This window comes from Pseudoalteromonas sp. NCIMB 1079 (genome assembly GCF_040567695.1).
Lineage (GTDB): Bacteria > Pseudomonadota > Gammaproteobacteria > Enterobacterales > Alteromonadaceae > Pseudoalteromonas > Pseudoalteromonas distincta.
Genome location: NZ_JBEWZA010000001.1, coordinates 1845488 through 1903158, shown reverse-complemented (window position 1 = coordinate 1903158; position 57671 = coordinate 1845488). Strand labels below are relative to the sequence as shown.

Sequence of the window (57671 nt, the reverse complement as noted above, 5' to 3'; positions counted from 1 at the left end):
ACCAAGGGCTTAAACTACTGCATGCCTGAAACCGATACCCACTACCAACTTCAACTAAGCGAATACCACGAGTTTGAAAATGTTCTTGTATTGTATCTATTGCGTCATTTATTCGCGTCATAGAAATAGCTAAATCTATTAATACGATGTCTTTAAGGTGGCGTTTACTAACAGGCTTATCTGCAACAAAAATAGCTGCTTCAATGATCTCAACTAGTTGTTCATCACTAATTCGCCGACCCGCCATACACACTCTTAACAAATAAAAATACACAGCCATCTATTATGACAGAACAACACCAAACTAGGAAAATATATCTATCAAATAACTAAATTTAAAACACAAAAAAGCCAGTGACTAGCACTGGCTTTAATCTTACTTACTAAAATGGTAACTATTAGTTACTTTTAAAAGCTTCTAATGCATCATCTTCAGCTACTGCGTTACCGTATTTTTTAATGTAACCCATAAACTCGCTTTTACTGATGCGCTTATCTTGGTTTTTATCCATGTAACCAAAATGATTTGAAATATCATCATCGTTACCTTCAACTACCGAGATATAGCCATTGCTGTCGTTATCTAAGCTTGAAAAACTGCTTTCAATTTTATCGAATTTAGCAATTTCAGCTTTAAATGCCGACTCACTTACTTCAGAATCAGTGGCTACTTTGCCATTATTAAGCTTCATATAAGTGTTAAATTCTTTGCGGCTAATTTCGTTATCCATATTGGTATCAATATTTGAAAAATGGCCCCAAATGCTATCGTCATCAGCTTCAACTTTTGAGATGTAGCCATCGCTATCATTATCTAAACTTGCAAAGTCACTGTCTATTCTTTCAAGACCTTGATTAGATGAACAAGCCGCTAGGCTTAATGATGCTAAAATAGTGGCTGCTAATGTTAACTTTTTCATAAGACGTATCCTTCGTAATTAATTAAATGTCACTTTAACTAATACAAATCCAATGCCAATAATAGTTAACTTATAATAATCAATAACTTAATCTCGATCGGTATATTTATTAAACAGTTTAAATAAGTTAAGCTTGCAAGCTTTGCAAACAACCTTGTAATTTTTGCAAAAAAATACCCGGTAAAAACCAGGCATTTCAAATTTACTTATTATAGTTAAGCTAATAATTAGATTGCTGCGTTTTGGTAGCGTTTAACAAACTCAGTAACGTTTTGACCATTACATTTTAATGAGTTTAGGTTACCAATTTTTTGACGAACAGGTGCTAAACCTTGTTTTAAAGCCGTCATACATAATTGAGTTTCTTGTTGAGCGTCTTTTGCAAATACTTCTACTTTCTCAACTGATGCGTTGCTTAATGTCGTTTTTTTAGCAATATCACGAATATCTTCACCATTACATAAAATGCTTTTAGAAAAACGAGATAGGTAAACACCGTGTTGGGCAGCTTCTTTACGAGCAACGCTAAAGCCTTCGTTTGCACTTAGTACACATAACTTAGACTCAATTTTGTTATCTTGGCTAAAGTAAGTATTGCTTTGAGCTGACGCAGTTGCAGATGCTAGTAAAGCAGTGGCTAAAAGTAGTTGAGTTTTCATGAGAGATCCTATTTGAACGAGCTAAACAAGTGAATTTCGCGCATTATATATTCAATAAAGTTAAGTTCAATTGAATTTTTTATTTATTTAAATAATTAATATTGTATTCACAATGTTTAAACTTTACCCATCATTTGATCAACATTTGCGCAGCTATTATCTCAATTCAGTCATGTTATGTACGCGTATTTACTGATACAATTTAATCTATTAAATAGAACCAATTTTAAGGTAAATTTTATGAAAGTGATTTCTTTCAATATCAATGGTCTGCGTGCTCGTCTTCACCAATTACAAGCAATTATCGACAAACATCAACCAGACGTTATTGGCTTGCAAGAGATTAAAGTTCACGACGAAGCATTCCCATTAGAAGATGTACGAAAAATGGGATATCACGTCTACTTTCATGGTCAAAAAGCGCATTATGGCGTAGCTATGTTATGCAAAAAAGAGCCTAAATCGGTCTTAAAAGGTTTTGCCACCGATACAGATGAATCGCAAAAACGCATGATAAGCGTCACTGTTGAACAAGAAAACGGTCGCGACCTTACTGTCATGAATGGCTATTTCCCACAAGGTGATAATATTAATCACGAAACTAAATTCCCTTATAAACGTCAATTTTATAAAGATTTAATGACACACCTTGAAACCAATCACACACCCGATCAAGACGTCATCGTTATGGGTGATATCAACATATCACCTACCGATTTAGATATTGGTATTGGCGAAGTAAATGCTAAACGTTGGTTAAAAACGGGTAAATGTTCTTTTCAACCAGTAGAGCGTGAATGGCTTGCAACATTACTTAATTGGGGTTTTAAAGACACCTTTAGAGAGCAAAACCCCGAAACAGACGGTCAATACTCGTGGTTTGACTATCGCTCTAAAGGGTTTGTAGATAATCGAGGACTTCGTATAGATGTAGTGCTTGCAACCAATGAGCTTGCAGCACGCTGCATAGATACAGGTATTGATTACGAACTTCGCGGTATTGAAAAACCGTCAGATCATGCCCCTATATGGTCAACATTTAAGTAATTATTATGCTCAGCCTAACAATGCAGGGGCTACTTTGGGCTCTTGTAATTATTATTGCTCTACTAAGCTTTGATAAAAAAACATATAAAACATTGCTTAATACGCCAGTCCGTCAAACTGGCGTACTTGCGTGTGCGTTAGTGTTTGCAGTGCTTTGGCGAATAAAGGCTGGCATTTTAACTGGCCTTGATTTGCACATCCTAGGTGTTACGGCTGCTACATTAATTTTAGGCTGGCGATTGACTATTTTAAGTAGCCTACTTGCCACAGCCCTACTAGCTGCCTTTGGTCAAATTGAACTTGAGCTGTTACCAGTACAACTGCTTATTGGTGCGTTTATTCCTATTTTATTGAGCTATCTTGGCTTTATAATTAGTTACCAATATTTACCTCGTCATTTTTTTGTTTATATATTTGTTTGTGCGTTTATAATCGCAGGATTTATAGCCTGTATAAAAATAGGCCTAGGTGCTTTATTTTACTTAGCTATAGGGCAATACAATTGGCAAGAACTTGCAGATAACTACGTTTATTTAAGTGCCATAATTTGGTTTCCTGAAGCAATGCTCAACGGCATGGCTATAACAATTATGATCACCTATCGCCCGCATTGGGTAAAAACTTTTTACGATAAGGACTACCTAGGCTCATGAGTCTTGAATATCAATGCCCGCTGTGTAACCTAGCACTTTTGAAAACTGATTCAACACTTCGTTGTGCTAACAACCACAGCTTTGATTTTGCTAAAGAAGGCTATGTTAATTTACTGCCTGTGCAACAGAAAAATTCAAAACAACCGGGTGATTCACTTGAAATGGTACAAGCCAGACGTGCATTTTTAGAGCGTGGGTATTATCGTTTTTTACAGCAAAGCCTTAGTGATATAATCAGTAATATAAGTGCGAATACTATTATTGATTTAGGATGCGGTGAAGGGTTTTATACCCAAGCAATCGCGAATAAAACAAATGCTGTTGTATACGGTGTCGATATTTCAAAATCAGCGGTTAAATATGCAGCAAAGCGCTACCCTAATTGCCATTTTAGTGTGGCATCAATCAGCCAAGCCCCCTTTAAAAGCCAATTTGCTGATGTACTTGTTAGCGTATTTGCACCTTTGTTTGAGCAAGAGCTTGAACGCCTAGCAAATCAAAACGCAACATTAGTAGTTGCAAGCCCAGGTCCTTGTCATCTAAAAGAGCTAAAATCGTATATATATTCAGAAGTAAACGAACATACTGAAATAGCCACTCCAAAAGGATTTCAAAAATCAGAGCAGATCCTTTTAACAGATCATATAGCGCTTAGCTTTACTGATATTAAAAACTTAATAATGATGACGCCATTTGCATGGAAATTTAGACCCGAGCACTGGACAGCACTCGAAGAAAAAGGTGAACACACTGTCACCTTATCGTTTTATATTACTCAGTTTACCAAAATAGATAATGATGTAACTCTCTAAAACTGCTCTTTAGTAAACGCCCTGTCCATTTTATCAAACATATCTTTAAGTAAATTGGCAAGCTCCAAATAACGGGGCTTGTTTTCACTTAACTGCGTTTGATATCCATTAGCTGCCATTTTAGTGTACAACTCGTTATACCATTTTTGCATCGCAGGCTCTAAAGGCGTTTGCGCTCGCTTACCCAACCAAAATAAACCTTGTAATGGTAAAGATATAAAAAATAATGCACTTGCAATGGCTTGCGGTAAAAAATCAGAACCCAAGTAATTTAGCTGAAAAAACAATGTTAGCATGGCTAAGATTGGCATTACTGTAATGGCAAGCTCAGTCGCTCTAATTACCCTAAACTCTAAAAACAAAGGCGCAAGCTCTTTGCGCATTGGCCATTTTTTACCATACAAACGGCCTGTTTGTAGTTGTGACATCACACTTTTTTGCATCATGACTCCTCACAGATACTGCTTTTAAATACAATGGAAAAACGAGCTATACGCAAAGTGTAACACAAAATGAAAGAGTTACACTTTCTCAGTAAAACAGCTTAAATTTACCTTTTAATAGCGAACAATCCTAACTTAAACATCTTAATTAAGGTAAAGTATTTAACATTGCGTTAACTACTTTGCAATTGAACATTCAATTGTTTTAGCTTTACTTAATACCGTAAGTGTAACGATTACGAATTAACGTTTACTTACTAAATTTGTTTATGGAAATTGAATCTATGCCAACAACCTCTCCTGAATCACAACACGTTTTAGTTTTAAATTGTGGTAGCTCTAGCTTAAAGTTTGCCATTATTGATGCGAACGGTGGTCACGAAATCATTTCAGGCCTTGCTGAACGCTTAGGCGCTAAAGCACCCTCTATTAAATACAAATTTAATGGTACTAAAACAGTTATCGACTTAGCGGCTAATCAAGCTCATGCTGAGGCTATAAATACGCTTGTAAGCTTAATAAAAGATCACAACTTAGACGAGCAACTTATCGCAGTGGGCCATCGTGTTGTACATGGCGGCGAGCACTTTACGCGATCGGTATTGATTGACGAAAAAGTAATTGCAGGCATTACACAGTCTGCAACGCTTGCACCGCTTCATGGGCACGCTAATTTACTAGGTATATCGTCGGCGCAGGCATCGTTTGAAGGTTTGCCACAAGTCGCGGTGTTTGATACTGCATTTCATCAAACTATGAGCGAAGTTGCCTTTCTTTACGCTCTTCCATATAAGTTGTACACCGAGTTTGGTGTTAGGCGTTATGGTTTTCATGGCACAAGTCATTTTTATGTTGCAGGGCAAACAGCAAAGTTACTAGAGCAACCTATCGAGCAAAGCAATTTTATTAGTGCCCACTTAGGCAACGGTTGTTCTGTATGCGCGATTAAAAATGGTAAGAGTGTTGATACCAGCATGGGACTAACGCCTCTAGAGGGGCTGATAATGGGCACACGTAGCGGCGATATTGACCCTGGCTTATTTAACTTTTTAACCACCCAACTTGATTACACAGCCCAGCAAATAGATAACCTACTAAACCAAAAAAGTGGCTTGTTAGGTATTAGCGAGCTTTCTAACGATTGCCGTACCATTGAAGAAGCCGCTATAGCCGGGAATAAAAAAGCGATAATCGCAATTGACATGTTTTGCTACCGCCTTTCAAAACAAATTGCAGCGTATATGGTCCCATTACAGCGCCTTGATGCTGTGATTTTTACGGGTGGTATTGGTGAAAACTCAGATATTATTCGTGAAAAAGTAATTACACAACTTGCCTTTTTAGGCATTAAGTGTAATCCGCAAGCCAACCTTAATGCGCGCTTTGGTCAAGGCGGTGTTATTAGCTGTAAAAATTCACACGTCAAAGCAGTTGTAATGCCAACTAATGAAGAATGGGTCATTGCCCTTGATGCTGCAAATATCGTGAAGGAGCTTTAATATGGCACGTCGTATTATGTTAATTCCTGTTTCTACCGGTGTTGGTTTAACGTCGGTATCAGTTGGTTTAGTGCGTGCACTTGAACAAAAAACAGTTAAAGTTAACTTTTTTAAACCCATCGCTCAGCCACGTTCAGGTGAAACAGGCCCTGAAAAATCAACACAAATAGTCACTCAAGGCTCACCTATTAACCCACCAATGCCTTTTGCACTTGATTATGCAGAGCAAATGATTGGCGACGGTAAAGGTGATGATCTACTAGAGGAAATTGTTGAACGCTTTGAAAGTAAAATAAACGACGACGAAGTCGCTATTATTGAAGGTATGGTACCTACTCGTCGCCAACCTTATGCTGGGCGTGTAAACCGCGAAATTGCGCAAACACTCGGCGCCGAAATTGTATTTGTACTTACCCCTGGTAATTACACCATTACTCAAATAGAAGACCGCCTTGAAATTGCAGCAGGTAACTACGGTGGTATCGATCATCCTCGCGTACTGGGCTGTATTTTTAATAAAGTAAACGCGCCACTTGATGAAGAAGGTCGTGCACGCGCCGATTTAGTAGACTCATACAAACCTGAAGAGCTTGAAAACGAGTTAAATCGTTTAGCCTCCCTGCCTATTTTTAAAAATAATCCGTTCATGTTACTTGGCGCAATCCCGTGGGATTTTGACTTAGTAGCGCCGCGCGTAAAAGACTTAAGTGCGTATTTAAAAGCAACAATAATTAACGAAGGCGATATGCTTCATCGTCGCCTGCGACGTATTACTTTTTGTGCTCGTACGGTTTCAAATATTTTAAACTATTTTACGCCAGGCGCTTTATTAGTAACACCGGGCGATCGCTCTGACATACTTGTTGCTGCGTGTTTATCAGCTATGAATGGCACCAAACTTGGCGCCATATTGCTTACCGGTGGTTTTGAACCAGAACCGCGTATAATGGCCTTGTGTGAGCAAGCCATGCAAACCGGTTTACCAATACTTGCAACCGATGCCGACACATGGCGTACATCATTATTACTGCATAACTTTAATATGGAAGTACCAAATGATGATGACCAACGTATTGAAAAAGTAAAAGATCACAACGCAGAGCATATCAATTCAAGCTGGCTAGATACTCTAGCTAAAAGTGTAGGTAAAACTCGCAAGTTATCACCGCCCGCATTTCGTTACTTACTTACCACTAAAGCGCGTAAAGCAGGTAAAACAGTTGTTCTGCCAGAAGGCAATGAACCTCGTACAATTAAAGCGGCTGCTATTTGTGGTCAACGCGGGATTGCTAAAACTATATTACTGGGCGATCGCGAAGAAATAATGCGTATTGCGCAACAGCAAGGTATTGAGCTAAACGAACATGTAACTATTATCGAGCCAAAAAGTATTATTAATGATTATATTGCGCCTATGGTCGAAATTCGTAAAAGCAAAGGCCTAACTGCCGTAGTAGCACAAGAGCAACTACAAGATAACGTCGTACTGGGTACAATGATGCTTGAGCAAGGTAAAGTGGACGGTTTAGTATCGGGCGCGGTAAACACTACGGCAAATACAATTCGCCCACCACTGCAATTAATTAAGACAGCGCCAGGGTCATCGCTAGTATCATCTGTATTTTTTATGCTACTACCTGACCAAGTGTTAGTTTACGGTGACTGTGCGATTAACCCAGACCCTAATGCTGAACAGCTTGCAGATATAGCGATTCAATCTGCCGACTCTGCAGCTGCATTTGGTATAGAGCCACGTGTTGCCATGATCAGCTACAGCACGGGCACTTCTGGTACCGGTGCCGATGTTGAAAAAGTACGTGAAGCCACAAAAATTGCAAAACAAAAACGTCCTGATTTAATTATCGACGGTCCACTACAATACGATGCCGCTATAATGGAAAACGTAGCTCTTAAAAAAGCACCTAACAGCCCTGTAGCCGGTAAAGCGACTGTATTTATATTCCCAGATTTAAATACGGGTAATACTACATATAAAGCAGTGCAGAGAAGTGCCGACTTAATAAGTATTGGCCCTATGCTGCAAGGTATGCGCAAACCTGTAAACGATTTAAGCCGTGGTGCATTAGTTGATGATATTGTGTATACAATCGCCTTAACTGCAATTCAGGCAGCACAAGCAGAAGCGCAAATTACTCAATAAACGCAACGTGTATTTTTTATAGCCTAGCTATTATTTATTTAATAATTAACTAGTTAGGCTATTTATACCCTGCAACCCCCATACTTATCCACAGAAATTGTGGGTAAGTTTGTAATCTCTATTAAAACCTACTCTCAAATGCCTATTTTAGTCTCGGTTACACCTTTAACTTGAAGGCAATAATCTATACTATTAAGCTATCAATAATGCTGTATCGCAGGCGTTTAATGTCAAAACAAACATTACAATTACACAGCACAATTTTATCTATACATAGTTTAGATGTAGATGCCGACATACCTGCGGCACTTTTAAAGCAATCTTTATTTTTTATTTCTAAAACCCATGATGAACTTTCAATTGTATGCCCAAGCGATTTTGAAGTAAAAAGCCTGGATACCGAACCAGACTGGCAAGCTTTAGAGGTTGTAGGTCCACTTGGCTTTTCGTTAACCGGAATTATGGCTAATATTTCAGGCGTATTAGCGCGAGCTAAAATTTCTATCTTTTCAATCTCAACCTACGATACTGATTATATTCTCATAAAAAAACACACTGCAGATAATGCTATTTCAGCTTTAAGAAAAGAGGGTTATAACGTGGTGGTAAATTAACTTATGAAAGCTCAAAAAATTGACTATTTAGCTCAAAATAAAACGCCTCTTAACGCAATAAATATTACCAGCCCATTTACAGGTAAAGTAATTGAACTGAAAGAGCACCCAGAACCTTTTTTTCGTTTTGGCACTCTGGGCCCTGGTATTATGGTGCAACTAACAAGTCATAAAATTTTAGCACCGTTTGATGGAACTTTATTACAAGTAAAAAATGCAGGCACTGAGTTTATTCTACAAGCTAATAATGGTCTAAAAGCCTTGATTAACTTAACTATTACCGGTTCACAATCAATTACACATACCCATATTGCACAATTAAATGGTAGTGAAATAAGTAAAGGTCAACGCCTTGCTTATTTTGATTTACGAGAACTTGATACTCCAATGCTTGCTAGTTTAATTTTACTAAACGGCCATAATCTTGGCACGTTTCATTACTCTCATTCGCATGTAAATGCGGGCGAAGACACCCTATTAACTATTATTAAGAAGAACTAGATTTATGATCACTCTATACGGTATTAGCAACTGCGATACGATAAAAAAAGCAAAAAAATACTTAGCCGACAACAATATAGAATTCACTTTTCATGATTACCGCAAAGATGGCGTAAACGAGCAAATGGTGAGTGATTTTGCAAATAAGCTCGATTGGGAGCAACTTGTTAATAAAAGAGGCACTACTTATCGCGCATTATCTGATGAGCAAAAACAGAGCCTAACTAAAGAAAGTGCTATCCCATTGTTAGTTGAACAACCTGCCATGATCAAACGCCCAGTACTGGTAAACAATGGCACTTACCATTTAGGTTTTAAAGCAGCCCAATACGACGAGATTTTTAATAATGACTAATGATGTAATTAAACTCGCCCAAGCACTAATCCAACGTGAATCAGTAACGCCAGAAGATGCTGGCTGCCAACAAATGATGAACGATCGCCTTGCTGCGGTTGGCTTTAATATAGAATCATTATTTTTTACCGACACACTTAATACTTGGGCTCGAAAAGGCACACAATCGCCACATTTTTGTTTTGCAGGTCACACTGATGTTGTACCAACAGGTCCTGAAAAAAATTGGCAACATCCGCCGTTTTCAGGATTAATAAAAGATGGCCTATTACATGGGCGTGGTGCTGCCGATATGAAGGGCTCATTAGCTGCAATGCTTGTGGCAACCGAGCGCTTTGTTACTAAACATCCAGATCATAAAGGCTCAATTTCTTTTTTAATCACCTCAGACGAAGAAGGTCCATTTGTAAACGGGACTACTCGCGTAATTGATACATTAGAAGCACGCGGTGAAAAAATTGATATGTGTCTTGTAGGCGAGCCCTCATCACGCGATGTACTCGGTGATGTGGTTAAAAATGGTCGCAGAGGTTCACTTACCGCTTTTTTAACCGTTAAGGGTATACAAGGTCATGTGGCCTACCCGCATTTAGCAAAAAACCCAATTCACTTAGCAACGCCAGCACTTACTGAACTTAGCCAAACGGTGTGGGATAACGGCAACGAATACTTCCCCGCCACCAGCTTTCAAATTTCTAATATTAATGGTGGCACGGGGGCGGGTAATGTTATTCCGGGTGAACTCGAAGTACAGTTTAACTTTAGATTTAGCACGCAAGTAACGTATGAGCAATTACAGCAACGTGTAAATGACATTCTACAAAAGCATGACTTAAATTATGAATTAAGCTGGATAGTAAATGGCTTACCTTTTATTACCGAGCACGGCCCGCTTGTTGATGCCACAGTTAAAGCGATTAAATCAGTAACCGGTTTAACCACGAATCTAGAAACCACGGGTGGTACATCTGACGGTCGCTTTATTGCTCAAACTGGCGCTAAAGTAATTGAACTTGGTCCACGTAACGCCACTATTCATAAAGTGGATGAATGCGTAAGTACCGATGATTTAATTACCCTTACCGACATTTACGAGCAAATATTAGAGCAACTTTTAGCATAATGGATGTAACTAAACCAACACCAATGATGTGTATCACAGGGCAAAGTGATACACATTTAACTGATATACAAAATCATCGCTTGCACAGCGCTATTATTAGCGACTTTTTAGCGCTGCAAAGTGCAGCTCAAAAAGCAGGATTTGATCTTACTATTGCCTCAAGTTTTCGCGACTTTGAACGCCAGTCAATTATTTGGAATAATAAGTTTTTAGGAATTCGACCTGTTTATAATAAACAGCAAAAGGTTGTAGATTTAACTAAATTAAATGATGTAGATAAATGCATAGCAATAATGCTCTACTCTGCACTACCTGGCGCAAGCAGGCACCATTTAGGCACCGATTTAGATGTGTTTGATAAAGCTGCGGTAAGTGATGATTATAAACTACAGCTAACACCTGATGAATACCTGCAAGGTGGGCCGTTTGCGCCTTTAAGTAATTGGCTTGATACTAACTTAGATAAATTTGGCTTTTATCGCCCTTACCAGCATGATTTAGGCGGCGTAGCACCAGAGCTTTGGCATATAAGCCATATTAAGCGATCGCAATTATTAGTGAATAAGCTTAGCGAGCAAGTACTTTTTGAATGCATAAAAAACAGTGAACTACAGGGTAAGCAGGCAATACTTGATAACTTACCCGCTATTTATACACGCTTTGTAACAAACGTGAGTCCCCCTTAAAAAGAAGGTTAACTTAAATGATATTAAACCTTCTTTTTATTTAAAATAAATACCAGCACAGCGCCTAATATTAACGAGCTTGCTACTATAAATTCCATTGTTACCTGCTCTGATAAAAACAAGACCCCGGCAACGGCTGCAAGTACAGGTACACAAAGCTGCACAACAGCAGCTTGGGTACTTTTAAGCAGTGGCATAGCCACATACCAAACACTGTAACCAATTCCAGACGCTATCGCACCCGAGGCACATGCAAGCAAAACCCCTTCAATACTCATATTTTTTAAATAACTCATACCAACAAGTAATAAAACAGGGATAGCCACTAAGCTTCTTATAAAGTTAAACCCCGTAGTACGTAGTGGCGATACGCACACTTTACCGCGAATACTGTAAATACCCCATGCCACACCACTGAGTGCCATAAGTGATGCACCTAATAATGAAGGCACCGCTGCAGATGGCAGCATTAAATATACAAAACCAGATAACGCCACTATAAATGCACACCACTGAAGTACGCTTAATTGCTCTTTTTGATAAATACCCCAGCCAATCATAGTAAGTTGCACAGCAGAAAATAAAATTAGTGCACCGGTACCGGTATCTAGCTCTACGTAGGCAATCGAAAAACAAAGCGCGTAAACAAGCAGGCTAATACTGCTTCGCCAGCTTCCTCTGTCACTTAAAATAGCGGGATTGAATGTGCCTTTACGTTTTAAATTATGGGTATAAATAGCCATTATAATGCCCAAACATGCAGCCCCGCTAAGTAAGCGAATAACAGTAAAGTTCCAAGCATCTATATAACCTTCTGCTAAGGCCATTCTGCAAAATAGAGAATTTGCGGCAAACGCAATTAAAGCAATTAATGTGTATATGGTGGCTTTCAAAAAAATTCCTTCGCAACGAAAAATAACTATATTGTTTAAACTCACTCGCTAATTAACCAACCACGTTCAAGCCATTGATTAATTTTAGTAATTAAAAACCCAGCGATTTTCTCACCCGGGAGTTCATTTAAACAGGATTGACATAACTGTGCAAAGGGTGTGTTTTGTTTTAATAAACTCAGTAAGCGGTATTCTTGTGCATCAACGCTTAAATATTGTGTACGCCTTTGAGCATCACGTGCTACAACCCAAAAGCGAGGTTCTGAGACTCTTGGCTCTGGCGGTGTTTGCTTTTGTTTTATTGCCTGCCAACTTTCAACCGCCATAGTATTAAACACAACTAACTGTACACTTGGATGTAATTTTAATAGTAAAGTTGGCCATTGCTGAGGTTCAATACTTTCAAGCTCTGATACATTAAGTAATGTTTTATCGCTTGCATCAAAAGTACTTAGTAATAGTCGTTCAAATTTGGCTATATCTGCAAGTATGGGGTAATCACTAAAAGGAGTATTAGCGGCTAAATAATCTGGTAGTTTCTCTGCAAAAATTCGTAGTGACGTATGAGTTGAAGGATATAAAGCTAAATAACCATCAACCATCAACCATCATCTCAAATAAATCATCACCTAAGTAAATGCCCAACTGTTCGTGATCTTGCTCAATCACGGCTCTTAAGCGAATTTTATAAGCGCTTTGATAAATAGAGAGTCGCTGTTGTGTATTTAACTGCCCTTGCTGCGCAATTTGCTCGCTAATATCCGAACTTTCTCCTTGCAGTAAATTCATAAACTGTTGTTGCAGCTTTGCTAAATCACTCATGATCTTATATCCCAAAACGGTTTCACTAGCGTTTTAGCATGCTCAAGCTCAGTAATTAAATCATCAAGGGAGCCAATATTATCATCGCGTTCAATCATGGTACTTACCGGATTTAATGTTTTTGCATACTGAGCATATAAGTCCCATACCGCATCGGGAACATCTTCATCGTGAGTATCTATAATATGCGTACCAAAGTCTTGATGTCCTGCTAAGTGTATTTGTGCAATAGCTGTACTCGGAATAGCTGATAAATAATCCATTGCATTAAAGTCGTGATTTCGTGCACTTACATAAACATTATTTACATCCATTAAAAACTTACAGCCTGTTTGCTTATGTAATTGCGCTAAGAATTCCCACTCACTCATTTGTGAATCGTTATAGGTTAAATAGCTCGATACATTTTCAAAAATCATTTCGCGCCCTAGGTAGTCCTGAACTTGCGAAATTTTATTTGCTAAATGATCAAGCGCCTCTGAGGTGTAAGGCATTGGTAGTAAATCGTGGCTATTAATACCGTCCACTTGGGTAAAACATAAATGATCAGACACCCACTGCGGCTCAACCCTCGCAATTGTGTTTTTTAACTGATTTAAGTAGTCCTTATTAATAGGGTCAATACTACCAATCGACATTGATACCCCATGCATAACAATCGGATAATCTGCTCTTATTTTATTTAAATAATGCCAAGGTTTTCCAACGGCTACAAAATAGTTTTCTGAAATAATTTCAAACCAATCTACAGCTGGTTTCTCTGCAATAATTTGCTCAAAATGCGGGGCTCTTAGTCCTAAACCAAAACCTAAAAAACGATTTGTCATATACTTCCTCAAAAATCTGAGTAACACACCCGTAATTGAATGTATTACTCAGATTTATTATAATAGCTTTAACTATTAATTACTTTTTCTTAGCTACCTACAGAGCCACCAATATCACCACATGCTTTTGCAGGCATTGATACAAAACCGGTGCCTTTACATGATGCATGCCCAGCACAAGCATTATTAGCAGTCTTACAATCGTTATGACCGCCACACACATTTACATCGTTACAATGTACTAAATCTGCTTTAGCTACACTGCCAACCCATTTATCTTTTACTGTACCGCCAACGTCAGCACATGATTTTGCAGGCATTGCTACAAAACCAGTCCCTTTACATGACGCTTGACCTGCACATGCATTCTCAGCTGTTTTACAATCGTTATGGCCACCACATACATTCGCATCATAACAATGAACTAAATCAGTTGTTGCGCCATTATTAGCAACTGCACTTGATGTTGCCGTTTCTGCCTCTGTTGCATTACAACCAACTAAACCTGCTACCATTACAGCCATTGCTGCACCTGTAAACTTTTTCATTTTTTAATTCCTCTGAGTGATATAACTCTTAGCAAGACCGCTAAAGCGAAAGTACTATTTCAGTGGAGTTGATAATAAACAAAAAAATTCACAGTTTGTTCACTAATGTCACTTTATATTTCTTTATTAGCAGGCAGTTTTACTCTACGATTTTTTACAATATTTCACACATTTAGCTAAAAATAGTATGTTAATGTATACAGGTAAATTAAGAGGAGTGCTCAGTGCGCCGCAGTATAATTTTAAGCTTTTGTTTTATTTTAAGTGGGTGTAGCACAATGGGTTTTAATGACCTATTTAATGACTATGCCACGCAAATGACACCAATAAGAAATGCGATCGAGAAAAACAACATCGAAGAAGCGCAATCCCTTATTGCTAATAATAGCACCCTGCACAGCAGCTACTTACTTAACCAACTTGAGCAAGCTCGTTTAAACGACTTAGCAAATACACCAGATGATGCACAAAGTAAATTTGAGAACGTGTATACGCAAATGCAAAAAAAGCGTGAAGCCGCCAAAATACAAGTTAGTGCGGGCCTTGAACAAAGTAACGCTTTATTTACCAACGACTCAGCAATAACTTATGTGCCACCCGCTTACGAAATGAGCATGCTTCATAGTTATAAAGCACTTAACTACGTGTATAAAAATGATGTTGAAGGCGCATTGGTCGAAATTCGCCGAGCTAATAAAGTACAAGTTGATGCGCTTAGCGAGAATGAAGCAGAAGTAGACTCAACCGTTAAAGAAGCTCAGCAACACTACCCAAGCATGAGCAATGTAACCAGAAACATAAAAAATGGCTTTCAAAATGCCTACACATTTTACTTATCTGCTTTGCTTTACCAAAGTGCTAAACAATACGACGACGCCTATATCGATTATAAAAAAGCATTGGCTATACAACCTAGCAATATTTATTTACAGCAAGATGTAATGCGCCTTGCTAAAAAACAAGGGTTTGACCAAGATCTAAATGAATTTAAAAAACGCTTTGGCGATACGCCCACTATTTCTTCATCACAAGGCGAAGTAATTGTTTTATTTGAACAAGGATTAGTACCAAAACAAGATGAATTTAAACTGCGCTTGCCAATTTATTCATCACGTGGCGATGCACGCTTTTACAGCTTGGCGATGCCGGTATATAAAGATAATGCCTATGTGCGCCGCCTTAATAATATAAACATAGATGCACAAAGCTTAGAGCTGAGCCCATTAGTACACATTGAAGCACTTGCAGCAAAAACATTAGAAGATCAAATACCTGCAAAAGTCGCTCGCCAAGTACTTAGATTAGTAGCTAAAGAGAAAGTGCGGGCAGAACTTGCTCGCAGTGCCGGTGATGTAGGTAACATACTTGCTAATATTTATAATTTGGCGTCTGAGCAAGCTGATACACGCAGCTGGCTTACACTTCCAAATCAAATAAGTGTCGCAAGGCAAAGCCTAAATACAGGTGAGCATTCTATGCATATAGGCACACAAGCACCTATAAATTTTACCATTAGTAAGCAAGGGTTAACGTTAATTTACTTAACCTCTATTAATAACTACTTTAATTACCACGTAGTTCAACTTTAGGAGCCATCATGAAATACATAGCGCCATTATTAGCAGCCTTAATGCTCAGTGCATGTTCCAGCCAACCGGTTACATCGGGTATTTCTGTTGAACAAAATAAAAACCAGTTTAATGAGCAATTACGTGTAGATAACCCAGAGCTTGGTAAAAAGCTTGCCATTACTGATGTGAAAACACGTCAAACCAACCAGTTAACCGATGTAGTAGTGACACTTTCGAGCCAGTATAAAAAATCACAGTATTTGCAGTATCAATTTAATTGGTTTGATAAAGACGGCTTTGTTATTAAAGGCAACCATTCACCTTGGCAAGCACTCACCTTATTCGGTTTTGCAAAAACACAATTACCGGGCTTAGCACCGAGCTCTGATGCGGTTACCTTTTCTTTAGCAGTTAGAGAAGTGTCTACCGAATCACAAGAATTTAAAGATTAAAGGAAACAACCATGATCATCAGTAATAAATTTAAAACAGCATCAACTTACGCTTTAGTTGGCCTGAGCGCTTTAGTATTAAGTGGCTGTGCTAATAAAGCCGTAGTAAGTTATGGCGATGCACAAGCAGTAGAAACAACCGATATTAATTTTGGCTCTACCGACTTACAAAAAGTAGCGAGTCAAATGACCGATTCATTACTCAGCTCACCCGTTGTTGGCACAATGACTGCCAATAAACGCCCTGTAGTATTTGTTGAACGTATTAAAAACAAAACTAGTGAGCACATTGATACTGAATCAATCACCGATTCAATCTCTACACAAATGCTACGCAGTGGTAAGTTCCGTTTTGTAGATATGACGCGTGTTGAGTCAGTACGTGAGCAATTAACATTTCAAAACGAAGATGCCCTTGTTAACCCTGCAACAGCCGTTGCATTTGGTAAACAAATTGGCGCGCAATATATGTTATACGGAAATTTATCGAGCATAGTTAAATCAAATGCCGACAAATCAGACGTATACTATAAATTTACGATGCGTTTAATGGATATGGAAAGCGGCCTAGTTGAATGGGCAGACGAAACTGAAATTCGTAAAACTAAAGAAAAATCGACATTTGGTTGGTAGTTACTAAGCCTTTACGGGCTAATAAGCCCATAAAGGCTACCAATAGGAGATTATTATGAAAGCTATAATATTAATAATGTGTGCCCTACTTAGTGTGAGCGCGCCAACTTTTGCTCAATATGAGCGCAATAAAGCAGTTCCTGTGCAGCAAGTTTTATTTGGTGACGTAAAATCGGTACGCAATATTACCGAACAAGAAATCATTCAAGACAAAAACAACGGCTGGGAAACCTTCGGCGGTGCATTACTCGGTGGTGTTGTAGGCAACCAGTTTGGTGGCGGTAGCGGCCGCACAGTAGCAACAATATTAGGCTCGGTAATTGGCGGCAGTGTTGCGCATAACAGGCAGCAGCAAAGTCATTATCAGCAAAATCATTTTGTAGAGTTATTAATACAAATTGAAAACGGCGACCAGTTTATGGTTGTTCAAGATCAAGACCAATCAATGCGTTTTAGCAAAGGCGATAACGTAAGATTAGTGTACTTGAACGACAACACGGTGCGTGTAGATAAAGCGTATTAGCCAATATATTCATGACTAATGTAAAAAACGAGCCAAATTTGGCTCGTTTTTTATTTTTTTAATAACTATACTTGGCGATAGTCTTTAAAAAAGCGCTTCATTTTTAACATCGCATCAGATAAATCATCTTTGCTTGGTAAAAATACCAATCTAAAATGATCCGGCTCGGGCCAATTAAACGCCCTGCCATGTACAAGTAATATTTTTTCGGCTTTTAGCAAATCGTACATCATCTTTTCATCATCTTTAACGTTAAAAAGTGCTGTATCTACTTTGGCAAACGCATAGAGCGCGCCTTTAGGTTTTTTACAACTAATACCTTCAATAGCGTTTAACCCGCGCCATGCTATATCGCGCTGCTCGTATAAGCGCCCGCCTGGGTTAATTAAATTATCAATTGATTGCACGCCGCCCAACGCTTGTTGAATTGCATATTGCGCAGGTACATTGGCGCACAAACGCATAGATGAAAGTATTTCAAGGCCTTTGCGTAAATCATCCATTACCGAGGTACGACCGCTTAGAACCATCCACCCCATTCTTAGCCCCGCTGCACGGTAGGTTTTTGCTAAACCATTAAAAGTAATGATTGGTACATCATCACACAGTGAGCCGATTGAAGTATGCGTTATACCATCGTATAAAATCTTTTCGTAAATCTCATCGCTCAATAACAGCAGTTTATGTTCACGCGCTATATCAATTAATTGCATTAACAAATCGTCACTGTAAACCGCACCTGTCGGATTATTAGGATTAATTAATACCAAAGCTTTAGTTTTAGACGTTATTTTGCTTTTTATATCTGCAATATCCGGAAACCAATCTTGCTCTTCATCACATAAATAATGCACCGGATTACCACCCGATAATGTGACAGAAGCAGTCCAAAGTGGATAATCTGGAGCTGGAATAAGCACTTCATCGCCATTATTTAATAGCGCTTGGGTGATCATCTGAATAAGTTCGCTTACGCCATTACCAATATATATGCTATCTACATCTAAATTATGTAATCCACGTTGTTGGTAGTGCTGATAAATAGCCACGCGGGCTGAATAGAGGCCTTTAGAGTCACAGTAACCTTGGGCTGAATATAAATTGCGGATAATATCGCGGTGCATATCTTCTGGCATATCAAAACCAAAAGCAGCTGGATTACCTATATTCAATTTTAATACTTTTTGACCTTCGTCTTCCATTTTTTTAGCTTGTGCTAAAACTGGCCCACGAATGTCATAACATACACCTTCTAATTTGTGACTCTTTTTAATATCAGACATTTTTACCTCGACTAGTGAGCCTTTAGACTAACCTAGTAAAGGCGTAAAATGCCAGTCAATTTAGGTGCTTAATACTGAAATAAATTCACGTTTCAGCTTCAATAATTAACGAGATGCTAACCATTCATTTAGCTTAGCTTGAGAGCCTGTTACTTGAGCCATTAAGCTATTAGATGCGTCGATAGCTTCAGCTAAGTTATCTAGGTTTAAATTTTGTTCAATAACACGCGATACTTCAGCAAGGCTTGAAGCTCCAAACTGCGCCGCATTCGATTTTAAGCTATGGGAGTGGCGAATAGCTGCTTCTTTATCTTTACCAATGGTTGCTAACACTTCTGAGCCCAAACGTTCAAACTCTGAGCAGCAAAAATCAAGTGTACCAGCAAACTGCTCACCCAATAACGATTCCATACTCTCTAATGCTGATGTATCAATATTTATTTCTATCATATTTTAAGCCCTTAAAACAATCCATGTAAGTTACAGTTTAATAGTACTACTTTATATTGATGCGAAAAAAAAACCAACTTAATTACCCTATAAATGTATAATTGCGAGGATCATACTGGCAACAAAAAGTTTATTAAATGGCACGCACACTTTGTAATCATTGTAACTTTTCACTAAACACCTGTATTTGCAACGCAATTACAAAAATAAACAACAAAGTTACGGTTATTATTCTACAGCACCCGAGTGAAGAAAAAATAGCAAAAAATACCGCTAAACTACTCAATTTATGCCTAACTGATTGCCAAATAATCAAAGGCGAAAATAATGATGACTTTTCCATACTAAAAACACTGCCAGTAAGTTCAACTGTTTTACTCTACCCTAACGAACACGCTGTAAATTTAGACGATAACACTGAGCAGCCAAATGTAAAAAACATCACCCATTTAATCGTGGTTGATGGTACATGGAAAAAAGCCTACAAAATTTTGCAGCTCACCACATTACTAAATCAATTTAAAACGGTCAGTTTTAAACAGCTACCTAAAAATCGTTATGCTATTCGTAAAGCCCCTCGGGCCGACAGCCTATCCACACTTGAAGCTGTAGCGCATAGTTTGTTTTTAATAGAGCAACTAAATCCCGCACCACTTTATAATACGCTTAATGAATTAATACAAAAACAAACCCAACACATGCCTGAGCACGTAAAAGCACGTTACTTAGATTAAATTCGTTACTATATGAAACTTGCAATGCTTAACTACCCTAACAGACTAAAACGTGGCTTTACTCGCCAAGGACCCGACTATCGCTTTGACGACCAAGTCGACTTTAGCGATATAAGAGATACCTTCGGCTTTAGGTCAATGGTCGTTGGTAAATGGGTAACTAAAGAAGAGCGCTACATTAGCGCCAATTTAATTTACGATGCACTGGCCGACCTTGCACAAATACTGCATTTACCACCTAAAGCAATTGGCCTGCGCGGCAAGCTTAACTTTGCATTTGGCCATGGTGGTCAAAAAGGCGTGCAAGCGCATTATAATGCAGCCTCTCAAACACTTGCTCTTGCAAAAAATGCAGGCGGTGGTGCACTTGCTCACGAATGGTTCCATGCGTTTGACCATCATATAAGCGAGCACTTATTTGCAGCAAAACCACAGTTTGGTTTTGCATCAAAATTATGGCTTTCAAACACGCCAAATTTATCGCATCCACTTAATAATGCTTTGAACAGTTTTTATAAACATGTATTTTTAGATGAAGATGGTATTGATGCAAATAACTTTGTACAAACGTGTATAGAACACGATAAAGCCCACAATATGAATTATATGAGCATGCCAGAAGAGCTTGCAGCGCGGTGTTTTGAAGCCTGTATTGAAGGCCACACATATATAAAAAATAGCTTTTTAGTGGGAGGCTTAAAAAGTAGTAATTTAATCTACCCAAATAGTGAGCATATTAATATAGCAAATGAAGCACTTAACCACTATTTTGAACTACTGGGCTATGCGCTTCATAAAATAGACGAGTGATGTCTATATTTGGTGATTATTTATCGTCACTAATACGACTTGCTACTGCGCTGCTTTGATCTTTATATTTTGCATCTTTACGAATATTGTATGGGTTTTCACACGGGCCCGATAACATTTCAAAGCTCATAGCACCAATTTTCATCAGTGGGCGTAGTGCCAGTGGTAATTTACCTGAGTTGTAAAACTCTAAAACAATATTGCCGCTCCAGCCTGGGTCTATTCGATGCGCGGTTACATGCACCATTAAACCCAAACGCGCAAGCGATGAGCGTCCATCTAACCAACCTACTATATCTGCTGGTAGAGTTACTTTTTCATGGGTAATAGCTAGTGCAAGTTCACCTGGGTGTAAAAAGAATGCTTCACCTTCATCAAGCACTATTTCTTCACTCATGATCGATTCCATGGCCTTATTTAACTGATCTTTTGGACCACTTAAATCGACGTATGCCGCGTTATGCGCATTAAACGTTCTAAATTTATTACCCAAGCGTAAATCGGCAGTCACGCCTGAAATCATCTCGCTCGTTGGTGCAGGCTCAATAACTATGCGGCCATCGCTTAAGTATTCTTTAATATGTGTGTCTGAAAGTCTCATTATTTATTAATCTTCCGTAATCACAATTTCAATTGCATTGTGATGCTGTTGATAATAAAGCGTGCTGGCTATTAACCTTGCTGCTGCGCTGTATGTTTTGCTTATTGCGGCATCGTTATCGCTTGCAATAAGTTTACCTTGCTCAGAATACTCGCGTATATCTATTGCAAGTGGAATATGGCTAAGTACAGGCACGCCGTGCTTATGCGCCAGTTTTTGTGCACCGTCTTTACCAAAAACGTGGTTAGCTTCACCACAGTGAGTGCAAATGTAGTGGCTCATATTTTCTATTAAGCCAAGCACCGGTACGTTTACTTTATTAAACATAGCAATGCCTTTTTGCGCATCGGCTAGCGCTAAATCTTGCGGTGTAGTGACAATAACAGTGCCGCTAGCGGGTACTTTTTGGCTCATTGTAAGCTGAATATCACCGGTGCCCGGTGGCATATCAACAATTAAGTAGTCAAGCTCGCCCCAATCGGTTTCGTTAAGTAACTGGCTCAGCGCGCCTGACGCCATTGGCCCACGCCATACCGTGGCATCATCGCTTGGAACTAAAAAGCCAATTGACTGCGCTTTAATGCCATTGGCATCAAAAGGCTGTAGCTGTTTGTTATCTTTAGTGACGGGCTCTGCGCCCACTAATCCTAAAAGCATTGGGATAGATGGGCCATAAATGTCAGCATCTAAAATACCCACCTTTGCGCCTTCATTTTTAAGCGCGCCTGCCAAGTTAACAGCAGTAGTCGACTTACCTACCCCACCTTTGCCTGAGGCAATAAGTACAATATGTTTAATCGCTTTAAACTTAGCCGCCTCTTTAATGATAACCTTGGCGCTAATTGTTACAGGCACATTTAAGCTTTCACTTACGTGTTGCTCAACTAAAGGCATTTCTGATTGCCCAGCAAATGGCAGAGTTAATTTGATTTGTAGTGATTTATCGTCATTTTGAGTAATAGTATCAATGAAGCTTTCGTCAATACCGACGGCAAAAGCCGCACTACGATATGCCGCTAAGGCAGTTATAATCGGTTGTTTTTGCACCGATTTAGAAGAGAATAGTTTCGACAGTCCAAACATAGCAATTAAATAGCGTTTCTTTGATGAAAAGTGCCACGGAATTATGTAACATTCAGGGCATTAACACCAGTCAATTAATAAAAATCCATAAGCTGTGCGCACTCTAAGCAGATAGCTTGTAGATAAATTAATGATAATTGCCGTTTGTATAATAAAAACGGCGTTTTATCCTCAATTCGGAATGATTATGACGCAGCGAAAGATCCTGATTACCAGCGCATTACCTTATGCAAATGGCCCTACTCACCTAGGTCATTTATTGGAATATATTCAAACTGATATTTGGTCACGTTTTCAAAAACTACAAGGCCACGAAGCTTATTATGTTTGTGCAGACGATGCCCACGGCACGCCAATTATGCTTAATGCGCAAAAGCAAGGGATCACGCCTGAAGAAATGGTAAAACAAGTGAGCATAGAGCGCCAACGCGACTTTGCTGACTTTAATATCAAATTTGATAACTACCACAGCACGCACAGCCAAGAAAACAAAGAATTAAGCGAACTTATTTATAACCGCCTAAACGATGCCGGTCATATTAAAAAGCACACTATTTCACAATTATTCGACCCTGAAAAAGGTATTTTCTTACCAGACCGCTTTGTAACAGGTACTTGCCCAACGTGTAAGTCTGAAAACCAAAACGGCGATAGCTGTGATTCGTGTGGTGCTACATACAGCCCTACCGAACTTATTAATCCGCGTTCTGTAATGTCAGGTGCTGAGCCTGTACTTAAAGATTCTGAGCATTACTTTTTTGACCTGCCAGCATTTGAAGGCATGCTAAAAGAGTGGTTACACTCGGGAACTATTCAACAAGAAATGGCTAACAAGCTAGACGAATGGTTTACCGATGGCTTGCAACAGTGGGATATTAGCCGTGACGCACCTTATTTTGGCTTTGAAATCCCAAATGCACCAGGCAAATATTTTTACGTTTGGTTAGATGCACCTATTGGTTACATGGCGAGTTTTAAGAACCTATGTGACGAAAAAGGCCTCGACTTTGATGCGTTTTGGGCTGAAGGTTCAGACGCAGAGCTTTATCACTTTATTGGTAAAGACATTATCTACTTCCACAGCTTATTTTGGCCAGCAATGCTAGAAGGCGCTAATTTTAGAAAGCCAACTAACGTATTCGCTCATGGTTTTGTAACTGTGAATGGCGAAAAAATGTCTAAATCAAAGGGTACGTTTATTAAAGCGCGTACTTATTTAGATAACTTAAACCCAGAATACTTACGTTACTACTACGCAGCAAAATTAAGCAGCGGTATTGTTGATCTGGATTTAAACCTAGAAGACTTTGCACAGCGCGTAAATTCAGACCTAGTAGGTAAAGTAGTCAACATAGCGAGCCGTTGTGCTGGCTTTATTACTAAAAAGTTTGATGGCAAGCTAAGCAGTACTATTATGCAACCAGAGCTGTTAGCAGAGTTTCAAGCGGCTGCACCGAGCATTACAACACACTATGAGAACCGCGATTACAGCCGCGCAATTCGCGAAATAATGGCGCTTGCCGACAAAGCAAACCAATTTATTGATGGCGCAGCACCTTGGGTATTAATTAAAGACGAAACTAAGCAAAAAGAAGCACACGAGGTCTGTTCTCTTGGTCTTAACTTGTTCCGCGTTTTAATTACTTACTTAAAACCCGTGCTACCAGGAATGGCAGACAACGTACAAGCGTTTTTAAATGACGACCTTGCATGGGACGGCGTTCAAAATGCACTCGTAAGCCACCCTATCAATAAATTTAAACCGTTAATGCAACGTGTTGAAATGGATAAAGTAAACAAAATGGTTGAAGAATCTAAAGAAAGCTTAGCATCAAAAGTAACAATTGACCCTAACAGCCCACTTGCAAAAGAGCCGATTAGCGACGAAATTGAGTTCGATGATTTTGCAAAAGTAGACTTACGCGTAGCTAAGATTGCTAAAGCAGAGCACGTAGAAGGCGCAGATAAACTACTTAAGCTAACACTTGATTTAGGCGGCGAAACTCGCCAAGTGTTTGCGGGTATTAAATCAGCTTACGCACCTGAGGATATCGAAGGCAAGCTAACCGTTATGGTTGCTAACCTTAAGCCTCGTAAAATGCGCTTTGGTATGTCTGAAGGCATGGTATTAGCAGCAGGCCCTGGCGGAAAAGAAATTTATATTCTTAACCCAGATGACGGCTCAGAGCCTGGTATGCGCGTAATGTAATATTACTCATACAATAAAAAAACCGCTGATATGTCAGCGGTTTTTTATGGGCTAAAGTAATGTTTAGTCGTATATTAAATACCGAACACGAGCGTAGTGTTCTTACCAAGCTTGTAAAAAAATATATAAGTAAACTGCCTAAATAGGCAGTTATATTTTAACTCTAAAATCAATTATCTTATTTAATTGAGCTTTTTCAATACGCGGTCTTTTCTTGGTAGGTAATAGTTATCGTAATCAAGTGAGACTATAACGCGCTCTGCTTTTCCTAATAACTCATTACGCGGAATTAAACCTATTACACGCGAGTCAGCGCTATTGTCGCGGTTATCGCCCATTGCTAAATAATAATCATCAGGAATTGTAATTGCATCAAAGCCCGATAAACGTGAAGGAATATTTGCCACTCTTATCGAATGCGCTAACCCGTTTAAATCTTCGATTTTATCAAGCGAGTCTATGTTGCTTTGCTGATCTGCATAATTAAGTTTTTTACCATTAATAATGAGTTCATTATTTTCAAGCGCAACGGTGTCTCCTGGCACACCAATTACACGTTTAATTAAACGGTTATCGGCAGCTTGTGAGTCAAAAACAATAATATCACCGGTTTGTGGGTCCGCTAGTTTAAGTAGTTTTATATGCGTAAATGGGACACGAATATCGTAGGCCATTTTATCGGTAAGTATTCTGTCACCTTCTTGAATTGTTGGTTTCATTGAGCCTGTTGGCACTTCGTACCAATCGGCTACAGCGCTTCTAAATACGCTCATCAGTGCTATAAATACGATAAGAGAGCGGTTATTTTTCCAAAACTTATAAACTAATTTCATGCCTATTCCCTTCAATTGAACAAGTCTTTAATTAAGTAACTGTTTATATGACTTTGCTAATTAGCTGCAGTTCAATCAATGATGTAACAAAACATGTTGGCTACTAATTTTAATTGATCGATTAAATTTAGAGCGTCGTAACATTTAACGAAACCAACGGGTATTAACTTAAAGGAAAAATAAAATGTTTAAGAAAATTACTACTGCATTATTGTTTACAACTGCAAGCCTTGGATTTACTACAATGGCTTATGCTGATCATCATGGTATGAAAAAAGACGTTGTTGAAGTAGCCGTTGAAAATGGTTCGTTCACTACTCTTGTTGCTGCTGTTAAAGCCGCAGGTTTAGTTGAAACACTGCAAGGTAAAGGACCCTTTACTATTTTTGCACCAACAGATGCTGCATTTTCTAAATTACCTGAAGGCACTGTAGAAAAGTTACTCAAGCCTGAAAACAAAGATAAGCTAACGGCGGTATTAACTTATCACGTAGTGTCTGGAAAAGTGATGGCAGCCGATGTAATGAAGGTAGATAGTGCGAAAACACTACAAGGCCAATCAGTTATGGTTAAAGCCGACAGCATGGGCGTAATGATAAATGACGCTAAAGTTGTAAAAGCTGATGTAAAAGCAAGCAACGGCGTAATTCATGTTATCGACACAGTACTACTTCCAAAAGAGTAGTCATAAAAAATAAGCCAAATAAAAAGCATAAGTAAATACTTATGCTTTTTATTTATTTTTGTTTCATGACATAACAAATTATTGATTTAGTTTTTCTTTCGCTTCTTTTACTTTTTCAAAATCTAAACCAAGTTCGTCGGTTGCTTCTTTAATCAAGTGTGGTTGCGTCATCACCACTGCCATTAGTTGCTGTAGTTTTTCTGGCGGAATACCAAGCTCTTGAACAAGCGCCACTGCCATCATTGGGTTTTGAGTAAACGCTTCAAACAATGCTTTTACTTTTTCGTCGCTTACATTGTGCTCTTTAAGTATTGCTAGTATTGGATTCATTATTAAACCTTAAATGTTTTTTATAGGGCTTAGTATATGGGCTAACCCCTAAAATTAAAGAGTTACTCTACAAGTAAAACAACTTTACCAGCATTTTCATTACGCTCTAAAATAGCATGGGCTTCGTTTGCGTCGCTCCAAGGCAATGTTTTATACAAGTTAAAGTCGTACTTTTTAGTGGCAATATCATTGTAAAAGCGTGCTACAAAGTCGTCGCGCACCTGGCGTTTAAACTCAATACTGCGATTTCTAAGCGTTGAGGCATGAAACGAAATACGCTTTTGTAAAAGCGCGGCAAAATCAACTTCAGCAAAACGTCCATCTAAAAATGCAAGCATCACAATTTGGCAATCCATGGCTGCAATAGCGGCATTTTTATTTAAGTAACTACCCGAAACAGGATCTACAATTGCATTTGCTGTTAACTCATTTGCTTTCATATATTCTACAAAGTCAGTGGTTTTGTAGTTAATTGCATGATCGGCACCAAGATCTTTTGCGTGTTGGCATTTGTCATCCGTACCGGCAGTAATAACTACGGTAGCACCTGCGCTTTTAGCCATTTGAATTGCTGCACCGCCCACACCACTAGCACCTGCATGAATAAGCGCTGTTTGCCCTTTTTGTAATTTACCAAGCTCAAATAACGCGCCAAATGCCGTTAAATACACTTCGCTTATTGCAGCGCCCTCAGCCATTGTTACATCATCGGGTAATTCCATAAGCTGTTTTGCATCAACTGCTACATATTCGCTATAAGCACCACCTGAGCACAACGTAAAAATACGCTTGTTTAGCCAGCTTTTATCTACATCTTTTCCAAGCTCAGTAACTGTACCCGCACATTCTAAACCTAAAATCGGGCTATCTCCCGCAGGGGCCGGGTATTTACCTTGGCGCTGCATACTGTCTGCACGGTTTACACCTATTGCTGCAACTTTAACAAGTACTTCATGGCTCTTTAAAACCGGCTTTTCGGTTTCACTAAATGCAAGATTGCCATCTTCATGAGAAATATATTTCATTGTTGCTCCAAGTTTAAAAACTGTAATAACATATAGATGGGGATGAACACAGATTCAAACAACCTCAAAAGCGCCAACTTTGTTTATAAGGATAAACATCGGGTAGATAACCATTATGTACTTGTTGCTGACAACTCTGCCAAAACGTCGCTAAAAACAAGTTACTGTGCTCATTATTAAAATAGTTAAACGCAATATCGTTGGCACTAAAAAACACCTTAAATTGGCTCGGAAATATATCGTTTTCAGCTATATCAAAATACGAGTTACTACTTAGCTCTTCGAGTGCATTTTGGGTTTGTGGAACGTCTCTAAAGTTGCAATCGGTTAGTGGGCAAATTTCGTCAAAGTCGTAAAACACCACTCGCCCCCATCGCGTTACGCCAAAGTTTTTCATTAGCATGTCGCCCGGAAATATATTAGCGCCCGCTAACTCTTTAATTGCTTTACCGTAGTCATGCATTACTCGCTCTAGGGTTTTGTTATCGCATTGGTTAATATATAAATTAAGCGGGGTCATTTTACGCTCAACATAAACGTGCTTTAAAATGAGTGCCTTACCCGATATAACCATACTGCTACCAATTTGGTTTTTCATCTGCTCAAGCAATTCATCACTAAAACGGCTTAAATCAAACGCTAAATATCTAAACTCGTGCGTATCTACCAAACGACCAACCCTATCGGCTTGTTTTACAAAGTTATACTTGTCTATCACTTGTGCTTTGGTAGCTGTTTTTGGCGCACTAAATTTGTCTTTAATTACTTTATAAACGTAATCTAGCCCTTCAATAGTAAATACCAGCATTACCATGCCCGGTGTCCCTGGCGCTTTAACATACTTGAAGTTGGCTGGGCTATTTTTAGTCGTATCGACCTTGTGCCGATAAAACTCAGTTTTGGCGTGCTTTATAAAACCAATGGCGTTAAATAACTCAAAGCGTTGTTTGTGTGGCATTAACACACTTAAGTAATCTACATAACGAGCGGGTTTATCGGTATCAACCATAAAATAGGTGCGTGCAAAACCAAATAATAAACTTAATTGATCGGCGCCCATCATTACAGCATCAAGCTTTAGTCCCTCATCGGTATTTAAAATAGCGATAGCAAAAGGCATATTGTCGCCATTTTTAGCAATACAGCGCCCAATTAAATAACAGGCTTTGTTTCTAAAAAATAATGAGTTGGCGTATTCAATATACCCGTCGTTTAAATTGATAAGTTCGTACACCTGTTTGCATTGCTGTTTAGCGCCTTGCATTAACGTACTTTGTAGTGTGGCTACATCGCGTTCTAAATGACTAAATGTCACTCTAAATACTTGATTAGTGATAAGCGTTTTAACGGCGTTATTAAACCCACTGTGTAGCGATACCCTGCTCACTAAGCTTTCATAAGAGCGCGGCTCACTACGATACTTTGCTTTTAATACAAACAAATGCACAGTACGAATTTTTTTATCGTCCCAAATTGCACCAAATGTTGAATTAAAAAAGGTATGAGCTATTGGTTTATTTTCGTGATTTTCTACCATATCGCCGTAAATATTTTTAGCTAACTGCCACGTTTGCGGGCAAGTAAGCTCAGCATAAGCAATAACTCTCACGGCTTCACTCACGTTTTTTACTTCGCGCTCATACACTTGTAAACGTTCACGCATAGCACTTTGCACACTGTGGTACTGTCGTTGCTCAAAACGGCTTTGTGCACCCAGTGTAATATTTAAAAATTGCGAAAACATCACCTCAAATCCAGCAAAAACAGATCGTGCAAGCTTACTGGCTACAACCTGTTGTAGCGCATTATTAGATTGATTTGTTGGCCTATTTTGCATAAATACAGCACTTATATTGATGCCAGTTATGGCGGTTATTTTTTATTAATTGTTTACACCTTAGCAAGCAGGCTTTAATTTAGATAATTAATAAAGCATATAATTTAAATTGATCATATGAATATAAGAAACGTCGACCTCAACTTGTTAGTTTACTTAAATGTACTCATTGATGAAAAAAGTGTGTCAAAAGCTGCAAATAAACTCGCGCTTACGCAACCGGCTATGAGTAACGCATTAAAACGTTTGCGCGATTTATTTGACGACCCGCTACTTGTGCGTGCTGCAGGCTCTATGGCGCCAACGGCAAAGGCGCTTGCGTTAAAGCCTGAAGTTGAGGCGCTCTTAAAAATGGTCGAAGCTATTACGCAGCCTAGTGAGCAATTTAACCCTACAACGGCTGAAGTTACGTTTAGAATAATGGCAAACGACTACATAGAGTCGACCTTAATAGCCCCCTTTATAACGGCGCAGCTTAGTAAAAACCCCGGTATTAATTTTGATGTATTAAGTCCAAGCGACGTAAACCTGCAAGACATGGAAAAAGGCACTATAGATTTAGCAATAAACCGCTTTAATGGCCTGCCACGCTCGTTTCATCAAGCCAGTGTTTGGCGCGATAATTACTGTTGTTTAACCCATCCTAAAAATACATTTTTACAACAATCAGGGTTAGACGACTACTTAAAAAAAGAGCATATTTGGGTAAATCGTGCCGGCTGGGGGCCTGAAGCCGCTGTTACTAATAAATCAGGAAAGCAAAAATTAGGCTGGGTAGATGAAGCGCTTTGGCAACTAGAACAAACCCGTAAAATACGTGTTTTTACTCGCCACTATATGGTTGCAAGCCTGCTTTGCCAATCAGAGCAACTTATTGCCACCCTACCGCGCAGGCAAGCTAAGTTATTAACCTCTCATACTGATTTAGTAATCAGCCCTGTGCCATTCCAAATAGTGCCTATTGAGGTAAAAATGATATGGAGCCCACTGCTGCACCATGCACCGGCGCACCAATGGTTAAGGCGTGAATTATTAGCGTTTGCTAAAACGATTGCAGATAGATAAATTAAATATAGACATGCTGTGCTATGAGTTTCAAACAAGCTCGGTTTTAGACAATAACTTCAAATGGAGTAAAAATGGATAGTGCATCAATAATTGCGTGGAGTGTTTTGTTTGGAGGCATAGGTATTGGCTACCTTACTTACGGGCGAAGAAAAAAAGCCGTAGTACCGCTTTGTATTGGTTTGTCGCTATTGGTATTTCCGTATTTTATGAGCAGTGTTAGCATGCTGTTGATTGTAGGCGCTATTTTAGCTGTCTCTTGATCACAAGTCTGACTCAAGAGATTTTGCTAAATCGTAGCCTTCCAGGATGGCTTGTAACTTAAGCCATCCTTTCCATAACACTTTCACAGATGCACGCCCTGTGCGCTTGGTATCTTTCCAGCCTCCTAACTTTGCCAGTTCCTGATACGCCCATGACATATTTGGAGCAGTTTCAGGCAATGGTGTTTTTATTCTCTTTAACCACAATAACTTCCATGCTTTGGGAGATAACAGTTGTTCACAACTTGGAGAATCAGGCTGCTCATTGGTGAACTTTAGTTGCAATATTCGCGTCGCAATAAAGCCATTAATCGTCACCAATCTTTCCATGTTATCTTGGCTTTGAAGGCGTAAACTTTCGATATCCGTACCATCACTTTTCCAGACTTTATGGTATTCCTCTACAAGCCAACGGTGCTCATAGTAGGTGATGATAGCTAAGGCGTCTTCTTTGCTGGTGACTGGTTCACTGGTTAATAGGTGCCAGCTTAAGCCGTTCTTAGCGTTTCCTCGCTCTGTACAGCCGACATAGTAAACTGGGAGGGAGTGTCCTTTCTTATTGTAAGGCGCTTTGAGTGTCACTGGCGCATAGGTGATATCCAGTGTTGCGCTTCGGGCTTTTCTTCCTCCTTTTTGTGCAATGTGGATGTGTTTGGTGCCTGCACTCATCAGCTCGCTTGCAAACGCATAGAGCTTATCCTCACCTTCTTCAATATGACGACTTTGCATCGAGCGTACGACGAATCATTGCTGCTCGGTCAGTTTATACTGCAAGTATTCGTAGATGTCCGCTTCGCGGTCACACACCGATATCACGTTCGCCATTTGTCCTTGCAGCCGCTCTGCCATCGCTCGTGACGCTGACTCCCACTTGTAACTTTCTTTTTCTTCGTAAGAAGTCGTCGCGTGTTTTTCTCTTTTTCCAATCGTGTTGATATCACGACTCCAGCGAGACTGTTCAATTAATCCCACAACTTGCTTTGTGTCTGGCGCAAACAGTAATACGCTATGAGCTAACAAGCCTCGTTGTTTTGCTCCTCGTCCGACATGACCCAAATCATCTCGAATGGAGGAATGCTTATAAATTAGTGTGGTCGTGTCTTCTAATGCGAGCAATAAGTTATGACTTTTTGCTTGTTCAACCGTGGCTTTAAAGCCTGACTCTGCTATAGCCGTTGCGTCAATATTCTCGTTGCGAATAAAGCGGTAGGCACCTTCCATATCGGCGGGGGATTGAGTGATGTTCACAAGTGGTTTTCCTGGTTCATTTGCAAGCGTTGATGCTAACTTTACCAGACGCGCTGTTCTTCTTGGATCACCTAAGTCCGATTTACCGAATTGTTGTTTTGCCCAATGAGTATGTTCGTTAATCATAATGTGCCCTCAAACAAGATTTGAAGATCTGATCATGACATTGAGATTTAGTTCAAAAAAATCCCCGCTAATTTCTTAGCAGGGATTTGTGTATAAGAGACAGCTATTTTAGTGGCTATTCCCTACTTTATTAAAATTTAATATTACTATTGTTACGGCTAAATAAAATACACGAGAAAATAAAAAAGCGCCGTGGTATTCAACTTTGGGAAAATACCATGGAGCTTTTGGAAATCGTCGATATAGGAGTCTACCTACAGAGTATAGTTAGCAAGCTTAGTACCGACTTCATAAAAAAATTAAAATTCAATAAAAACAATTAACTAAGCATCAAACTTAACTCATCAACTAATCCCCTTGTTCCAGTTTTGTGCACGTTTTTACCGCTCTGCACCAAATTAATTAGTATAATTTAGGTATGTTTTCTATTTTTTATTTAGTTTTAAAACTTACTATTGATGAAATCAATGTCAGTTATTGAAAACAACAATTTCATTAATAATACACTTAGCGCTAGAGTGAAGTTAAGCCAACAAACTAAGAGTAATAATTATGACAACATCAAGCTTCACACAACAAGACGGGTTATTTATTGATGCTAACTTACATCAGTTTATTGAAGAGCAGTTATGCGCAAAAACTAACACCACTGAAACTTACCAAGCATTAGCTACTTTAGTTGATGAGTTTGGTTGTAAATGCCGTAAAACAAAGCACCAACCAAATGATGTATTAGAAGTGGATACATTGCTAAACGCATACCAACTTAAAAATCATCCACTTTGCCATGTTGATGCACAAACGACGGAAGCCGTTTTAGACGAATATTGCTGCCAGGTTCCTGCAATTATTGTTGTTGCGTTAATGGATACGCTTAGTGGTACGCAGTGCGATGAACCCCAAGCACATGAGATTTACCATCGTGCCGCGCAGTTAACCAACCGCCCTTGTATGCACAGAGTAAAAACTGTCTCAGCAGCTTAATAATGGATGTATTTAAAAGTGCTCGATAACCTTCTTTGCAAAGCCAGTACAAGTTAAGGTTGTCGAGTTATGAATACTTGAGTTATCGCTCTGCTCTTGCGCTAAATCAAAGGTTACTTCACCGCTTTTAAATGTTTGCTCTAACGCATTTTCTATGAGTAATGCGGCTTCGTCCCACCCCATAAATTTAAGCATTAATACCGCACTTAAAATACTACTGCTGGGGTTTGCTTTATTTTGCCCTGCTATACGTTCAAACGTGCCGTGTGTAGGCTCAAAAAATGCGACATCGTTATTTAAATTTGCAGCAGGCATTATGCCAACACCACCAACTTGTGCACTGAGCATATCCGCTAAAAAGTCACCATTTTGATTAGTCGTCACCACTACATCAAATTGCTCTGGGTGCATTAAACATTGCTGCAGCATGTTGTCGGCTATAACTTCTTTAATAATTAGAGGTGCTTGATTTACTCGCTCTATTTGCAGCCAACGCCCATTTTCATGTGCAGTGGCATTAAATTCGCTTTGTGCAAGTGCATACCCCCAACGCTTAAATGCCCCATCGGTAAATTTAAGTACATTACCTTTGTGTACTAGCGTTAATGATTCACTATCGTTTTTAAGTGCATAGTTAATGGCAAAGCGCATTAGTCGCTCAGAGCCTTCTTTAGATATATTTTTAATACCAATACCGCATTCTTGTGAAAACCTTAAGCGGGTTACGCCCATTTCCTCACATAAAAAATCGAGCATTTTTTCGCTTTCTACACTCCCTGCTTGCCACTCAATACCTGAGTACACGTCTTCGCTGCTATCACGAAGCACTGTTATGTTTGTTAAAAAAGGATTTTTTAAAGGAGAAGGAAGTGCACTAAAGCCTTTTATAGTGCGCATATTTACAAACAAATCCATTTCTTGCCTGAGTGCAACATTAAGCGATCTAAAGCCACCACCCAGTGGTGTGGTTAACGGCCCTTTTATGGCAATTTTGCAGGCACGTACCGCGTTAATTGTTTCTTGCGGGAACCAGTCACCGTCATACAGCTTTGCGGCCTGCTCGCCATTATAAACTTGCATCCAATGAATTTTCCGTGCACTTTTATAACAATGCTCAATTGCACTATCAACAACATGGCGCATTACCGGCATAACATCTAAACCCACGCCATCGCCATCAATAAAGGCAATTATAGGTTCTAACGGTATTTGCCAGTGTCCTTGTGCATCAATAGTGATATTTTGGCCGTGCTCAGGAACTTGAATATGCTGATACGTCATGGCTAAACCTAACTTAAAATAACGATTAATTGATTAAACCATGCTTAGCTAGAGGTGTCTGTATTTGTACTTTTATAGTTACTATCATTTTAAAAAATAAAGAATTAGGCGTGATTATTTATCCATTTAGTTGGTCTTGTATATTAAGCCTGGCGTACCAGTTATTAAATTACAGTGGAGCATTTTAATGAAATACTTTTTTGTACTGCTACTATCAATCAGCTCTTTTAACGTATTAGCCGCTGAAGTAGTCATACATAATCTTAGCTCGCTCTCAAGTAATGCTCAAAATACGGTGTCTACATGGGTTAATCAAAGTGTTGAAAAAACACAAAATACACTGGGGCCTTTAAAGCAAACCACTTTGCCTATTTATTTAAAACCGCAATACTTTGCTTTTGAGCCTGTACCTTGGGCTACAGTTAAGCGCAATAACCCCGATGGGATTGAACTACATATAGATCGCTACGCCAGTTTAAATGCATTCACTAAAGATTGGACGCTATACCATGAACTTTCGCATTTATATTTGCCGCTACTTCCCTACTCCGGTTTTTGGCTAAGCGAGGGTTTTGCCAGTTATATGCAAAACGTAATAATGCGTGACAGCGGTATAATCACCCAGCCACAGTTTGTACAACGTTTAAATGCAGGATTTGATCGTGCCCGCCTGCAAACCAAAACTAAAACACAGCCACTTAATAAGCTCTCTGCCGATATGTGGAAACAACGCGCCCAGCAACGTGTTTATTGGACGGGTGCGGCTTTTTTTTGCACAGGCCGACCTTAAGCTACAAAAACAAGGTTTATCTGTCGCGGGTATAATAAAACAGTATCAAACATGCTGTAGACCCGCTCGTTCTAGTGCTAAAACCTTTATAAAAGAGTTAGATAAGTTATCCAGCAGCAGCATTTTTACAACACTGTATGCAAAATATAATACCCGTACTGATTTTCCTGATATTAATAAAAAGCAGCTAAACACGCTTTAACGGCTGCTCTGTTTTATATAGCTACTATATTCAACCAGCCCTTGCGCATTAAAATTGGTTGAGTACTCGTTCATAAAACCATGCAAAAAATTGGTTTTATAGCACTTAACACTCGCTTTGGTGCTTAAAGCTTTAATAACTTCATCAACATTAAAGTGACTCTCACTTTCTGGGAATATGAATTCACAGGGTACATTTGCATCTAACGCTAAATAATTACGAATTTGCGACGGATAAAAGCCAATTAACTTTTTAAGGTGTGTATTGCCTGTTAATAACTGTGCCCGTCATGCTGCACTTGCCCCTGCGCTAAACGCAATACACGTGGTCGGTACTTTTAAACTCTCAAAGCATTCTAGAAGTTTGTCCGTGTATTTGTCATGGCCACACTGCTGTATAAAATTATTATAACTATCTTGTTCACTTTCAATAGCTTGAATCTTGTTATTGTATGGGTCAACACTCACTAAATTTGAACTAATTGCCTGTGATAACTTACTTAAAGCAGGGGTTAAACCATAAATATCACTCACTATTAGGTAATTCATACTTATCCTTTGGTAACTAAAAATGGGCTTTGTAAGCAGTTGATAAGATTTATTATAAATATTTTTATAATAAATAGCTTGCACACAATTTATATATAAGTTACCCTCCCTCTCTGGTTTAAAGAAACCGCCGCGGTTAACCATTTACCCTGATCCAGATTTACCCTGATCCAGTAAGCCCCGCAAAACGTATATTTGAAAGCTAAGTTATTGTACGGCGAGAACCCCTTGAATAATACCGAGATGATTTTTTATTATCATCGCAAAAGTGTCATAAAGATCGTCAACACTGTAATGAAGCTAAACACAACATCGTTAATTTATTGACTGCAATTTGCTATACAAATATAGCGCAGAATAAATAACAAGAATAAAGTGAGTTTTATTATGTCTTATAAATATAACGGGTCTATGATCCAAATAGCACATCCAGTGCAATCAATTTCAGTAAACAAACATCGTGTAATCTTCAGTGATACACAAGGTTTAAAAAATGCATTATTTCAAAAAGCGAGTGATGCACGCCAGTTTGTTAAGTGGCTAAAAGCTAACTAAGCAACATATAACTTTAATTGCCATTCTATTATTGCAATTATTGATAAGATATTATGCCAGCCTTGTTGCTGGCATTTTACTTTTTAGCCCTTTATTGGTTACAATAGTTTTACAATAATAATTACTGGTAGCTGTTGTAATGCTCCGTATATTTTTAACTTTCTTACTTTTTTTCTGTCTGAGCTCAATAAGCAATGCTAGAACCATAAACTGGCTAGCGCACGATTTTGCACCCTATTATATTTTAAATGGTCAATATCAACACCAAGGCCGTGACGAAAGCATAATTTTTTTACTTGAAAAACAACTTCCTAATATCACCTTTAACCGCATGCTTATCCCCTCAGGTAAAGTAATTCAAGAGCTGTCCAATACTTCAAATAATGTTTGTGCGTTATCGCTTTATAAAAATGATTACAGAAAAGAGCATATTTATTTCACAGACGAAAGCTCGACAACGGGCCTCTCGCCTTCAATAGCAATGCATAAAAAGCTCGCCAAAGCATTAAATATAGCGGAATCAAAAGAAGTATCACTACTCAATTTAATACAAGATAAAAAACTAACTCTTGGAGTTTCTATGAGCCGCTCTTATGGCCAAGAGATAGATACATTGATAAACAGTACGCCTAATATAGATTTAGTAATTAGACCCACACGCGATAGCCTAGCGAGCCTTACATATATGCTTAACCTAAAACGAATTGATATTTTGCTGGGTTACCCAAGCGAGCATTACTATTTAGCTAAATCAATGCACTTTGAAGAAAACTTAACCCAACGTCCATTAACCGAATCCCCAGCGCTCAGTTATGGCTTTATTGGTTGTACTAAAAACGAGCAAGGCGCAAAAGACATCGCTATTCTTAATGAGCAGCTTAAAGTTATTAAAAAAACGCAGGCTTATAACGATTTACTTATGCGCTGGTTGCCTGAGGATTTAAGGCCTCTATTAAAGTCACGTATTAATAGCACAAAATAAACAAATTCAAAGTCGCTTAATTTGAGTTTCTGTTAAGCAAAAAAAACGCCACAGTAAGTGGCGTTTTTATATTCAATAACTGTATTACTTACGAACGCCTTCTATTGATAAAATAATATCAACATGAGTAGATGCAGGCCCTAAGTTGTAATCAATACCATAATCTGTAAGTTTAAGGCTGGTTTCGCCTTCAAAACCTACGCGGTATCCACCCCACGGATCTTTACCTTCGCCCACTTTATCTATTTCAAAGGTAATAGTTTTAGTTACGCCATGCAGCGTAAATTCGCCGGTTACGTCGGCCTCTTCACCATCTTCATCAAATTTAATACTGGTGCTTTTAAATGTCGCTTTTGGGTATTTATCTACATTTAAAAAATCTTTACCATGTAAATGCTTATCGCGCTCTGCATGGTTAGAGTCAAGGCTTGTGGTATCAATGTTTACCATAATTTTTGACGCATCAGGGTTTTTAGCATCGTAACTAAATGTGCCGTCAAAAGTATTAAAACGACCATATAACCAGCTGTAACCTAAGTGTTTAATTTTAAAGTTAACAGATGCATGCCCGCCTTTTGTATCAATTACATAATCAGCTGCATTAGCGGCTGTTGCCGATAACATCATTGCAGCCGAAACGGCTGTGCTTACTAATAATTTTTTCATTTTAATCATCCTTTAATGGTTTGATCATTCTGATTAAGGTTTTATCTTTATCGATAAAGTGATGTTTTAACGCCCCGAGTGCATGCAATACTGCAAACCCGATTAATGTGCACGCGCCATAATAATGTACTTTTCCTGCAATATCGGCTTGGTCATCAAATGCAAAATTAAGCGCTGATACATCAAATAAGGTAAACACTTCAATTGGACGTCCGTCTGCGGTTGATATTAAATACCCTGCAACAACAATAACGGCCAAAATAATATACATAGCAATATGCGCAGTATGTGCTAATTGGTTCATGCCTTTACTTTCACCTAAGGGTTTAGGTTGTGTAGATAAAGCACGCCATAAAATTCTAAATAAAAATACGGCCACAAGCGTAATACCAATGCTTTTATGTAAATCGAGCGAGCCTTTATACCAGCTATCGTAATAAGTAAGCTCAACCATATATAAACCTAAACCAAACAGGCCAAAAATAGTCAACGCCATGAGCCAATGTAAAATAATGGCGACAAGTCCGTAAGATGAAGGTGTATTTTTAAACATGTGTAACGTCCTATAATGCTATGACGTTACAATATAGTGCATAGCCGTAAATGAAAATAACATTTACAAACACTTTACGTGCGTATAAGCACAGAACTTTGATAATTAAAGTCAGTTTTAGAAGTTGAGGATTAAACAGATAAGTTTATAGGGTGGATTGCTCGCTCAAGCTGACATAAATTAAGCTCTCTGGGCTTACTTGCAAACAAGTAACAAGTCCTTCTTTAATGAGCTCAAGCATGGCTATAAAACTAACCACCACACCACTACGCCCTTCATCAAGCGTAAAAAGCGCATTAAATACCACTGCTGAATTTGCTTTCGATAGCTGTTGTAATATTTGGCTCATTCTCTCTCGGGTTGAGAGTACTTCAGCAGTAATTTGATGATGTTCAAACGTTTTTGCTCGCGCCATAACATCACTCAACGCCAGCATTAAGTCTTTAAGTTCAATATCAGGGAGGTTATGACTTGTGTCTTCATTTATTGGCATAGCGGCATGCGCTATAAAAATATCACGCCCAACACGGGGGATATCATCGAGGTTTTCGGCGGCTTTTTTAAATAACTCATATTCTTGCAGGCGTTTAATAAGCTCAGCGCGAGGGTCTTCTTCCTCTTCAAGCTCTTCGTGAACAGGGAGTAATAAGCGCGACTTAATTTGTGCAAGTAACGCAGCCATTACTAAATATTCGCCGGCAAGTTCGAGTTGAAACTCGGTCATCATTTCAACGTAACTTACATACTGCTCTGTAATACTAAAAATAGAAAGATCGAGCACATCAAGCTTATGCTTTTTAATTAAATAAAGCAGTAAATCGAGAGGGCCTTCAAAGGTTTCTAATATTATTTCGAGCGCATCGGGCGGAATATATAAGTCTTCTGGTTTATCTACAACCGCTTTACCATGCAAAAAAGCCAGTGGCAACTTTTGCTGCACTGGCTTTTCATTACTTTTTGTATCAGCAGTACTTTCGCTCACTTGTTATTACTCAAATGGGCTTGTATCACCACAGCCAACACGTAATATTTTAACTTCATCTTCTGACAAGTCGATTACTGTGGTTGCTTGCTCGGCTAAATGGCCACCGTGAATAATTAAATCAACGTGTTTATCTAATCGCTCTAAAATTTCATCCGGATCTGATTCAGTAAACTGCTGCCCGGGTAAAATTAAAGAACACGACATTAATGGCTCGCCAAGTTCCGCAAGTAACGCACAAGCAATTGGGTGTTCAATTACACGCATGCCAATGGTTTTTTTCTTGTCGTTTAATAGACGCTTAGGGACTTCTTTTGTGCCTTTAAAAATAAAGGTATAAGGCCCTGGCGTATTATTTTTAATTAATCTAAATAGCTGGTTATCTACACGTGCATAAGTAGATAGCTCCGATAAATCACGGCAAACTAGCGTAAAATTATCGTTTTTTTCAATACCACGAATACGCTCTATGCGCTCTTTGGCTTGCTTATTACCAATATTACAGCCAATGGCATAGCCCGAATCTGTTGGGTAAACAACAACACCACCTTGTTTAATAATATCAACGGCTTGACTAATCAATCTTGGTTGCGGGTTATCAGGATGAATATGGAATAATTGACTCATGTTAATGCCCCTTCTTGTCCTTCCCAAACTTGCCAAACACCTTGGCAGTCTTTCGGTAAGTATAAATTTTTGCCAAGCTCTAAATAGCTTGTCGGAAAATGAAAATCAGACCCTTGCGAGCAAAGTAGTTCGTACTCACGGCTGAGTTCACCTAAAAATTGACGTTCGCTTGGCGCCTGTTGAGGTTGTGCAACTTCCATTGCGTCTCCTCCTACACTTTTAAATTCTACTAATAATTTGCGTAGCCACTTGTTTGACATTTGATAGCTACTTGGGTGAGCAAGTACAGCAACACCACCAGCGGCATGTATTGCCTCTACAGCGGTTTGCATGGTGCACCAGCAACTAGGTACATAGCCTGTTTTGCCGCGCCCTAAGTACTTTTTAAAAACACCCGGGAAATTTTTAGCTACACCGCGCTCAATAAGGGCACGTGCAAAATGTGCGCGCGTAATTTGCGCGTCTTTTGCCAGCTCTTTAGCTTGCTCGTAAATGCCATCAAAACCATTTTTTGCAAGGCGTGCGCCAATTTCTAGTGCACGCTCTTCTCGCTTTTGCTGCTGAGCCGATAATAAAGAGGTAAGGTCAATATTATTAATATCAATATTTAAACCTACAATATGAATTTCGAAGCTTTCCCATTTGGTAGACACTTCGGTACCCGTTATTAATGAAAGCGGCAAGTTTTCTGCTTCAATAAATTGCTGAGCAGGCTTAATAGCCGCCACAGTGTCATGATCGGTAATAGCAAACACATCAATATTTTTATCAACAGCGCGATGCAATAATTCTTCAACCGTTAAACGCCCGTCTGAATGTGTAGTATGGCTATGTAAATCGTATTTTATCAAAAGAAAACTGCTTAAAATTAAGGGTTACTGGTGTTTATGTAAGTATAACAACTTTTTTGACTAAATTGTTTTAAATAAACACTTGACACAAAAGCATAAGATACGTTTTACTGTAGCCACTTTCAGACACATTAAGAATTAACAATAATGATCAATTCAAACTTAAACACTATTTGGTGGTGGCACTCGTAATTTTCGGGTGATGAATTGTCGTGTCTAGCAAAAATTCAAAACCCGCAACTATGCGGGTTTTTTTATAACTAAATTTTACGAAACGTATACGTTAAAAATATTTAATAAATTTTGAGGCAGAAAACATGAATAACGGTCTTACTCTTACACATCGTTGGTGGTGGCGCCTGATATAGCGGGACGGTAATGATCTGTTTGTAATTTAGATATCGTTATTCAAACCCCGCATTGCAAAAGCACTGCGGGGTTTAATTTTTTGAGGGAATGAGGTTTGATTTTTAGTCATATAACTACCACACCAGGCGAAGTAACAAGCATTACGCAAGTACGCGACTATATTAGTAGCCCTCTTGCATTATACGCGGCACTTGATAAGCCTAACTCACTACTGCTTGAATCGGCTGAGATTGATTCTAAAGACAGTGTAAAAAGCTTAATTTTAGTTGATAGCGCCCTGCGCATTGTATGTAAGGGTAAAACGGTAACTGTTAGCGCACAATCTAATAACGGCAAGCAATTATTAAGCTACTTACAAGCAAATGTTAAGAGCTGTGATTCACAATTAAACGACACAACGCTTACACTTAACTACCAAGACACCAGCAGCGATATAGACGAAGCAAGTAAGCTTGTTGCCGATAACGCCTTCAGCGCTCTTCGTACCTGTATTAACAGCATTCAAAGCACTACCGAAAATCCGTTTTCGGTATTTTTAGGCGGTGTGTTTGCCTACGACATGGTTGCAAATTTTGAGCAATTAAGTGATGTACCTGATGGCGAAAACACCTGCCCAGATTACGTATTTTACTTAGCCGAAACCTTAGTTGTTATTGATCATCAAAAACAAACAACTGAGCTCATTGGTAATGTATTTAACGGCCCAGACATACACGCTAACTGTTTTGAAGTAGGTAAAGAGCTTGAGCGCTTAAATACGCTGTGCGATAACGCAGCAGGATTTAGTGCGGATATGCAAAGTGGCGAATGTGAGGTAAGCGTTGATATAAGCGACGAAACGTATTGCGAGCAAGTTGTTAAGCTTAAAAAGAACATTGTAGATGGCGATATTTTTCAGGTAGTGCCGTCGCGTACATTTTCACTACCTTGCCCTGATTCTTTACATGCGTATAGCCAGCTTAAAAAGCAAAACCCAAGCCCTTACATGTTTTATATGCGCGATGAAGACTTTACATTATTTGGCGCGTCTCCTGAGTCGGCCCTTAAGTACGACGTAAGTAATCAGCAAGTAGAAGTTTACCCAATTGCTGGTACTCGAGCGCGCGGCAAATTTGCTAACGGGCAAATAAACCCAGACCTAGACAGCCGTATTGAGCTGGAACTAAGAAACGATCAAAAAGAGCGCGCCGAGCATTTAATGCTCGTTGATTTAGCCCGTAATGACGTAGCCCGCATTAGTGTTGCAGGTACTCGTTTTGCCAAAGAGTTATTAAAAGTAGACCGCTATTCACAGGTAATGCATTTAGTTTCACGCGTTGTTGGCACATTAAAACCAGAACTTGATGCACTGCACGCTTACCAAGCGTGTATGAACATGGGCACCCTTGTTGGTGCACCAAAAGTACGTGCTGCTGAGCTTGTACGTCAAACAGAAGGGAAGCGCCGTGGCAGTTATGGCGGCGCTGTAGGTTACTTAACCGGTGATGGCGCAATGGATAGTTGTATTGTTATTCGCTCTGCTTTTGTTAAAAATAATATAGCCTACGTGCAAGCAGGTGCAGGTGTAGTATTTGACTCAGATCCTATTTCAGAAGCAAACGAAACTCGCGCTAAAGCACAAGCGGTTATCACCGCCATAAAATCTACCTATAAGGCGGTATAAAATGAGTAAAACGAATCCTATTAAAATCTATTTTTTAGATAACTTTGACTCATTTACATATAACTTAGTTGATGAGCTTACGATGCTTGGCTGCGAACTGGTTGTTTACAGAAACAACATTAGCGCTGAGGTTATTTTTAATAAAATGCGCCAAGAGCAAGGACAAGTACTATTAGTACTTTCCCCAGGCCCTGGCACACCAAGCGATGCAGGCTGCTTAATGGAGCTTATTGAGCTCTCTAAAGACCATTTCCCAATGCTAGGCATTTGTTTAGGCCAACAAGCATTAACACAAAGTTACGGTGGAGTAATCGGTCACGCGGGTGAAACCGTACATGGTAAGTCTTCAATTATTAATTTAGGCGAACATCCTGTATTTGATGGTATGGGCAATACAATGCCTGTAGCACGTTACCATTCATTAATGGCAACAAAAGTGCCTGATAATATTGAGGTTATTGCCCAGTACGAAGATATACCTATGGCTATTTATCATCATGATGACAATGCATTAGGTTACCAGTTTCATCCAGAATCAATACTGACGCCAAACGGCGCAATGCTACTTCAGCAAAGTGTCGCTTACTTAACACGTGCCAAATAATAGAGGACATTATGAGTACACAACCAGAACAACCCATAAATGTTCAACACGCTATTGAACAACTAATTACAGGGCAATCATTAAGCTACGCAGACGCCAAAGCACTGTTTGATGAAATAATGCAAGGTAACATGAGCGAGATTGAGCTAACCGCCCTACTAATAAGCCTTAAAATTAAAGGCGAAGTAAGCGATGAAATAGCAGGTGCTGCAGCCTCAATGCGCGAAAACGCTGTTGCTTTTACTACCAGCAGTACACAACTTGCCGATAGCTGTGGCACTGGCGGCGATGGTTCAAACACAATTAATATAAGCACTACAGCAGCCATAGTTGCCGCTGCTGCCGGCATTAACATGGTAAAACATGGTAATCGCAGTGTATCGAGTAATTCAGGCTCTGCCGACTTACTAAAAGCACTGGGCATTAATATAGATATGAGCCCAGAGCAGGCAGCAAAATGCCTTGAGCAAACCAATTTTACCTTTTTGTTTGCACCGCACTATCACAGTGGCGTTCGCCATGCGATGGGGGTGCGTACAGCGCTTAAAACACGCACTATTTTTAATATTTTAGGCCCGCTTGCTAACCCAGCAGCACCTGATGTGCAATTGTTAGGTGTGTACAACGAAGCGTTATGTATGCCAATGGCACAAACACTTAAAACCCTTGGCACAAAGCGCGCTATGATTGTTTACGGCTCGGGCACTGACGAAATAGCTCTACACGGTCCAACAACGGTAGTTGAGCTGAATAATGGCGAGCTTACACAGTACACACTAAACCCAAGCGACTTTGACCTTGCAAACTATTCACTTGAACAACTCGCTGGTGAAGGCCCACAATACAACGCAAATGCTAGCCTTGCCATCTTACAAGGCAAAGGCACAGATGCACATAATGCTGCCATTGTGGTTAACGTAGCTGCCCTTTTATACCTAACAGGTAAAGCAGAAACGTTAAAAGAAGGGGCAAAGCAAGTACAAACATTATTAAGTTCAGGGCAAGCCATGAACACACTAAATGCAATTATTGAGGTAAGTAATGGCTAATGTATTAGACAAAATTGTTGCTGATAAAAAATTAGAACTAATTGAGCGTAAAGCCGCACGCCCGCTTGAAAGCTTTAAGCATCTTGCAGTGCCTACAAGCCGTAGCTTTTACAAAGCATTAGCCGCCCCAGGCACACAGTTTATTTTAGAATGTAAAAAAGCATCGCCTTCAAAAGGGCTAATTAGAGAGCCATTTGATTTAACCGAAATCACATCGGTTTATAAAAAATACGCTACCTGCATGAGCGTGTTAACTGATGCTAAATATTTTCAAGGCAGTTTTGATTACCTCGAATTTGTGCGCAGCCAAGTAGAACAACCGCTTATCTGTAAAGACTTTTTTATAGATGAGTACCAAGTATATATGGCGCGTATTTATGGCGGTGACGCTATATTACTGATGCTTTCAGTACTCGATGACGAAAGCTATAAAGCACTGCACGCAGTTGCCGATTCTCTGAATATGTCGGTACTCACCGAAGTAAGTAATGAGGAAGAAGTACACCGTGCACTTGCGCTTGATGCACAAATTATTGGTATTAATAACCGTGATTTACGCGATTTAAGCACCGATTTAGCCACTACCGAAAAACTACGAAAACTGATTCCGGCTGATAAAGTGGTTATTTCGGAATCGGGGATTTACACCCATCAAGACGTAAAACGTTTAGCCCCATTATGCGATGGTTTTTTAATTGGCAGCTCACTTATGGGCGAGCGTGATTTAGAGCAAGCATGTCGCCGTGTTATTTTAGGTGACAATAAAGTATGTGGTTTAACACGTACCAAAGATGCACAAGCGGCATATCAAAACGGTGCTATTTACGGTGGTTTAATTTTTCATCCTAAATCGCCACGCTATGTTGATTTAGATTGCGCAAAAGAGCTTAGCCAAAGTGCTCCGCTTAATTTTGTGGGTGTGTTTGTAGATGCCCCAATTGATCAAGTTGCTCAATACGCAGGTGTGCTAAAATTGGCGGCAGTTCAATTACATGGTCAAGAAAGTGACGATTACATTGCTCAGTTGCGTACACAGTTGCCTACCGGCTGCGAGATTTGGAAAGCTCAAGCAATAAAAGATGCATTACCAACGCCTGTAAATGGCGTTGACCGACTCCTTTACGATACACACAGCGATACACAAGCTGGCGGTACAGGTAAAGCATTTGATTGGTCGGTGCTTCATGATGCAACCACACCGTTTATGCTCGCTGGAGGCTTAAATCCAGACAATATTAAAGATGCGCTTTTTAAAGGTGCCTTAGGCCTTGATTTAAACTCAGGCGTAGAAGAATCTGCGGGTAAAAAGTGCCCTAACAAATTACATAATGCTTTTAAAAGCATCAGAAATTATTGAGGTTAAAATGCAAAATCCAGCTTATTTTGGCGAGTTTGGCGGTATGTTTGTACCCGAGTTACTTGTCCCTGCGCTTAAGCAGTTAGAAAACGAATTTAACAAAGCACAAAAAGATCCTGAGTTTCAGGCTGAGCTAAGTAAATTATTAAACGAGTATGCGGGTCGTCCTACTCCACTTACTTTAACGCGCAATTTAGTTAAAAACCCAAAAGTAAAACTGTATCTAAAGCGTGAAGACTTATTACACGGCGGCGCACATAAAACCAACCAAGTACTTGGCCAAGCGTTACTTACTAAGCGCATGGGTAAAAAACAAGTAATTGCTGAAACAGGTGCTGGTCAACACGGTGTTGCAACAGCGCTTGCATGTGCATTACTGGGTTTAAAATGTCGAATTTATATGGGCGCAAAAGACGTTGAACGTCAGCAACCAAACGTATTTAGAATGAAGTTAATGGGCGCAGAGGTTATTCCGGTAACAGCGGGTTCTGGCACATTAAAAGATGCAGTAAATGAAGCCCTGCGTGACTGGTCAGCTAATTATCAAGACGCGCATTACCTACTAGGCACAGCCGCTGGTCCTCACCCATTCCCAACAATTGTACGCGAGTATCAAAAAGTTATTGGTGAAGAAGCTAAACAACAAGTACTTAAAGCCGAAGGTCGTTTACCTGACGCTGTTATTGCCTGTGTTGGTGGTGGTTCAAACGCAATTGGTATGTTCACCGACTTTATTGACGAGCCAGGCGTTAAGTTAATTGGTGTTGAGCCTGCAGGTAAAGGGCTTGATACAAATGAGCACGGTGCAACAATTTGTAAAGGCACAAAAGGTATACTACACGGCACTTATACGTACATTATGCAAAACGACGATGGCCAAATTGAAGAGTCTTACTCTGTATCAGCGGGTCTTGATTACCCTGCGGTTGGTCCTCAGCACGCATTTTTACACGAAACAGGTCGAGCGCAATACGTTGGTGTCACTGATACAGAAGCGCTTGATGCGTTTCAATCACTTGCTAAAAACGAAGGGATCATTCCGGCGCTTGAATCAAGCCATGCGCTTGCTTATGCACTTAAGTATGCAGAAGAGCAAACCGAGGAAAGCGTTTTAGTTATTAATTTAAGTGGTCGTGGCGATAAAGATTTAGCACACGTTCACAATGTACTATCTGAAAGAGGTCAGCTATGAGCCAAGTAAAAACGGATCGTTACGGTAAAATGTTTGCAGCGCTTAACGAGAAAAAACAAGGTGCGTTTGTACCATTTGTAACAATTGGCGACCCAGGTAAAGAGCAAAGTGTTGCGATTATTAAAAGCTTAATTGACGGCGGCGCTGATGCACTTGAGCTTGGTATTCCGTTTTCTGATCCTATTGCAGATGGTCCTGTAATTCAAAAAGCTAATATTCGCGCACTTGATGTACACATTAACACGCAAGATTGCTTTGATGTTATTAAAGAGATACGCGAGTATAACGCCGATATTCCAATTGGATTATTGCTTTACTCAAACCTTGTTTTTAAGCGCGGCATAGAAGCATTTTACAAAGATGCAAAAGCGGTAGGTGTAGACTCTATTTTAGTGGCTGACGTGCCTCTGCATGAATCTAAGATATTTAGAAAATCGGCAATGGATAACGGTGTAGACCCAATTTTTATTGCAACACCTAATGCAGATGACGACACACTTCGCCAATGCGCCTCTTACGGTCGTGGTTATACGTATTTACTATCGCGCGCAGGTGTTACCGGTACCGATACTAAAGCACAAATGCCAGCGGGTAATATTGTTACTAAATTAAAAGAATACCATGCAGCTCCTGCTCTTTTAGGGTTTGGTATTTCAACACCAGATGATGTAAAAGCGGCACTTAACGCAGGCGCAGCAGGTGCTATTTCAGGTTCTGCTGTAGTTAAAATTATTGAAGCTAACCTTAACGATTTAGACGCAATGACAACGCAGTTAAAAGCATTTGTTAGTGAAATGAAAGCGGCAACCGCATTATAAAAAGTGTAAATTTAGGCATTAAAAAGGGCATTTAAATGCCCTTTTTTGTTTTTGAAAACCAAATTAGTGAGCTTGGTGTTTACCCTCTAAAATCTCTTCGATAAATTTAGCATTAAATGCTTCTAAATCAGCTGGGCTTCGACTTGTTACCAAACCTTGGTCTACACATACTTCTTGGTCAACCCAATTAGCACCTGCATTAATTAAATCGCTTTTAATACTAGGAAAAGAAGTAATAGTACGGTCGCGCAATTTATTAATTTCAGCTAACAACCACGGTGCGTGGCAAATTGCAGCAACGGGTTTGTTTTTTTCTGCACCAAAAAATCCATCAATAAATGCTTTAGCATCTTTATCTTGGCGTAAACTATCTGGATTAAATAAACCACCAGGAAGCATAAGCGCGTCGTAATCAGCAGGATCCGCGTTTGTAACTAGTTTATCTACTGTTACTTTATCGCCCCACTTGTCTTCATCCCAGCCAGTAATTTGGCCTTCTTTAATTGATACTATTTCGATGTTTGCACCAGCATCAAGTAATGCGCTGCGTGGAGATAAAAGCTCACTTTGCTCAAATCCATCAGTGGCTAAAATTGCGATTTTTTTGCCTTGTAAACGTGTGCTTGTTTGTAATGTACTCATTGAGATCTCCTTATTTTCTTAAAAGGTATATTTAAAATACACATTCAAAAAAGCACGATGCGTGCCGATAACAAGCAATTGAAAATAAAGGAGTTAATTTAAGTAGGATTTATAATGCCATGTAAATTATTTAGAGATTATGAATAATGTACATAGAGGTGATATAAACACGGCTTTGATACTCGGTGATTTAAATACAGATGCTTCGCTTCTCGCGTGAGCAAGCTCAACGCCTACAACTAATGCTCAGCATTATGTTTATTTTGTAGACGCACAACTTGTTGGCGTGATGGGCAAAGCCCATATTTTTATGTTTAATAATTCCACGCAAAGCTCAGTCAACGACCAAGCTAAGTAATGCTATTTAAAGCAGATCTTTTAACGCCTTAGCAGGTTTAAAAACCGCTTTATTTGCGCCTTCTATTTCAATTGCAGCCCCTGTTTGTGGGTTACGCCCAGTACGCGCTGGGTAATAACTTAGCGCAAAGGTACCAAAGCCATTAATTTGAACTTGATCGCCCTCAGAAAGCGATTTAGTAATGACTTTTTGCAAGCTTGAAAGTGCCGCTTGAGAATCTTTTTTTGTTAATTCACTTTTGTATGCAATGGCAGCAACGAGTTCTGCTTTATTCATTTTAGGCTCCTAAATACACGCCAAATCAGTGTTGGTTAAGCGTGGGAATATGATGATATGAAAAATACCAAACCAAATTGGTAATAAAGCCACGCAGGCTAAGGGTTACAGGGGAACAAGTCAACCTTGTAGTTGCTAAGCTTTATGTGGTAAAAAGCCTTTGACTCTTTTTTGTATAATTTAGGTAGTATATGCACGCATTAATTGAATACATTCCACTCATACTGTTTTTTGCAGTGTTTAAACTCGTCGATATTTATTGGGCTACCGGTTTATTAATGGCCACTACGCTTATTCAAGTTGCTTATAGCTACTTTAAACATGGCAATGTGCCTACTCGTCATTGGATATTTTTTGGCATTGCTACCGTGTTTGGTACGCTAACGCTGGTACTTCATGATGAGCAATACATTAAATGGAAAGCAACACTGATATATGCAGGTTTAAGTTTAACGTTACTTGTTAGCCGTTATGTACTTAATAAAAATCTCGTTAAAAAAGCGCTTAGCTCAATCCTCGAAAACGCTAATGATACAAAACAAGCCATTGTTGTCCCAGAACCATTATGGGATAAGCTTAACCTAATGTGGGTTGTTATAACTGCTGGTATAGCGGCACTAAACATTTATATTGCATACAATTTTTCGCTCGATTTTTGGGTTAACTTTAAAGTGTTTGGTTTAATGGGTATTACTTTTGTAAGCATTTTTGCCACCATTATTGCCTTGTACAAATACCTCCCTGATGAAGAGGAAACAGCAAAGTAAGCCCCCTCGTCATAAAAGTGTCGTCTTAGCTTGTTAGCTTATTAAAAAAAGCAAGTTGAGACGACCTTGAACGCTAATCAATACCGCTGGTTTGAATTTACCCTCATTTTTATATTGCTGCCCTTGTTGGGTTTTGGATTACGCGAGCATTTAGCTAATTGGCTTATCCCTGCGCTTATTATACTTATGAGTGTGTGTTGTATGTTGCTACTAGGCGATCCCCATTTTAAACGGTTTAGACTCACAAGCCTTGGACAATTCTCTGCTGTTAAAAGGCGTGTGTTTAGCTTCTTTTTTTTAGGTGCGCTGTTCTCAGGCATGTTTTACGGGATTATTCATCAAGGCAACTGGTTTACCCTTCCCCGTAACTCGTTTAATGATTGGCTTTTACTGTTGGTGCTCTACCCAATACTGTCGGTTATTCCTCAAGAATTAATATTCCGAACGTATTTTTTTCATCGTTATAAACGCATCATGCCAAAAAAAGCAGTGCGTATTGTAGTCAGTGCGAGTGTATTTGCGCTGGCGCATATTGTGTATGCAAATTGGATTGCAGTAGCCTTAGCCTTTTTGGGCGGTTTACTGTTTGCGTATACCTACGCACAAAGCCGCTCAACGGTCGTGTGTGTTATTGAACACAGCTTATGGGGGCTATGGATGTTTACCCTCGGGATTGGAAGCTACCTCGATTCAGGCGCTATGAGTTAATGCTGTTTTGTTATTAATTATGACAACAAAGAAAGCACAAAGCGCATAAGTATTTTGATGCTGTAAATTAATCACAATACTTATGCGATGGCTGCACGATAGTTATTAATGAGGGACTACTGAGGGACTTTTACAACCCCTTCCATTAATACACGTGCACTTCGGCTCATACTTGCTTTGGTAACTAGCCAGTTGCCAGCATTATTTTTAGCTTCAGCACCTACTTTTAGCGTGCCCGACGGATGACCAAAGTTAACTTCACTCAATGCACCGCCACCAGCGGCTATATTAACAAGTGTGCCCTCAATAGCTGCGGCAGTGCCAATAGCTACAGCGGCTGTGCCCATCATGGCGTGGTGCAGTTTACCCATAGACATAGCACGTACTAATAAGTTGATATTGCCAGCCTCAATCATTTTACCGCTAGACGCTTTGTAATCTAAAGGCGCTGCAACAAACGTAACCTTTGGCGTATGTTGACGAGCTTGCGCTTCACTAATATTAGTGATTAAGCCCATTTTAACAGCGCCATAAGCGCGAATGGTTTCAAGCTTTGCAAGCGCTGCAACATCGTTATTTATATCGTCTTGCAGCTCTGTGCCGGTATAACCAATATCAGCGGCGTTAATAAATACAGTAGGAATACCTGCATTTATCATCGTGGCTTTTAAAGTACCAACACCTGGTACTTCTAAGTCATCAGCTACGTTGCCTGTTGGAAATAACGCGCCATCGCCATCAGCCGGGTCTATAAATTCAAGTTTTACTTCAGCTGCAGCAAAAGTAACGCCATCGAGCTCAAAGTCGCCGGTTTCTTGTACTTCGCCATTGGTCATAGGGACATGCACTAATATACTTTTTTTAATATTAGCCTGCCACACACGCACAATAGCAACACCGTTATTAGGTACTCTGCTTTTATCGACCAAACCATTACTAATAGCAAAAGCCCCCACTGCTGACGTTAAGTTACCGCAGTTACCGCTCCAATCTACAAAAGGTTTATCTATAGCCACTTGACCAAACAAGTAATCAACATCGTGGTCGGCTTGCTCACTTTTACTTAGAATTACGGTTTTACTGGTGCTTGATGTAGCGCCGCCCATTCCATCCGTTTGTTTGGCATACGGATCGGGGCTGCCAATAACACGCAGTAATAAATTATCGCGCGCCTCGCCTACTACTTGAGCAGGCTTTGGCAAATCAGTTAAATTAAAAAACACACCTTTACTGGTGCCGCCACGCATATAGGTTGCAGGCACTTTAATTTGCGGTTTAAACATAGTGTTTGCCCTTATGCAGATTGCGTTGCTTCTAAAAAGTCTTGAGCAAAGCGTTGTAACACACCACCAGCGCTATAAATAGATAACTCTTCTTGGGTATCGATACGGCACTTCGTAGGCACAGTAAGCACTTCACCGTCTTTACGTGTAATGCTTAAATTAACGGTGGCGCCTGGTTTTAAATTACCCGTTACATCGTACGTTTCACTGCCATCCAGCTTTAGAGTTTTACGCGTTGTGCCTGCTTTAAACTCAAGCGGTAAAACCCCCATACCAATTAAGTTAGTACGGTGAATACGCTCAAAACCCTCTGCTGCGATTACTTCAACGCCTGCAAGTCTTACGCCTTTTGCAGCCCAATCGCGCGACGAACCTTGACCGTAATCGGCACCGGCTACAATAATAAGTGGTTGTTTACGCTCCATGTAGGCTTCGATTGCTTCCCACATACGTGTATTAGTACCTTGTGGCTCTAAGCGTGCGTATGAACCTTGTTTAACGTCGCCGTTTTCATCTAGCACCATTTCGTTTAGCAGCTTTGGGTTTGCAAAGGTTGCGCGCTGCGCTGTTAAATGATCGCCCCGGTGCGTTGCGTACGAGTTGTAGTCTTCCTCTGGGACGTTCATTGTGGTCAAGTATTCGCCAGCAGCACTACTTGCCATAATGGCGTTTGATGGCGATAAATGATCCGTTGTAATGTTATCGCCAAGAACTGCAAGCGCACGCATACCAGTCATTGTGCGCTCACCCGCAAGTGCACCTTCCCAATAAGGGGGGCGACGAATGTACGTGCTTTCTGGGCGCCAGTCGTAAAGTGGATCGTTATCTTCACCGTAATCTACGGTTAAATTAAACATAGGCTCGTATACTTTTCTAAATTGCTCTGGCTTAACGCTTTGCTTAATTACTGCATCAATCTCTTCATCTGATGGCCATAAATCTTTAAGCGTGATATCGTTGCCTTGTTGATCTTGTCCAAGTATCCCTTTTTCAATATCAAAGCGAATAGTACCTGCAATAGCGTACGCAACAACTAAAGGAGGTGACGCTAAAAATGCTTGCTTAGCATAAGGATGAATGCGCCCATCAAAGTTACGATTACCTGAAAGTACAGCCGTTGCGTATAAATCACGTTCAATTACTTCTTTTTGAATCACAGGGTCAAGCGCCCCGCTCATACCGTTACACGTTGTACACGCAAAACCAACAATGCCAAAGCCAAGTTGCTCAAGCTCTGTTAGTAAGTTTGCATCTTCAAGGTATAATTGCACCGCTTTTGAGCCTGGTGCTAATGAGGTTTTAACCCAAGGTTTACACGTTAAACCCTTGGCATTTGCGTTACGGGCAAGGAGTGCAGCGGCAATTACATTGCGTGGATTACTGGTATTGGTACAACTAGTAATAGCCGCAATAATACATGCGCCGTCTGGCATTAAGCCCTCTTCATTTTCAACAATACCCGAAATACCTTCTTTAGCTAAATCGCTTGTTGATACTCGGCGGTGTGGATTAGATGGACCTGCAATATTGCGCCCCACACTTGATAAATCAAACTTAAGCACACGCTCATATTTGGCGGTTTTTAAGCTATCGCTCCAAAGGCCTGCTGTTTTTGCGTAGTTTTCTACAAGGGCAATTTGTTCTTCTTCGCGACCTGTTAAACGCAAGTAATCTATTGTTTTATCGTCGATATAAAACATGGCTGCAGTTGCGCCAAATTCAGGTGTCATGTTTGAAATGGTTGCTCTGTCGCCAAGTGTAAGCGCGTCTGCACCTTCACCGTAAAACTCTAAATAAGTAGATACAACACGTTGCTCACGTAAAAATTCAGTAATGGCTAGTACAATATCGGTTGCGGTAATACCTGGTTGGCGCTTGCCTGTTAGCTCAACACCAACAATATCAGGCAAGCGAATATAAGAAGCACGGCCAAGCATAACGCTTTCAGCTTCAAGCCCACCTACACCCACGGCAATAACACCCAGCGCATCAACATGTGGCGTGTGGCTGTCGGTGCCAACTAAAGTATCTGGGAATGCAATGCCATCTCGGTTTTGAATAACCGGCGACATTTTTTCAAGGTTAATTTGATGCATAATGCCGTTACCCGGTGGAATAACGTCAATATTTTTAAAGGCAGTTTTTGTCCAGTTTATAAAGTGAAAACGGTCATCATTTCGTCTGTCTTCGATGGCGCGGTTTTTTTCAAATGCGTCAGGATCAAAACCGGCATGCTCTACCGCTAGTGAATGATCCACTATTAACTGCGTGGGTACTACCGGATTCACTTTAGCCGGATCGCCGCCTTTGGCTGCAATTGCATCACGCAAACCTGCTAAATCAACAAGCGCTGTTTGCCCTAAAATATCGTGGCACACTACCCGCGCCGGATACCACGGAAAATCCAAGTCTTGCTTTCGCTCAATCAGCTGATTAAGTGCATCGGTTAACATGGCAGGGTCGCATCGGCGTACTAGGTTTTCGGCAAATACACGCGATGTATAAGGTAGTGTGGCGTATGCACCTGGCTTAATTGCATCTACGGCTTCTTGCGTATCGTAGTAGTCGACATTTGAGCCCGGTAAAGGTTTACGGTATTGGGTATTATTAATTATGGTCATGGTAAGGGTTCGCTAATTTGGTGACGGTGTTTGCTCACAGCTAGCGTGTTTAATAAATAGTTTGAGAAAAACTACTCGCTAGTGGCTATGTGCAATAAAAAAGTGAGCACATGCGTGCTCACCCATTTTTAACGTGACTCTATTGGTGTGTAACTGCGTGCATCAGGCCCTGTGTAATCGGCACTTGGGCGAATAATACGGTTGTTAGCGCGCTGCTCTTTTACATGTGCTGTCCAGCCCGTAACACGGCTCATTACAAATATTGGCGTAAATAATTTAGTTGGAATATCCATAAAGTGATAAGCAGATGCATGGAAAAAATCGGCATTACAAAACAGCTTTTTCTCGCGCCACATAATTTCTTCACAACGAACAGACACAGGGTAAAGTACGGTATCGCCCACCTCTGCCGCTAGTTTTTCAGACCACTTTTTAATAATTACATTACGCGGATCAGATTCGCGATAAATCGCATGACCAAAGCCCATTATTTTATCTTTACGTTCAAGCATGCCCATAATTTCTTGCTCAGCATGTTCAGCGCTTGTAAAACCTTGAATCATATCCATAGCCGCTTCGTTAGCACCACCATGTAATGGACCACGCAGCGTACCAATCGCACCAGTTACGCAAGAATGGATATCAGAAAGCGTTGATGCACACACACGCCCTGTAAAAGTAGAGGCGTTAAACTCGTGCTCTGCGTACAAAATTAGTGATACATTCATTACCTGTGCAAACAATTCACTAGGTGCTTTGTCGTGCAATAAATTTAAAAAATGTGCGCCAACTGAGTCGTCATCAGTTTGTGTTTCAATGCGTACGCCATCGTGTGTAAAGCGGTACCAGTAACAAATAATACTTGGGAACACAGCAACCATACGGTCGATTGCATCATTGGCTTGGCTAAAATCAAGCTCCATTTCAAGGTTACCCAACATTGAGCAACCCGTGCGCATTACATCCATCGGGTGCGCGTCTTTAGGAATATTTTCAAGCACGGTTTTAAGCGCATCAGGTAAGCCGCGTAAACTTTTTAGTTTTGCTTTATATTCTGCCAATTCGCTTGTAGTTGGTAACTCACCACGTGAAAGTAAAAAAGACACTTCTTCAAACTGCGCTTTTTCGGCAAGTTCACTAATATCGTAACCACAATACGTTAAACCAGAACCACTTTGTCCAACAGTACACAATGCTGTTTGACCAGCCACTTGTCCGCGTAAACCCGCGCCGCCTAATGCTTTATCTACCATGATCTTCTCCTATCTTAAATTTGTGTGTGATTTTAATAATTATTATTTGTCAGATTTTGATGAAAAAAGTGTGTCGAGTGTGTTCTCGTACGTGTGGTAATCTAAAAAGTCGTAAAGCTCAGAGCGCGTTTGCATATTTTCAATTTGGCTTTGTTGCGAGCCTTCATTTAAAATTGCTGAATACACGTTTAGTGCTGCTTTGTTCATGGCTCTAAATGCACTGAGTGGGTAAAGCACCATTTCAACGCCTACATCACTTAGCTGCTCTTTTGTGTAAATAGGTGTTTGGCCAAATTCAGTAATGTTTGCCAAAATTGGAACGTTAATCGCTTTTGCAAACGCTTGGTAATCAGCAAGGTCGTGTACGGCTTCTGCAAAAATAGCGTCAGCACCGGCTTCAACACAGGCAGCTGCACGGTCTATCGCGGCGTTTAAACCTTCTTTTTGAAATGCATCGGTACGGGCCATAATGTAAAAATCGCTGTCGGTTTTTGCATCCACCGCCGCTTTAATGCGGTCAACCATTTCACCTTGGCTTACAATTTCTTTATTAGGACGATGACCACAGCGCTTTTGCGCTACTTGGTCTTCTATATGAAAACCCGCTGCCCCCGCTTTAGTCATTTCTTTTACTGTGCGTGCAATGTTAAACGCCCCACCCCAACCGGTATCAGCATCAACAAGTAGTGGTAAATCGCTAGCACCGGTAATACGACGAATATCTTCAAGCACGTTATCAAGGCTTGTCATACCTAAGTCAGGCATACCAAACGAAGCGTTTGCAACACCGGCACCTGAAAGATAAATAGCTTGGTGGCCCATTTTTTCAGCCATCATCGCTGTGTAGGCGTTAATAGTACCTACCACTTGTAACGGGCGGTTATTGGCAATAGCGTGTTTAAATTTTAATCCTGCTGACATTACTTTCTCCTCACTTTGAACGGTTGCTACGTGGAGTAACTTATAGTTTTAATCTGTAATTGTGACTGCTTAACTGCTCTGCTTAACTTTTAGCCGTTAATAAATCAAATTTGGTTTGAATATTTGCTTGCGATGCACTGATATGGCGCTTCATGAGCATTTCGGCCAGCTCGCCATCGTGGTTTTCAATGGCGTTAATAATCGCTAAATGCTCATCAAATGCTTTTGATACACGCGGCCCCACCATGCCCATTTGTACACGGTACATGCGTATTAATTGATAGAGCTCATTACACAGTAAATGAATTAAATGCGCGTTTTTACTGCCTTGAATAATACGGTAATGAAAATCTAAATCGCCGGCTTCTTGATAGTAAGACTCGCCCTCTTTAACACGTTGTGTTTGTAGGTGCTGATTAAGTAATTGCTTTAAGCCTTTTACTTCT

General features: G+C 39.8%; 61 protein-coding genes and 3 pseudogenes (2 of these 64 running past the window's edge). 32 read left to right on the top strand and 32 right to left on the bottom strand.

Annotated elements, in window-relative coordinates; translation table 11 throughout:
• The 3 genes from scpB to ABX891_RS08890 all read right to left on the bottom strand — a co-directional run.
• Positions 1–247 carry the 5' end (the start) of an SMC-Scp complex subunit ScpB gene (scpB, locus tag ABX891_RS08900; protein ID WP_024592539.1) on the bottom strand. Its footprint begins 344 nt before the window's first position, so 247 of the gene's 591 nt are visible here — the first part of the coding sequence; it begins with the start codon at positions 245–247; the stop codon falls past the left edge of the window.
• Positions 248–398: 151 nt separating this feature from the next.
• Positions 399–920 (bottom strand): EF-hand domain-containing protein, encoded by a 522-nt coding sequence (locus ABX891_RS08895; protein WP_007582579.1) that lies wholly within the window; start codon positions 918–920, stop codon positions 399–401.
• Positions 921–1147: 227 nt separating this feature from the next.
• Positions 1148–1579, bottom strand: a complete 432-nt coding sequence (locus tag ABX891_RS08890; protein WP_007582577.1) for a hypothetical protein — start codon at positions 1577–1579, stop codon at positions 1148–1150.
• 240 nt (positions 1580–1819) lie between these two features.
• Between ABX891_RS08890 and xthA the strand changes: the two genes are divergently transcribed.
• The 3 genes from xthA to ABX891_RS08875 are packed head-to-tail and all read left to right on the top strand — an operon-like array spanning position 1820 to position 4091.
• Positions 1820–2626, top strand: coding sequence for an exodeoxyribonuclease III (gene xthA, locus ABX891_RS08885; RefSeq protein WP_024604861.1), 807 nt, complete (start codon positions 1820–1822; stop codon positions 2624–2626).
• A gap of 5 nt (positions 2627–2631) precedes the next feature.
• Positions 2632–3279 (top strand): energy-coupling factor ABC transporter permease, encoded by a 648-nt coding sequence (locus ABX891_RS08880; protein WP_024604860.1) that lies wholly within the window; start codon positions 2632–2634, stop codon positions 3277–3279.
• On the top strand, positions 3276–4091 hold the full coding sequence (locus ABX891_RS08875; RefSeq protein WP_024604859.1) for a putative RNA methyltransferase: 816 nt from the start codon (positions 3276–3278) through the stop codon (positions 4089–4091). Before ABX891_RS08880 ends, ABX891_RS08875 begins: the two co-directional genes overlap by 4 nt.
• Here the strand turns inward: ABX891_RS08875 and yfbV are convergent.
• The gene (gene yfbV / locus ABX891_RS08870) at positions 4088–4534 is read right to left on the bottom strand and encodes a terminus macrodomain insulation protein YfbV (RefSeq protein WP_024604858.1); all 447 of its coding nucleotides are present in this window, start codon (positions 4532–4534) and stop codon (positions 4088–4090) included. The genes ABX891_RS08875 and yfbV overlap by 4 nt on opposite strands.
• A gap of 284 nt (positions 4535–4818) precedes the next feature.
• Here yfbV and ABX891_RS08865 point away from each other — a divergent pair, with 284 nt between their 5' ends.
• The 7 genes from ABX891_RS08865 (at position 4819) to ABX891_RS08835 (ending at position 11473) form a co-directional block, all read left to right on the top strand.
• Positions 4819–6033 (top strand): acetate kinase, encoded by a 1215-nt coding sequence (locus tag ABX891_RS08865; RefSeq protein ID WP_182196933.1) that lies wholly within the window; start codon positions 4819–4821, stop codon positions 6031–6033.
• Between the two features lies 1 nt (position 6034).
• Positions 6035–8194: a phosphate acetyltransferase gene (pta, locus tag ABX891_RS08860; protein WP_197185031.1), complete on the top strand. Its 2160-nt coding sequence runs from the start codon at positions 6035–6037 to the stop codon at positions 8192–8194.
• 227 nt (positions 8195–8421) lie between these two features.
• Complete coding sequence (locus tag ABX891_RS08855; protein ID WP_076923998.1) at positions 8422–8808, top strand: ACT domain-containing protein; 387 nt, start codon at positions 8422–8424, stop codon at positions 8806–8808.
• A gap of 3 nt (positions 8809–8811) precedes the next feature.
• Positions 8812–9309: a PTS glucose transporter subunit IIA gene (locus ABX891_RS08850; protein WP_354629321.1), complete on the top strand. Its 498-nt coding sequence runs from the start codon at positions 8812–8814 to the stop codon at positions 9307–9309.
• Positions 9310–9313: 4 nt separating this feature from the next.
• Entirely contained in the window at positions 9314–9664 is a 351-nt protein-coding gene (locus tag ABX891_RS08845) for an ArsC family reductase (protein WP_024604853.1), read from the top strand.
• A complete protein-coding gene (gene dapE, locus ABX891_RS08840; RefSeq protein WP_354629320.1) occupies positions 9657–10787 on the top strand; it encodes a succinyl-diaminopimelate desuccinylase in 1131 nt (376 codons plus the stop codon). Before ABX891_RS08845 ends, dapE begins: the two co-directional genes overlap by 8 nt.
• On the top strand, positions 10787–11473 hold the full coding sequence (locus tag ABX891_RS08835) for a M15 family metallopeptidase (protein WP_354629319.1): 687 nt from the start codon (positions 10787–10789) through the stop codon (positions 11471–11473). Before dapE ends, ABX891_RS08835 begins: the two co-directional genes overlap by 1 nt.
• A gap of 23 nt (positions 11474–11496) precedes the next feature.
• On the opposite strand, the gene ABX891_RS08830 is transcribed toward ABX891_RS08835, so the two are convergent.
• From ABX891_RS08830 to bufA2, 5 genes are all read right to left on the bottom strand, one after another.
• Positions 11497–12366, bottom strand: a complete 870-nt coding sequence (locus ABX891_RS08830; protein WP_354629318.1) for a DMT family transporter — start codon at positions 12364–12366, stop codon at positions 11497–11499.
• Positions 12367–12407: 41 nt separating this feature from the next.
• Positions 12408–12968: an HvfC family peptide modification chaperone gene (locus ABX891_RS08825; protein ID WP_354629317.1), complete on the bottom strand. Its 561-nt coding sequence runs from the start codon at positions 12966–12968 to the stop codon at positions 12408–12410.
• Positions 12961–13188 (bottom strand): HvfC/BufC family peptide modification chaperone, encoded by a 228-nt coding sequence (locus ABX891_RS08820; protein WP_354629316.1) that lies wholly within the window; start codon positions 13186–13188, stop codon positions 12961–12963. The genes ABX891_RS08825 and ABX891_RS08820 overlap by 8 nt, the downstream gene beginning before the upstream one ends.
• Positions 13185–14015 carry an MNIO family bufferin maturase gene (gene bufB, locus ABX891_RS08815; RefSeq protein WP_354629315.1) on the bottom strand — a complete coding sequence of 277 codons (831 nt, stop codon included), beginning with the start codon at positions 14013–14015 and terminating at the stop codon, positions 13185–13187. Before bufB ends, ABX891_RS08820 begins: the two co-directional genes overlap by 4 nt.
• An 89-nt stretch (positions 14016–14104) precedes the next feature.
• Positions 14105–14563 (bottom strand): BufA2 family periplasmic bufferin-type metallophore, encoded by a 459-nt coding sequence (bufA2, locus tag ABX891_RS08810; protein WP_182724280.1) that lies wholly within the window; start codon positions 14561–14563, stop codon positions 14105–14107.
• Positions 14564–14787: 224 nt separating this feature from the next.
• Here bufA2 and ABX891_RS08805 point away from each other — a divergent pair, with 224 nt between their 5' ends.
• The 4 genes from ABX891_RS08805 to ABX891_RS08790 are packed head-to-tail and all read left to right on the top strand — an operon-like array spanning position 14788 to position 17741.
• A complete protein-coding gene (locus tag ABX891_RS08805) occupies positions 14788–16152 on the top strand; it encodes a COG3014 family protein (RefSeq protein WP_354629314.1) in 1365 nt (454 codons plus the stop codon).
• 8 nt (positions 16153–16160) lie between these two features.
• Positions 16161–16586, top strand: a complete 426-nt coding sequence (locus tag ABX891_RS08800) for a YcfL family putative periplasmic lipoprotein (protein ID WP_002959678.1) — start codon at positions 16161–16163, stop codon at positions 16584–16586.
• An 11-nt stretch (positions 16587–16597) separates the two neighbouring features.
• On the top strand, positions 16598–17218 hold the full coding sequence (gene lpoB / locus ABX891_RS08795; RefSeq protein ID WP_007375407.1) for a penicillin-binding protein activator LpoB: 621 nt from the start codon (positions 16598–16600) through the stop codon (positions 17216–17218).
• Positions 17219–17273: 55 nt separating this feature from the next.
• A complete protein-coding gene (locus ABX891_RS08790; protein WP_309168702.1) occupies positions 17274–17741 on the top strand; it encodes an outer membrane lipoprotein in 468 nt (155 codons plus the stop codon).
• Positions 17742–17806: 65 nt separating this feature from the next.
• Here the strand turns inward: ABX891_RS08790 and ABX891_RS08785 are convergent, their stop codons facing one another.
• Entirely contained in the window at positions 17807–19024 is a 1218-nt protein-coding gene (locus ABX891_RS08785; protein WP_024597609.1) for a pyridoxal phosphate-dependent aminotransferase, read from the bottom strand.
• 105 nt (positions 19025–19129) lie between these two features.
• The gene (locus ABX891_RS08780) at positions 19130–19474 is read right to left on the bottom strand and encodes an Hpt domain-containing protein (protein WP_354629313.1); all 345 of its coding nucleotides are present in this window, start codon (positions 19472–19474) and stop codon (positions 19130–19132) included.
• A 137-nt stretch (positions 19475–19611) separates the two neighbouring features.
• Here ABX891_RS08780 and ABX891_RS08775 point away from each other — a divergent pair, with 137 nt between their 5' ends.
• Together ABX891_RS08775 and ABX891_RS08770 are read left to right on the top strand one after the other, a co-directional pair.
• Entirely contained in the window at positions 19612–20208 is a 597-nt protein-coding gene (locus tag ABX891_RS08775; RefSeq protein WP_138488951.1) for a tRNA-uridine aminocarboxypropyltransferase, read from the top strand.
• 24 nt (positions 20209–20232) lie between these two features.
• Positions 20233–21018 carry a CLCA_X family protein gene (locus ABX891_RS08770; RefSeq protein WP_354630129.1) on the top strand — a complete coding sequence of 262 codons (786 nt, stop codon included), beginning with the start codon at positions 20233–20235 and terminating at the stop codon, positions 21016–21018.
• Between the two features lie 16 nt (positions 21019–21034).
• Here ABX891_RS08770 and dcd read toward each other — a convergent pair whose 3' ends face one another.
• Positions 21035–21619, bottom strand: coding sequence for a dCTP deaminase (dcd, locus tag ABX891_RS08765; RefSeq protein WP_002959670.1), 585 nt, complete (start codon positions 21617–21619; stop codon positions 21035–21037).
• A 6-nt stretch (positions 21620–21625) separates the two neighbouring features.
• Positions 21626–22702, bottom strand: a complete 1077-nt coding sequence (apbC, locus tag ABX891_RS08760; protein WP_182737605.1) for an iron-sulfur cluster carrier protein ApbC — start codon at positions 22700–22702, stop codon at positions 21626–21628.
• 187 nt (positions 22703–22889) lie between these two features.
• Here apbC and metG point away from each other — a divergent pair, with 187 nt between their 5' ends.
• A complete protein-coding gene (gene metG / locus ABX891_RS08755) occupies positions 22890–24911 on the top strand; it encodes a methionine--tRNA ligase (RefSeq protein ID WP_354629312.1) in 2022 nt (673 codons plus the stop codon).
• 182 nt (positions 24912–25093) lie between these two features.
• Here metG and lepB read toward each other — a convergent pair whose 3' ends face one another.
• Positions 25094–25744, bottom strand: coding sequence for a signal peptidase I (lepB, locus tag ABX891_RS08750; RefSeq protein ID WP_024597614.1), 651 nt, complete (start codon positions 25742–25744; stop codon positions 25094–25096).
• Positions 25745–25928: 184 nt separating this feature from the next.
• Between lepB and ABX891_RS08745 the strand changes: the two genes are divergently transcribed.
• Positions 25929–26429, top strand: coding sequence for a fasciclin domain-containing protein (locus ABX891_RS08745; protein ID WP_354629311.1), 501 nt, complete (start codon positions 25929–25931; stop codon positions 26427–26429).
• 78 nt (positions 26430–26507) lie between these two features.
• Here the strand turns inward: ABX891_RS08745 and ABX891_RS08740 are convergent, their stop codons facing one another.
• The 3 genes from ABX891_RS08740 to aceK all read right to left on the bottom strand — a co-directional run bounded on the left by ABX891_RS08740 (position 26508) and on the right by aceK (position 29621).
• On the bottom strand, positions 26508–26759 hold the full coding sequence (locus ABX891_RS08740) for a DUF2999 family protein (RefSeq protein ID WP_354629310.1): 252 nt from the start codon (positions 26757–26759) through the stop codon (positions 26508–26510).
• 62 nt (positions 26760–26821) lie between these two features.
• Positions 26822–27784 (bottom strand): zinc-binding dehydrogenase, encoded by a 963-nt coding sequence (locus ABX891_RS08735; protein WP_354629309.1) that lies wholly within the window; start codon positions 27782–27784, stop codon positions 26822–26824.
• 64 nt (positions 27785–27848) lie between these two features.
• A complete protein-coding gene (gene aceK, locus ABX891_RS08730; RefSeq protein WP_354629308.1) occupies positions 27849–29621 on the bottom strand; it encodes a bifunctional isocitrate dehydrogenase kinase/phosphatase in 1773 nt (590 codons plus the stop codon).
• A gap of 117 nt (positions 29622–29738) precedes the next feature.
• Here aceK and ABX891_RS08725 point away from each other — a divergent pair, with 117 nt between their 5' ends.
• Together ABX891_RS08725 and ABX891_RS08720 are read left to right on the top strand one after the other, a co-directional pair.
• The gene (locus ABX891_RS08725; RefSeq protein WP_354629307.1) at positions 29739–30686 is read left to right on the top strand and encodes a LysR family transcriptional regulator; all 948 of its coding nucleotides are present in this window, start codon (positions 29739–29741) and stop codon (positions 30684–30686) included.
• A 74-nt stretch (positions 30687–30760) separates the two neighbouring features.
• Complete coding sequence (locus ABX891_RS08720; protein WP_182756541.1) at positions 30761–30949, top strand: hypothetical protein; 189 nt, start codon at positions 30761–30763, stop codon at positions 30947–30949.
• Here the strand turns inward: ABX891_RS08720 and ABX891_RS08715 are convergent.
• Positions 30950–32323 (bottom strand): annotated as a pseudogene (locus ABX891_RS08715) (IS4 family transposase). It lies immediately after the preceding gene.
• A 552-nt stretch (positions 32324–32875) separates the two neighbouring features.
• Here ABX891_RS08715 and ABX891_RS08710 point away from each other — a divergent pair.
• A complete protein-coding gene (locus tag ABX891_RS08710) occupies positions 32876–33307 on the top strand; it encodes a hypothetical protein (protein WP_354629306.1) in 432 nt (143 codons plus the stop codon).
• 12 nt (positions 33308–33319) lie between these two features.
• Here ABX891_RS08710 and icd read toward each other — a convergent pair whose 3' ends face one another.
• The gene (gene icd / locus ABX891_RS08705) at positions 33320–34588 is read right to left on the bottom strand and encodes an NADP-dependent isocitrate dehydrogenase (protein ID WP_138488944.1); all 1269 of its coding nucleotides are present in this window, start codon (positions 34586–34588) and stop codon (positions 33320–33322) included.
• Positions 34589–34775: 187 nt separating this feature from the next.
• Here icd and ABX891_RS08700 point away from each other — a divergent pair.
• Positions 34776–35580 (top strand): annotated as a pseudogene (locus ABX891_RS08700) (M61 family metallopeptidase).
• Here ABX891_RS08700 and ABX891_RS08695 read toward each other — a convergent pair.
• Positions 35577–36128 (bottom strand): annotated as a pseudogene (locus ABX891_RS08695) (hypothetical protein). The pseudogenes ABX891_RS08700 and ABX891_RS08695 overlap by 4 nt on opposite strands.
• Before the next feature lie 387 nt (positions 36129–36515).
• On the opposite strand from ABX891_RS08695, the gene ABX891_RS08690 reads away from it, so the two are divergent.
• Both ABX891_RS08690 and ABX891_RS08685 read left to right on the top strand, forming a co-directional pair.
• The gene (locus ABX891_RS08690; RefSeq protein WP_002961566.1) at positions 36516–36683 is read left to right on the top strand and encodes a hypothetical protein; all 168 of its coding nucleotides are present in this window, start codon (positions 36516–36518) and stop codon (positions 36681–36683) included.
• 139 nt (positions 36684–36822) lie between these two features.
• Positions 36823–37665, top strand: a complete 843-nt coding sequence (locus tag ABX891_RS08685; RefSeq protein ID WP_354629305.1) for a transporter substrate-binding domain-containing protein — start codon at positions 36823–36825, stop codon at positions 37663–37665.
• 84 nt (positions 37666–37749) lie between these two features.
• Here the strand turns inward: ABX891_RS08685 and ABX891_RS08680 are convergent, their stop codons facing one another.
• The 5 genes from ABX891_RS08680 to rnm all read right to left on the bottom strand — a co-directional run bounded on the left by ABX891_RS08680 (position 37750) and on the right by rnm (position 41344).
• The gene (locus ABX891_RS08680; RefSeq protein ID WP_039489966.1) at positions 37750–38331 is read right to left on the bottom strand and encodes a YceI family protein; all 582 of its coding nucleotides are present in this window, start codon (positions 38329–38331) and stop codon (positions 37750–37752) included.
• 1 nt (position 38332) lies between these two features.
• Positions 38333–38884, bottom strand: a complete 552-nt coding sequence (locus ABX891_RS08675; protein WP_354629304.1) for a cytochrome b — start codon at positions 38882–38884, stop codon at positions 38333–38335.
• A gap of 145 nt (positions 38885–39029) precedes the next feature.
• Positions 39030–39866 (bottom strand): segregation and condensation protein A, encoded by an 837-nt coding sequence (locus ABX891_RS08670; protein ID WP_354629303.1) that lies wholly within the window; start codon positions 39864–39866, stop codon positions 39030–39032.
• 6 nt (positions 39867–39872) lie between these two features.
• Entirely contained in the window at positions 39873–40493 is a 621-nt protein-coding gene (locus ABX891_RS08665; protein ID WP_002961576.1) for an L-threonylcarbamoyladenylate synthase, read from the bottom strand.
• Positions 40490–41344 carry an RNase RNM gene (rnm, locus tag ABX891_RS08660; RefSeq protein WP_002961577.1) on the bottom strand — a complete coding sequence of 285 codons (855 nt, stop codon included), beginning with the start codon at positions 41342–41344 and terminating at the stop codon, positions 40490–40492. Before rnm ends, ABX891_RS08665 begins: the two co-directional genes overlap by 4 nt.
• A 463-nt stretch (positions 41345–41807) precedes the next feature.
• On the opposite strand from rnm, the gene ABX891_RS08655 reads away from it, so the two are divergent.
• The 6 genes from ABX891_RS08655 to trpA are packed head-to-tail and all read left to right on the top strand — an operon-like array spanning position 41808 to position 48396.
• Positions 41808–43376, top strand: coding sequence for an anthranilate synthase component 1 (locus tag ABX891_RS08655; RefSeq protein WP_354629302.1), 1569 nt, complete (start codon positions 41808–41810; stop codon positions 43374–43376).
• A 1-nt stretch (position 43377) separates the two neighbouring features.
• Complete coding sequence (locus ABX891_RS08650; protein ID WP_354629301.1) at positions 43378–43980, top strand: aminodeoxychorismate/anthranilate synthase component II; 603 nt, start codon at positions 43378–43380, stop codon at positions 43978–43980.
• Positions 43981–43991: 11 nt separating this feature from the next.
• A complete protein-coding gene (gene trpD, locus ABX891_RS08645; RefSeq protein WP_354629300.1) occupies positions 43992–45029 on the top strand; it encodes an anthranilate phosphoribosyltransferase in 1038 nt (345 codons plus the stop codon).
• Positions 45022–46386 (top strand): bifunctional indole-3-glycerol-phosphate synthase TrpC/phosphoribosylanthranilate isomerase TrpF, encoded by a 1365-nt coding sequence (gene trpCF, locus ABX891_RS08640; RefSeq protein WP_354629299.1) that lies wholly within the window; start codon positions 45022–45024, stop codon positions 46384–46386. Before trpD ends, trpCF begins: the two co-directional genes overlap by 8 nt.
• A 7-nt stretch (positions 46387–46393) precedes the next feature.
• The gene (gene trpB / locus ABX891_RS08635; RefSeq protein WP_354629298.1) at positions 46394–47578 is read left to right on the top strand and encodes a tryptophan synthase subunit beta; all 1185 of its coding nucleotides are present in this window, start codon (positions 46394–46396) and stop codon (positions 47576–47578) included.
• Positions 47575–48396, top strand: coding sequence for a tryptophan synthase subunit alpha (gene trpA, locus ABX891_RS08630; protein ID WP_024595006.1), 822 nt, complete (start codon positions 47575–47577; stop codon positions 48394–48396). Before trpB ends, trpA begins: the two co-directional genes overlap by 4 nt.
• 63 nt (positions 48397–48459) lie before the next feature.
• On the opposite strand, the gene ABX891_RS08625 is transcribed toward trpA, so the two are convergent.
• Both ABX891_RS08625 and ABX891_RS08620 read right to left on the bottom strand, forming a co-directional pair.
• Positions 48460–49038 carry a type 1 glutamine amidotransferase domain-containing protein gene (locus tag ABX891_RS08625; protein ID WP_024595007.1) on the bottom strand — a complete coding sequence of 193 codons (579 nt, stop codon included), beginning with the start codon at positions 49036–49038 and terminating at the stop codon, positions 48460–48462.
• A gap of 364 nt (positions 49039–49402) precedes the next feature.
• On the bottom strand, positions 49403–49672 hold the full coding sequence (locus ABX891_RS08620) for an HU family DNA-binding protein (protein ID WP_354629297.1): 270 nt from the start codon (positions 49670–49672) through the stop codon (positions 49403–49405).
• Positions 49673–49863: 191 nt separating this feature from the next.
• Here ABX891_RS08620 and ABX891_RS08615 point away from each other — a divergent pair, with 191 nt between their 5' ends.
• Together ABX891_RS08615 and ABX891_RS08610 are read left to right on the top strand one after the other, a co-directional pair.
• On the top strand, positions 49864–50439 hold the full coding sequence (locus tag ABX891_RS08615) for an inner membrane-spanning protein YciB (RefSeq protein ID WP_354629296.1): 576 nt from the start codon (positions 49864–49866) through the stop codon (positions 50437–50439).
• 66 nt (positions 50440–50505) lie between these two features.
• Positions 50506–51147, top strand: coding sequence for a CPBP family intramembrane glutamic endopeptidase (locus ABX891_RS08610; RefSeq protein WP_193226305.1), 642 nt, complete (start codon positions 50506–50508; stop codon positions 51145–51147).
• A gap of 116 nt (positions 51148–51263) precedes the next feature.
• Here the strand turns inward: ABX891_RS08610 and prpF are convergent, their stop codons facing one another.
• The 5 genes from prpF to ABX891_RS08585 all read right to left on the bottom strand — a co-directional run.
• Positions 51264–52430 (bottom strand): 2-methylaconitate cis-trans isomerase PrpF, encoded by a 1167-nt coding sequence (prpF, locus tag ABX891_RS08605; RefSeq protein WP_354629295.1) that lies wholly within the window; start codon positions 52428–52430, stop codon positions 51264–51266.
• Between the two features lie 11 nt (positions 52431–52441).
• On the bottom strand, positions 52442–55051 hold the full coding sequence (gene acnD / locus ABX891_RS08600) for a Fe/S-dependent 2-methylisocitrate dehydratase AcnD (protein WP_354629294.1): 2610 nt from the start codon (positions 55049–55051) through the stop codon (positions 52442–52444).
• Between the two features lie 128 nt (positions 55052–55179).
• Positions 55180–56304, bottom strand: coding sequence for a bifunctional 2-methylcitrate synthase/citrate synthase (gene prpC, locus ABX891_RS08595; protein WP_138488930.1), 1125 nt, complete (start codon positions 56302–56304; stop codon positions 55180–55182).
• A 42-nt stretch (positions 56305–56346) separates the two neighbouring features.
• The gene (prpB, locus tag ABX891_RS08590) at positions 56347–57225 is read right to left on the bottom strand and encodes a methylisocitrate lyase (RefSeq protein ID WP_002962361.1); all 879 of its coding nucleotides are present in this window, start codon (positions 57223–57225) and stop codon (positions 56347–56349) included.
• Positions 57226–57307: 82 nt separating this feature from the next.
• On the bottom strand, positions 57308–57671 hold the 3' portion of the coding sequence (locus ABX891_RS08585) for a GntR family transcriptional regulator (protein WP_024590401.1). The gene runs 326 nt beyond the window's last position; the window shows 364 of its 690 coding nt (coding positions 327–690); its start codon lies beyond the right edge, outside the window; its stop codon occupies positions 57308–57310.

Excerpts from the sequence above, each read along its gene's own strand:
- ABX891_RS08620 (WP_354629297.1), bottom strand. The coding sequence starts at position 49,672 with ATGAATAAAGCAGAACTCGTTGCTGCCATTGCATACAAAAGTGAATTA.
- ABX891_RS08710 (WP_354629306.1), top strand. The coding sequence starts at position 32,876 with ATGACAACATCAAGCTTCACACAACAAGACGGGTTATTTATTGATGCT.
- ABX891_RS08890 (WP_007582577.1), bottom strand. The coding sequence starts at position 1,579 with ATGAAAACTCAACTACTTTTAGCCACTGCTTTACTAGCATCTGCAACT.
- apbC (WP_182737605.1), bottom strand. The coding sequence starts at position 22,702 with ATGTTTGGACTGTCGAAACTATTCTCTTCTAAATCGGTGCAAAAACAA.
- metG (WP_354629312.1), top strand. The coding sequence starts at position 22,890 with ATGACGCAGCGAAAGATCCTGATTACCAGCGCATTACCTTATGCAAAT.
- ABX891_RS08770 (WP_354630129.1), top strand. The coding sequence starts at position 20,233 with ATGCTTAACTACCCTAACAGACTAAAACGTGGCTTTACTCGCCAAGGA.
- prpF (WP_354629295.1), bottom strand. The coding sequence starts at position 52,430 with ATGTTTAAACCGCAAATTAAAGTGCCTGCAACCTATATGCGTGGCGGC.
- ABX891_RS08615 (WP_354629296.1), top strand. The coding sequence starts at position 49,864 with ATGCACGCATTAATTGAATACATTCCACTCATACTGTTTTTTGCAGTG.
- ABX891_RS08720 (WP_182756541.1), top strand. The coding sequence starts at position 30,761 with ATGGATAGTGCATCAATAATTGCGTGGAGTGTTTTGTTTGGAGGCATA.
- ABX891_RS08875 (WP_024604859.1), top strand. The coding sequence starts at position 3,276 with ATGAGTCTTGAATATCAATGCCCGCTGTGTAACCTAGCACTTTTGAAA.
- ABX891_RS08850 (WP_354629321.1), top strand. The coding sequence starts at position 8,812 with ATGAAAGCTCAAAAAATTGACTATTTAGCTCAAAATAAAACGCCTCTT.
- ABX891_RS08725 (WP_354629307.1), top strand. The coding sequence starts at position 29,739 with ATGAATATAAGAAACGTCGACCTCAACTTGTTAGTTTACTTAAATGTA.
- ABX891_RS08865 (WP_182196933.1), top strand. The coding sequence starts at position 4,819 with ATGCCAACAACCTCTCCTGAATCACAACACGTTTTAGTTTTAAATTGT.
- ABX891_RS08785 (WP_024597609.1), bottom strand. The coding sequence starts at position 19,024 with ATGTCTGATATTAAAAAGAGTCACAAATTAGAAGGTGTATGTTATGAC.
- bufB (WP_354629315.1), bottom strand. The coding sequence starts at position 14,015 with ATGACAAATCGTTTTTTAGGTTTTGGTTTAGGACTAAGAGCCCCGCAT.
- ABX891_RS08690 (WP_002961566.1), top strand. The coding sequence starts at position 36,516 with ATGTCTTATAAATATAACGGGTCTATGATCCAAATAGCACATCCAGTG.
- ABX891_RS08625 (WP_024595007.1), bottom strand. The coding sequence starts at position 49,038 with ATGAGTACATTACAAACAAGCACACGTTTACAAGGCAAAAAAATCGCA.
- ABX891_RS08820 (WP_354629316.1), bottom strand. The coding sequence starts at position 13,188 with ATGAGTGATTTAGCAAAGCTGCAACAACAGTTTATGAATTTACTGCAA.
- pta (WP_197185031.1), top strand. The coding sequence starts at position 6,035 with ATGGCACGTCGTATTATGTTAATTCCTGTTTCTACCGGTGTTGGTTTA.
- ABX891_RS08895 (WP_007582579.1), bottom strand. The coding sequence starts at position 920 with ATGAAAAAGTTAACATTAGCAGCCACTATTTTAGCATCATTAAGCCTA.
- lpoB (WP_007375407.1), top strand. The coding sequence starts at position 16,598 with ATGATCATCAGTAATAAATTTAAAACAGCATCAACTTACGCTTTAGTT.
- ABX891_RS08685 (WP_354629305.1), top strand. The coding sequence starts at position 36,823 with ATGCTCCGTATATTTTTAACTTTCTTACTTTTTTTCTGTCTGAGCTCA.
- prpB (WP_002962361.1), bottom strand. The coding sequence starts at position 57,225 with ATGTCAGCAGGATTAAAATTTAAACACGCTATTGCCAATAACCGCCCG.
- ABX891_RS08790 (WP_309168702.1), top strand. The coding sequence starts at position 17,274 with ATGAAAGCTATAATATTAATAATGTGTGCCCTACTTAGTGTGAGCGCG.
- trpD (WP_354629300.1), top strand. The coding sequence starts at position 43,992 with ATGAGTACACAACCAGAACAACCCATAAATGTTCAACACGCTATTGAA.
- ABX891_RS08835 (WP_354629319.1), top strand. The coding sequence starts at position 10,787 with ATGGATGTAACTAAACCAACACCAATGATGTGTATCACAGGGCAAAGT.
- ABX891_RS08855 (WP_076923998.1), top strand. The coding sequence starts at position 8,422 with ATGTCAAAACAAACATTACAATTACACAGCACAATTTTATCTATACAT.
- icd (WP_138488944.1), bottom strand. The coding sequence starts at position 34,588 with ATGACGTATCAGCATATTCAAGTTCCTGAGCACGGCCAAAATATCACT.
- lepB (WP_024597614.1), bottom strand. The coding sequence starts at position 25,744 with ATGAAATTAGTTTATAAGTTTTGGAAAAATAACCGCTCTCTTATCGTA.
- ABX891_RS08775 (WP_138488951.1), top strand. The coding sequence starts at position 19,612 with ATGGCACGCACACTTTGTAATCATTGTAACTTTTCACTAAACACCTGT.
- dapE (WP_354629320.1), top strand. The coding sequence starts at position 9,657 with ATGACTAATGATGTAATTAAACTCGCCCAAGCACTAATCCAACGTGAA.
- ABX891_RS08825 (WP_354629317.1), bottom strand. The coding sequence starts at position 12,968 with ATGGTTGATGGTTATTTAGCTTTATATCCTTCAACTCATACGTCACTA.
- ABX891_RS08665 (WP_002961576.1), bottom strand. The coding sequence starts at position 40,493 with ATGAGTCAATTATTCCATATTCATCCTGATAACCCGCAACCAAGATTG.
- ABX891_RS08880 (WP_024604860.1), top strand. The coding sequence starts at position 2,632 with ATGCTCAGCCTAACAATGCAGGGGCTACTTTGGGCTCTTGTAATTATT.
- ABX891_RS08845 (WP_024604853.1), top strand. The coding sequence starts at position 9,314 with ATGATCACTCTATACGGTATTAGCAACTGCGATACGATAAAAAAAGCA.
- ABX891_RS08740 (WP_354629310.1), bottom strand. The coding sequence starts at position 26,759 with ATGAATCCAATACTAGCAATACTTAAAGAGCACAATGTAAGCGACGAA.
- ABX891_RS08650 (WP_354629301.1), top strand. The coding sequence starts at position 43,378 with ATGAGTAAAACGAATCCTATTAAAATCTATTTTTTAGATAACTTTGAC.
- ABX891_RS08675 (WP_354629304.1), bottom strand. The coding sequence starts at position 38,884 with ATGTTTAAAAATACACCTTCATCTTACGGACTTGTCGCCATTATTTTA.
- dcd (WP_002959670.1), bottom strand. The coding sequence starts at position 21,619 with ATGAGACTTTCAGACACACATATTAAAGAATACTTAAGCGATGGCCGC.
- ABX891_RS08735 (WP_354629309.1), bottom strand. The coding sequence starts at position 27,784 with ATGAAATATATTTCTCATGAAGATGGCAATCTTGCATTTAGTGAAACC.
- aceK (WP_354629308.1), bottom strand. The coding sequence starts at position 29,621 with ATGCAAAATAGGCCAACAAATCAATCTAATAATGCGCTACAACAGGTT.
- trpB (WP_354629298.1), top strand. The coding sequence starts at position 46,394 with ATGCAAAATCCAGCTTATTTTGGCGAGTTTGGCGGTATGTTTGTACCC.
- ABX891_RS08745 (WP_354629311.1), top strand. The coding sequence starts at position 25,929 with ATGTTTAAGAAAATTACTACTGCATTATTGTTTACAACTGCAAGCCTT.
- xthA (WP_024604861.1), top strand. The coding sequence starts at position 1,820 with ATGAAAGTGATTTCTTTCAATATCAATGGTCTGCGTGCTCGTCTTCAC.
- yfbV (WP_024604858.1), bottom strand. The coding sequence starts at position 4,534 with ATGCAAAAAAGTGTGATGTCACAACTACAAACAGGCCGTTTGTATGGT.
- ABX891_RS08680 (WP_039489966.1), bottom strand. The coding sequence starts at position 38,331 with ATGAAAAAATTATTAGTAAGCACAGCCGTTTCGGCTGCAATGATGTTA.
- bufA2 (WP_182724280.1), bottom strand. The coding sequence starts at position 14,563 with ATGAAAAAGTTTACAGGTGCAGCAATGGCTGTAATGGTAGCAGGTTTA.
- ABX891_RS08780 (WP_354629313.1), bottom strand. The coding sequence starts at position 19,474 with ATGATAGAAATAAATATTGATACATCAGCATTAGAGAGTATGGAATCG.
- acnD (WP_354629294.1), bottom strand. The coding sequence starts at position 55,051 with ATGACCATAATTAATAATACCCAATACCGTAAACCTTTACCGGGCTCA.
- ABX891_RS08800 (WP_002959678.1), top strand. The coding sequence starts at position 16,161 with ATGAAATACATAGCGCCATTATTAGCAGCCTTAATGCTCAGTGCATGT.
- prpC (WP_138488930.1), bottom strand. The coding sequence starts at position 56,304 with ATGGTAGATAAAGCATTAGGCGGCGCGGGTTTACGCGGACAAGTGGCT.
- trpA (WP_024595006.1), top strand. The coding sequence starts at position 47,575 with ATGAGCCAAGTAAAAACGGATCGTTACGGTAAAATGTTTGCAGCGCTT.
- trpCF (WP_354629299.1), top strand. The coding sequence starts at position 45,022 with ATGGCTAATGTATTAGACAAAATTGTTGCTGATAAAAAATTAGAACTA.